This is a genomic window from Actinomadura parmotrematis (assembly GCF_019458805.1).
Taxonomy (GTDB): domain Bacteria; phylum Actinomycetota; class Actinomycetes; order Streptosporangiales; family Streptosporangiaceae; genus Spirillospora; species Spirillospora parmotrematis.
The window spans coordinates 110,383-163,186 of sequence record NZ_JAIBOA010000018.1 but is presented as its reverse complement, the minus strand read 5'-3'; the positions used below and the strand labels follow the sequence as shown (position 1 = coordinate 163,186).

Sequence of the window (52,804 nt, the reverse complement as noted above, 5' to 3'; positions counted from 1 at the left end):
CGGCGCGGCGGCCGCCCCCGCCCGCCTCCGCGGCGGCGGCGCGGGCGACGTCGGCGAGCGCGGCGGGCGCCGCGCGGGCCCCGTCCGGCGCGCCGCCGGCGAGCACGACGAGCCCGGCGGCCTGGCGGCGCAGCCGGACGGCCAGCCGGCGGGCCTCGGCCACCTCGGGGTGGTCGGCGCGGGCGGCGAGCGCGTCCAGGACGGCGAGCTGGCCGCCCAGCAGAGCCTGGGCGCGGCGGGCGAGCTGCTCGTGCATGGCGTCGCCGGCGCGGCCCAGCTCGCGCTGCGCGGCGATCTCGTCGAGGACGGCGGCGCGGGCGGCGGCGAAGGCGTGCCCGGCCTGCGCGACCTCGCGGGTGCGCAGGGCGGGGGGCCGCCCGGTGCCCGCGAAGTCGAGCGCGGCGCGGCGCAGCCGGGCGAGGTCGGCGGTGACGGAGCGGGCGGTGCGGACGGCGAGGGCGAGCGTCGCGGCGAGCGCGGCGAGGCCGAGCGCGGCGGCGAGGACGAGGCGGGCGGTGATCTCGTCGGCGGCGGGGACGGCGCGGCGGCGCGCGGCGTTGGCGAGCTCCAGTTCCAGGCCGCGCAGCCGGGTCAGGGTGGTGTCGGCGGCGACGCGCCAGGGGGCGGGCCCGTCCCGGTGCAGGTCGCGGCCGCCGTAGCGGCGCTCCAGGGACTCCAGCCGCGCGTACTCGGGGGCGCCGGTGATGCGGGCCAGCCCGGCGCGCTCGGGCAGGCGCAGCTCGGGTGCGGCGATGTCGAGCAGGGACCGGCGCGTCCCGGCGAGCCCGGCGAGGGAGGTCTGCTCGGCGCGGGTCATCCGGCCGGCGGCGAGGACGCCCGACAGCAGCGCGTCCTCCTGCGACAGCGCCTCGCGGGCGCGGGCGAGGGCGACGAGGTCGCGCGCGTCGCGGGCGGCGCCGGCGTCGGGCGCCGTGGACAGCGAGCCCTGCAGGGCGCCGATCGCGGCGAGCGGCCCGCTGTAGTCGGCGAGGGTCTGGCCGCGGGTGGCGCGGCCGGTGTCCACGCCGGTGCGCTCGGCGGGCAGCGCCGCGATCTCGGCGAGCACCTGCCCGGCGAGCATCCGGGACGCGGGCGGGACGGCGCCGGGGGCGGCGCGGGCGCGGAACCGCTCGGCGCGGCCGTCGGTCTCCAGCCGGGCCGCCTCCAGGGCGGTGCGCGCGGCGGGCGTCCGGGCGCCGAGGTAGGCGGTGGACAGGCGCCGCTCCTCCTGGAGGGCGCTGCCGAGCAGCGCGGCGGGGGCGACCAGGCGGTCCTGGACGGCGGCGGCGCGGCGCAGCCGCTGCCCGTCGCCGAACGTGGTGGCGGCGGCGAACGTCCAGAGGGCGGTGAGCGACACCAGCGAGACGAGGACCAGCAGGACGACCTTGGAGCGGATGGTGCGCAAGCGGAGCCCCCGCTAGAACGAGACCACTGACACGCTGGAGACCTTACAGTCGAAAAAGCAGTTATAAGCGGTTCGCCGCGATCGTTGCGAATTGGTGGCCTACAATCCGCTACGTGATCCTCCGGACGCGCCCGGCGGCGCTCGCCCTCGCCGCGGCGGCCCTGCTGGCCGGCTGCCAGGCAGGCGCCGCCGACGACGGCGCCGGTGACGCCGGGGACGCCGAGGTGCCGCAGCTCGCGCAGCAGCAGGCGGTCGGCGCGGGCGAGGGCGTGCTGAACCTGGTGGCGCCGCCCGGGTACGCCGAGAGCACGCCCGCGAAGGGCCGGCCGCGCACCTGGGTGTCGGCGTTCAGCCGCGCGACCGGCTGCCGGGTCGTCGCGCGGACGGCGGGCTCGCCCGAGGTTCTCGTCGCGCTGCTGAAGACCGGCCGCTACGACGGCGCGGCCGTCGGCGGGGACATGGCGCTGCGGCTCGTCCACGACGGGGACGCCGCGCCGGTGAACACCGGGCTGGTGGCCGGGTACGCCGCCGTCTCGCCTTTCCTGAAAGGGCAGCCCTACAACTCGGTCAACGCCCAGCCCTACACCGTTCCCGCCACTTATGACGCCAATTATCTGCTTTATCGGACCGACCGTTTCTCGCGGCCGCCCGCGTCGTCGGCGGCGCTCTGGGACGCCGCCTCCCCCGCCGCCGGGAGCCTCGCGCTGCCCGACTCCCCGCTCGCCATCGCCGACGCCGCCCTCTACCTGCGGGCGCACCGGCCCGAGTTCGGCATCCGCGACCCGTTCGCGCTGAACGACGCGCAGTTCACCGCCGCCGTCTCGCTGCTGGCGCGGCGCCGCGCCGACGTCGCCCGGTTCTGGCGGCGCCCCCAGGACGTCCTCGCCGCCGTCCGGGCCGGGGACGTGCAGGCGGGCCTCGCCCCGGCGTCCGCCGTGGAGCGGGCGCGGGCGCTGCGGACGCCGGTCGCGTCGGCGATCCCGGCCGAGGGCGCGACGGGCTCGGCGGACGGCTGGATGGTGTCGGCCAAGGCGCGGCACCCCTCGTGCATGTACCGCTGGATGAGCTGGGTCACCGCGCCGAAGGTGCAGGCGCGGCTCGCGCGGCGGCTCGGGCGCGCCCCCGCCAACCCGCTGGCCTGCCGCTACGTCCCCCGCGGCTACTGCGCCGCGCGCCACGCCGGGGACGCGGCGTTCTACCAGCGGCTGTCGATGTGGCGGACGCCGATGCGGACGTGCGGGGAGGGGACCTGCGCCGACTACGCCCGCTGGGCCGAGGCCTGGGCCCGGATCAAGGGCTGACCTGCGGTTCCGCCGCCGCGAAAAGAAAACCGGAAAGATGTCGTGCCGCGTGTCGATCCCGGGTCCGCCCGCTCGACGCGCTGGTGAAGGCCGGGAACGGACCCGGCCGGACGAGCAGGAGGACGCGATGCGCTTCATGATGATGACCACGGCCGACCCGTCCGCTCCGCAGACGCCGCCGGACCCCGAGATGTTCGCCCAGATGGGCGCGTTCATCGAGGAGATGAGCCGGGCGGGCGTGCTGCTCGCCACCGGCGGCCTGGAGCCGGGCGGCACCCGCATCCGCTCCAAGGGCGGCAAGGCCGAGGTCGTGGACGGGCCCTTCACCGAGGCCAAGGAGGTCGTGGTCGGCTTCGCGCTGATCGAGACCGGCAGCCGCGAGGAGGCGATCGAGCTGTCCAAGCGGTTCTGGTCGATCGTCGGCGACGGCGCGGGCGTCATCCAGCAGGTCTTCGGCCCCGGCGACTGACGGCGGCCCGCGGCGCTTGCGCGGCGCGCCCCGTCCTGCTCTCATCTGCGGGTGAGTGCGAACGAGGCGCGCCGCCGCGTCGAGGCGGTCTGGCGGCTGGAGTCGGCCCGCATCATCGCGGGCCTCGCCCGGCTGGTCCGCGACGTCGGGCTGGCCGAGGAGCTGGCCCAGGACGCGCTGGTGCAGGCCCTGGAGCAGTGGCCCGAGACGGGCGTCCCGGACAACCCGGGCGCCTGGCTGACGGCGGTGGCGCGCCGCCGCGGCATCGACCGCATCCGCCGCGAGCAGACCTACGCCCGCAAGCTCACCGAGATCGGGCACCGGCTGGAGACCGCCGACGACACCGCCTTCGACGGCGTCCTCGACGAGGAGCCGATCGAGGACGACGTGCTGCGCCTGGTGTTCACCGCCTGCCATCCGGTGCTGCCGGTGCCGTCGCGGGTCGCGCTCACCCTGCGGATGATCGGCGGCCTGGCCACCGACGAGATCGCGCGCGCCTTCCTGGTCCCCGAGGCGACCGTCGCGCAGCGCATCGTCCGCGCGAAGAAGGCGCTCGCGGCGGCGGGCGTGCCGTTCGAGACGCCGGTCGGCGCCGACCGCGCCGCGCGCCTCGCCTCCGTCCTGGAGGTCCTCTACCTGGTCTTCAACGAGGGGTACGCGGCGACCGCCGGCGACGACCTGGTCCGCGCCGACCTCTGCCGGGAGGCGCTGCGCCTCGGCCGCGTCCTCGCCGGCCTCGCGCCGGGCGAGCCCGAGGTCCACGGGCTCGTCGCGCTGATGGAGGTGCAGGCGGCGCGGACCCGCGCCCGCACCGGCCCGGACGGGCGGCCCGTCCCGCTCGCCGAGCAGAACCGCGGCCAGTGGGACCGGCTGCTGATCCGGCGCGGCGTCGCGGCGCTGCTGCGCGCCCGCGGGCTCGGCGCGGCGCCCGGCCCGTACGTGCTGCAGGCCGCGATCGCGGTGACGCACGCGCAGGCGCCGAGCTTCGCCGAGACCGACTGGACGGCGATCGCGGGCCTGTACGAGCTGCTCGTCCGGGAGGCGCCGTCGCCGGTCGTGGAGCTGAACCGCGCGGTCGCCGTCGGCATGGCCCACGGCCCCGAACGCGGCCTGGAGATCGTCGACGGGCTCGCCGCCGACCTCGCCGGGTACCACCTGCTGCCGAGCGTCCGCGGCGACCTCCTGGCGCGCCTGGGACGCCACGACGAGGCCCGCGCGGAGTTCGCCCGCGCCGCCGAGCTCACCCGCAACCAGGCCGAGCGGCGCCTGCTGCTCGACCGCGCGGACGCGCCCTGACGCGCACGCCGGGTCAGCCGTATACGGCCAGCAGATAGAACCCCGCCGCGGCCGCGCCGAGCAGCGCCAGCGCCGTGAGAAGCCCCGCGACGAGCCGCGCCGCGCTCCGGCGCCGCTTGTAGCTGCGGCTCGGCGACCGCGGCCGGTCCAGCGGTTCGCCCGCCGGAACGTTCCCGGTGGGCGCGGGGACGTCGCGGCGCGGGCGGCGGACCGGCTCGGCGGGGCCGTCCGGCATCCCGTCGCCCCAGCCGAAGACCCGCTCGTCCTTGGGCACCTGCGCGAGCCCCTCGGCGTCCGGGCGCGCGAGCCACCCGGACGACCCGTCGATCGCCGGCCCGAAGATCGGCGGCAGCGGTTCGAGGCCGTCCCCGGGCACCTCGTCGCCGTGCCACCCGCTCACCGCACACCTCCCCTCGCCCGTAACGAGGGACGCTACCGCGCGCGCCCGGAAAATGGATCACCCGTTCCCGGCCGGAACCGACCGGGCGGTCACGACCCCAGGTACGCGCCCCCGTTGACGTGCAGGACCTGGCCGGTGATGTGCCCGGCGGCCGGGGAGGCCAGGAACGCGATCGCGGCGGCGACGTCGCCGGGGACGCCCGCCCGGCCCGTCGCGGTCTGCCCGACGAGCAGGGCGCGGCGCTCGCCGGTCATCGTCCCGGCGAAGAACCCGGTGTCCTCGATCAGGCCCGGCGCGACCGCGTTCGCGGTGATGCCGCGGCCGCCGAGCTCGAACGCCAGCCCGGCGGTCCAGGCGTGCAGGCCCGCCTTGGCGGCGCCGTAGGAGCCGCGCCCGCGCGCCGCGGCGATCGAGCTCAGCGAGATCACCCGGCCGCCGTCCGCGAGCCGGGGCTCCAGGGCGGTGGTGACGAGCACGGCGCTGACCAGGTTGGCCTCCAGGTTCGCCAGCCAGGCGGCGCGGACGCCGGCGAGCCCGGCCCGCTCGGGGGCGCCGATGTCGGTGTTGCCGCCGGCGTTGTTGACCAGCACGTCGACGCGGCCGGGCAGGTCGGCGAGGGCGGCCTCGACGGCCGCCGGGTCGGCCGCGTCGAACGCGACGGCGCGGGCGCCGATCGCGTCCGCCGCCTCCGTCAGCACCCCGGCCCGGCGGCCGGTGACGACGACGTCCAGCCCGTCGGCCGCCAGCCGTGCCGCGACCTCCCGGCCGATGCCGGTGCCGCCTCCGGTGACCACTGCGGTGCGTGCCATGCGCCCTCCTTGTTTAGGTCTAAACATCTACCGGTAGGCTAGCACCGTGAACCACGCCGAACGCAACTCCGGACGCGACCCCGACGCCGTCGAGGAGATCCAGCTCGCCTGGGCGCGCGAGCGCCCCGGCACCCCCGTCGGCTCGATCGGGGTGATCACGCGGGTGTGGCGGGCGGCCAAGCTGCTCGGCGACGACCGGCGCCGCACGCTCGCCCGGCTCGGCATCGACACCGCCACCCTGGACCTGCTGTCCACCCTGCGCCGGCACGGCCCGCCCTACGCGATGGCGCCCGCCGCGCTGCGCGACGCCGCCCTGCTGACGGCGGGCGCCGTCAGCCAGCGGGTGGCGCGCGCCGAGGCGGCGGGCCTGGTCGCCGTGGAGCGCGGCCCGCGCGGGCGCGCCTCGTCGGTCGCGCTGACCGGCGCGGGCCACGCCCTCATCGAGGACAGCGTGGACGGCCTGCTCCGGCACGAGGAGGAGCTGCTCGACCACCTGACCGAGGACGAGCGCGACCGGCTCGCCGAGCTGCTCCGCCTGCTGCTGGACGGCCTCGTGGAACGCCTCGGCGCCGACCCGCGTCCCGGGCAGGTCGGCGCCGACGACGCGGGCTGAGCTCAGCCGAGGAGGTCGGCGAGGGCGCGGCGGCAGGAGGGCTGGCGGAGCTTGTGCATGCCCTTGGACTCGATCTGGCGGATCCGCTCGCGGGTCACCCCGTACACCTGGCCGACCTGGTCGAGGGTCTTCGGCTCGCCGCCGCTCAGCCCGTACCGGAGGGAGATCACGCCGGCCTCGCGCTCGGTGAGGGTGCCGAGGACGGCGTCGAGCTGGCCGCGCAGCATCGACGACGACACCGCGTCCACCGGGTCGGGCGTCTCGGTGTCCTCGATGAAGTCGCCGAACTCGCCGCCGTCGCCCGCCTCGCCGACCGGGACGTGCAGCGAGATCGGCTCGCGGGACTGGCGCTGGAGCCGCTCCACCTTCTCGGCCGTGATGTCCAGCTCGACGGCGAGCTCCATCGAGTTGGGCTCGCGGCCGAGGTCCTGGGCGAGCTGGCGGCGCACCCGGTTCATCCGGTTGACCACCTCCGCCACGTGGGCGGGCAGCCGGATGGTGCGGCCCTGGTCGGCGAGCGACCGGGTCATCGCCTGCTTGATCCACCACACCGCGTAGGTGGAGAACTTCAGCCCCCGCTTGTGCTCGAACTTCTCCACCGCGCGGATCAGCCCGAGGTTGCCCTCCTGGATGAGGTCGATCAGCGGCAGCCCGCGCCCCGCGTACCGCTTGGCGAGCGACACCACCAGGCGCAGGTTCGCCTGGATCATGTGGTCCTTGGCCCGCGCGCCGTCGGCGGCGATCCACCGCAGGTCCTCGATGTCCTGGTCGCTGAGGCCGAGCACGCTCTCCAGCCGCTCGCGGGCGAAGAGACCGGCCTCGATGCGCTGCGCGAGGTCGACCTCCTGCTCGGCTGTCAGCAGCGGGGTCCGGCCGATCTGGGCGAGGTAGTCCTTGACCGGGTCGGTGGAACCGGTGCTGGCATTGCGGAAGGCGTTCAAGGGGGGTCCTTTTCCTCGTCCGGGTGGGGTGGCGGCGGGGCAGGCGGTCAGCCCGGCGCGGGTCTCCGGTCCCGGTGGAACGCGCAGGGCTGCATGGATCTCGTCGTTCCCAATCCCAGGCGCGCGCACACCCCCGCGTTCGCAGCGGATCGCCGCCGGACGCCCGAAATCCGGGCGGGCCCTCCGGGACGCTCCCGGAGGGCCCGCCGGACCCCTCCGTCAGGACACGACGAGCAGCAGATCGCCGGCCTGCACGGGCGTCGCCGCGGGGACGGCGAGGCGGGCGACGGTCCCGGCGACCGGCGAGGTGATCGCGGCCTCCATCTTCATCGCCTCGATGGTGGCGACGGTGTCGCCGGCCTCGACGCGGTCGCCCTTGGCGACCCGCAGCGTCACCGACCCGTCGAACGGCGCGGGGATGTGGCCGGGCTCGGCCGGGTCGGCGCGCTCGACCGGCGGCGCGTCCGACGTCGCGGACTTGTCGCGCACCGCCAGCGTCCGCAGCTGCCCGTTGACGGTGCAGATGACCTGCCGGACGCCCGCCTCGTCGAGGTCGCCGACGGCCTCCAGCGCGGCGAGGACCCGCACGCCGGGCTCCAGGTCGAACGCGACCTCGTCGCCGGTGCGCAGGCCGTACAGGAACGGGCCGGTCGGCAGGACCGACAGGTCGCCGAACGCGGCGCGCGTCTCGCGGTGGTCCTTGGCGGGGCCGGGGAACAGCAGCCGGTCGAGGGTGGCGCGGACCTCCGGTCCGGCGAGCGCCTTCTCCTCCTCCCCCGTCAGCTCGGCGCGCGGCGGGGTGTGCCTGCGCGCGCCGAGGGCGCGCTCGCGGAACGGCTCGGGCCAGCCGCCGGCCGGGTCGCCGAGCTCGCCCGCCAGGAACCCGATGACGCTGTCGGGGATGTCGTAGCGCTCGGGGTGCGCGGCGAAGTCCTCGGGGTCGGCGCCCGCCGCGACGAGGTGCAGGGCGAGGTCGCCGACGACCTTGCTGGACGGCGTCACCTTGACGAGGCGGCCGAGGATGCGGTCGGCGGCGGCGTAGAGCCGCTCGATCTCTTCGAAGCGGTCGCCGAGGCCGAGCGCGACGGCCTGCTGGCGCAGGTTGGACAGCTGCCCGCCGGGGATCTCGTGCCGGTAGACGCGGCCGGTCGGGGCGGGCAGGCCCATCTCGAACGGCGCGTACAGCCTCCGCACGGCCTCCCAGTAGGGCTCCATGGCGGTGAGCGCGTCCAGGTCGAGGCCGGTGGCGCGGCCGGTGAAGTCGGTGTGCGCGACGATCGCCTGGAGCGGCGGCTGGCTGGTGGTGCCCGACAGCGGCGACGCGGCGCCGTCCACCGCGTCCACCCCGGCCTCGATCGCGGCGAGGTAGGTGGCGAGCTGGCCGCCCGCGGTGTCGTGGGTGTGCAGGTGGACGGGCAGGTCGAAGCGCTCGCGCAGCGCGCCGACGAGGGTGCGGGCGGCGGGCGCCCGCAGCAGTCCCGCCATGTCCTTGACGCAGAGGACGTGGACGCCCGCCTCGACGAGCCGTTCGGCGAGCCGCAGGTAGTAGTCGAGGGTGTAGATCTTCTCGCCGGGCGAGGACAGGTCGCCGGTGTAGCAGAGGGTGCCCTCGGCGATCGCGTGGGTCTGCAGGACGGCGTCGATGGCGGGCCGCATCCGCTCGACGTCGTTCAGCGCGTCGAAAATACGGAAAATGTCGACGCCCGTGCGCGCGGCCTCGGCGACGAAGGCCCGCGCGACCGAGTCGGGGTAGGGGGTGTAGCCGACGGTGTTGCGGCCGCGCAGCAGCATCTGGATGCACAGGTTCGGCGCGGCCTCGCGGATGGCGCCGAGCCGCTCCCACGGCGATTCGCCGAGGAAGCGCAGCGCGACGTCGTAGGTCGCGCCGCCCCACGCCTCCAGCGACAGCAGCTGCGAGTGCGTGCGGGCGAGGTAGGGCGCGGCCTTGACGAGGTCGTAGGTGCGGACGCGCGTCGCCAGGAGCGACTGGTGGGCGTCGCGGAAGGTGGTGTCGGTGACGGCGAGCGCGTCCTGCTCGCGCAGCGCCTGCGCGAAGGCGCGCGGGCCGAGGGCGAGGAGGCGGTCCCGCGAGCCCTCGGGGACGGGGCCGTCCACCGCGACGTCCGGCAGCTTCGCGGCCGGGTCCAGGTGGGTCGGGGCGTCGCCGTGCGGCTTGTTGACCGTGACGTCGGCGAGGTAGGAGACGAGGCGGGTCGCTCGGTCGCCGCTGGAGCGGGCCGTCAGCAGCTCGGGGTGGTCGGCGATGTAGGAGGTGGTGACGCCGCCCGCGATGAAGTCGGGCTCGTCCAGCAGCGCTTGCAGGAACGGGATGTTGCTGGACACGCCGCGGATGCGGAACTCGGCGACGGCGCGGCGGGCGCGCCGCACGGCCTCCTCGAAGGTGCGGCCGCGGCAGGTCAGCTTCACCAGCAGCGAGTCGAAGTGCGGCGTGACGACGGCGCCGGCGTGCGTCGTGCCGGTGTCCAGGCGGACGCCCGCGCCGCCCGGCGACCGGTAGGCGGAGATCTTGCCGGTGTCGGGGCGGAAGCCGTTGGCGGGGTCCTCGGTGGTGATGCGGCACTGCACCGCGAACCCCGACACCGCGACGTCCTCCTGCGCGATGCCGAGGTCGGCGAGGGTCGCGCCGCCCGCGATGCGCAGCTGGCTCTGCACGAGGTCGATGCCGGTCACCTCCTCGGTGACGGTGTGCTCGACCTGGATGCGCGGGTTCATCTCGATGAACACGTGCGCGCCGCGGTCGTCCACGAGGAACTCCACGGTCCCGGCGTTGGCGTAGCCGATCTCGCGGGCGAACGCGACGGCGTCCGCGCAGAGCCGCTCGGTGATCGCGGCGTCCAGCCGGGGCGCCGGGGCGATCTCCACGACCTTCTGGTGGCGGCGCTGCACCGAGCAGTCGCGCTCGCGCAGGTGGACGGTGCGCCCAGTGCCGTCGGCGAGGACCTGCACCTCGATGTGGCGGGGCCGGTCCACCGCCTGCTCCAGGAAGACGGTCGCGTCGCCGAAGGCGCTCTCGGCCTCGCGGCGGGCGGTGTCGACGGCCGCCTCCAGGTCCTCGCGCCGGTCGACGCGCCGCAGGCCGCGGCCGCCGCCGCCCGCCGCCGCCTTGACGAACAGCGGGAACCCGACCTCGTCGGCGGCGGCGAGCTCCCCGCCCGGCTCGGGCGTGACCGAGCGGAGCACCGGAAGCCCGGCGCGGCGGGCCGCGGCGACCGCCTCGATCTTGTTGCCGGCCAGGCGGAGCGCGGCGGCGGGCGGCCCGACGAAGGTGATCCCGTTGCGCTCGCACGCCTCGGCCAGCTCGGGGCTCTCCGACAGGAACCCGTACCCGGGGTAGACGGCGTCGGCGCCGACGCGCAGCGCCGTCGCCACGATGCCGTCCACGTCGAGGTAGGCGCGCACGGGGTGGCCGCGCTCGCCGATCTCGTACGCCTCGTCGGCCTTCTGGCGGTGCAGCGAGAACCGGTCCTCGTGCGCGTAGACCGCGACGCTGGCGATGCCCAGCTCGTAGGCGGCGCGGAACGCGCGGACGGCGATCTCGCCTCGGTTGGCGACGAGCAGCTTTGTGATCACGGGGACCTCTCCCGGTCTCGGCGGATCCTGGCCGGCAGGTGACTGTTCAGTGACCTACCCCCTCCAGCGTGACCGGACGAGGGTGCGGCGCAAGGGATCCCGGCCACGAACAACCCCACAAACCGCCATCGCCACCAAAAGGCGTCATCTTCCCCACGCGTCTCGGCGATCGGCTCCGCCCGTCCGCCGCACCTCTTAGTCTGTTCGGTCGGGGTTTGTGCGCGTTGAAGGGGATCACGGGTGCGGTTGCCGGAACATCTGGAGCTGCTCGTCACCGACGAGCCGGTCTTCGACCTGTACGCGCACGGCCCGTGGCGCGTCCCGGACGGCCTGTACGACGAGGTCCGCGACCGCGTCCGCGCGCTCGCCGCCGACCCGCGCGCCCGCGAGCTGACCTCGGGCGGCAACCATCCGCTGCTGGTCGAGCCGGGCCCGCTCGTCCTCGGCGACCTGCTCCTCACCCTGGACTTCCTCTGCGGCTCGGCCGCCGTCAACAGCGGCAGCCACTCGCGGCTCCAGTTCCAGTTCTTCAACGAGTTCCTGCGCGAGCCCCAGGACGCCCTCCGCCCGCCCGGCGGCTGGGGCGTGACGACCGGGGTGTTCCGCCCGCTGGAATGGCTGGAGGAGGCGCCCGACCAGGACGTCGCGCTCGCGCTCAGCCGCGCGTCGCTGGACGTCCTGGAGGGCGTCGAGCCGCTGGAGCGGCGCCGCCGCGCGCTGATCGCGCTCTACGACGACCCGCCGCCCGCCCTCGACATCGCCGGCCAGTCGCTGGACGAGCAGCGGCGCCTCTGGGCCGCGCACGCCTCCGACGAGATCGTCGCGGTGCTGCCCGAGCTCGCCGGCCCGATCGGCTACCTGGAGTGGATCTGCGCGGGCCTGCTCCCGCTGCACGAGCACCTCGTCCAGGTCGCGCCGCGCGAGGAGCCCGTCGCCGAGCTCGTGGTGCACCTGCTCGCGCAGGCCGGCCTCACCGAGGTGCCCGCCGAGCTGTCGGCGGTGCTCGACGAGGACGGCTACCAGGACGTCCTGGAGCGGTTCGCGAAGACGCGGCCGCTGTTCGACGCCAACGAGTGGTATCTCGGCGCGCGGTCCTGGCTGGCGCGCGCGCTCGGCGCGGGCGAGGCCGACGCCTGCCGCGGCTGGCTCGACATGGCGATGCGCTTCACCGGCGCCGTCCAGGGCTTCCCCGACGAGGTGGGCTACCCCGACCCCGAGTGGATCCCGGTCGGGGAGTTCCAGGCCGACCTGCGGCGCCTCGCCACCCCGCGCCGCCGCGTGGTGAACCCGCTCGCCGCGACCGTCGGCAAGAAGGCGCCGCGCACCCGCCGCCCGCGCACCCCCGACTTCGCCAGCGCCCTCGTCGGGCAGCCCGAGCTCGCCGCCGCCGTCGCCCGCGTCGCCGCCGAGCCCGACCGGCCCGTCCGGCTGATGATCGTCGGGCCGGACGGCACCGGCAAGCGCGACGCCGCCCAGGAGATCGCGCACCTGCTCGCCGACCGGCAGATCGCCGCCGAGACGCTCTGGCTCGCCGGCGACTTCTTCGCCGGCAAGGAGGTCTCGGCCGCCACCACCCACCTGTACAACGACGCCCGCGACTCCGCCGGGCAGCGCCTCATGGTCATCGACGGGCTGGACGACATGTCCCGCGACCCGCGCAGCGGCGAGGCGATCGTCGAGGAGCTGCACCGCGCCCTGGACGTCCGCGACGACCTGCACGTCGTCGCGCTCTGCGAGCCCGGCGGCGACGAGCGCGTCCGCGAGATCAACCCGGCGCTGTCGCTGCGCTTCCAGGTCGTGCGGACCCACCCCTTCACCGCCGACGGCCACGCCGAGCTGTTCGCCCGCGCCCTCTACCAGCGCGGCGCGCGCGCCCACAAGCACGCCCTCACCGCGGCCGGGCGGCTGCTCGCGCAGACCGCGCCGGTCCGCAACCTGCGCAACGCCCGGCTCGCGCAGCGCCTCGCCGACGTCATCGTCGACGCCGTCCGCGAGCGCACCCCCGAGGGCGAGGAGCTCGTCGTCAAGCGCGCCGACGTGCCCGCGACGTTCGACCCGTCCGGCTCCCCCAAGGACCCGATGGCCGAGCTGAACGCGCTCGTCGGCCTGCGCACCGTCAAGCAGGAGATCGAGCTGCAGACCGCCGGGCTCGCCGCCGCCCGGCTGCGCCGCGAGGCGGGCCTCGCGGTGCCCGTCCCCGCCCGGCACATGCTGTTCACCGGCGACCCCGGCACCGGCAAGACCGTCGTCGCGCGGCTGCTCGCCCGCATCTACAAGGACCTCGGCGTCCTGTCGTCGGGGCACCTGGTCGAGGTCGGCCGCGGCGACCTCGTCGGCCAGTACCTCGGCGAGACGGCGCAGAAGACCCGCGCGACCGTGCAGCGCGCCGTCGGCGGCGTGCTGTTCATCGACGAGGCGTACGCACTCACCCAGTCCGACCTCGGCGAGGACTACGGCGCCGAGGCGATCGCCGAGCTGGTCAAGGCGCTGGAGGACCACCGCGACGACCTCGTCGTCATCGCCGCCGGCTATGAGGCCGACATGGCGCGGTTCGCCTCCGCCAACCCCGGCCTCGCCTCCCGGTTCCCGACGACGGTCCGCTTCCCCGACTTCACCGACGCCGAGCTCGTCGACATCTTCACCGGCATGGCCGGGCAGGCCGGGCTGGAGGCGACCGCCGAGGCGCGGGCCCGCGTCGCCGAGCTGCTGCGGCGCGCCCCGCGCGGCCGCGCCTTCGGCAACGCCCGGCTGATGCGCAACCTGGCCGAGCGGGCCGCGGTCCGCCAGGCGCGGCGCGTCGCCGGGCTGAAACGGCCGTCGGCCGAGGCGCTCGGCGCGCTGCTCGCCGAGGACGTCCCCGCGTCCCTGTCGGGAGTCACCCGCGACACCCCGCCGGCCGACCCGCTCGCCGAGCTGGACGCGCTCGTCGGCCTGCGCGGCGTCAAGGAGGAGGTGCGCCGCCTCGTCGCCGAGGCCGGCAGCGCCGACCTGCGGCGCGCCGCCGGGCAGCCCGCCGCCGCGCCGACCCGCCACCTGGTCCTCACCGGCAACCCCGGGACCGCGAAGACGACGGTGGCGCGCCTGGTCGCGGCCGTCTACGCCAAGCTCGGGCTGCTGTCGTCGGGGCACCTGGTCGAGGTGCAGCGCGGCGACCTCGTCGCGCACTACCTCGGGCAGACCGCCGGGAAGGTCCGCGCCGCCGTCGAGCAGGCCGTCGGCGGGGTGCTGTTCATCGACGAGGCGTACGCGCTCGCCGCCGACGGCTACGGGCAGGAGGCCGTCGCGACGCTGGTGAAGCTGATGGAGGAGTACCGCGGCGACCTCGTCGTCATCGCCGCCGGCTACGAGCGGCAGATGACCGCGTTCCTCGCCGGCAACCCCGGCCTGGAGTCGCGGTTCGCGCGCCGCATCGCCTTCCCCGACTACACCGACGGCGAGCTGGTGGAGATCTTCGCGCGGCTCGCCGCCGCCGAGGGCCTCACCCTGGCCGACGACCTGCCGGGGGCGCTGCGGGCGCTGCTCGCCCGCGTCCCGCGCGGCCCGGCGTTCGGCAACGGGCGGCTGATGCGCAACGTCCTGGACGAGACGATCGCCGCGCAGGCGTCCCGGCTGCTGGCGGGCGACCCGCCGGCCGCCGCCGAGATCACCGTCCTGCGCGCCGCCGACCTGCCGTCCCGCGCGGGCGGCCTGGAGGAGCACGTCGGCCAGTACCTGTAGGGGCTATCTTGTGGCGCTATGCGCGCCTTATGGCTTGCCGTCGCCTGCCTGCTGCCGGCGTCCTGCACGGCGGGCGCACCGCGTCCCCCGGCCCGCGCGACGCCCTCGGCGCCGCCGGTGCTCGCCGACGCCGGCCCGGCCTCCCCGACGCTGGCGCCCGGCTGGCGCCTCGCGGGCGCGCCCGGCGAGCAGATGGCCGTCGCCGACGGCCGGCTGTTCGTCGCCGGCCCGGAGTCCCTGCGCGCCTACGACCTGGCCGGCGGCAAGCGGCTCTGGACGGTGCCCGTGCGGGCGCCCCGCACCGTGCAGGCCGTCACCGCGACCGCCGGGACCGTGCTGCTGGCCACCTGGGACCGCGGCGGCGACGAGCGCTGGTCCGCGCTGGACGCCGGCAGCGGCGCCGAGGTGTGGGCCACTTCCGGCCAGGGCCGCCCGCTGGTGCAGGCCCTGCACTTCCCGTCCGCCGCGGGCGTCGTCCCCGCCGTCTCCGACCCGACGCAGCGGACCGTCAAGGGCGTCGACGCGCGCACCGGCCACGTCCGCTGGGCCACCGGCAAGGTCACCGACGGCGACTGCCTGGCCGACCCGACCCTGACCGAGCACGTGCGGAGCGACGGCAGCGTCGTCCTCGTCCCCCTCGCCTGCCCCAGCGCCGTCATGGCGGCGGCGCTGGACCCGGCCACCGGCGCCGTCCTCTGGCGGCGGCGGGTCGCGCCGGGCGGGGTCGACGCCGGGTTCACCGCCCGCGTCGCCGGGGGCGTCACCCTGCTGTCGTGGTCGGGCAACAGCGCCCTGCTCGACCGGAGGGGCCGCGTCCTCGCCGACACCGGGCTCTGCCAGACGAACTGCTCCCTGGCCGTCACCGGCCGGTACGCCGCGGTCGCGGGCGACGGCGGCGTCCAGGTCGCCGACCTGCGCACCGGCACCGTCAAGTCCCACAGCCTCCCCGACTACACCCAGCTCGCCGCCGCGGGCGGCGTCCTGTACGCCCTGCGCGACGGCCCGGCGCCGCTGATGGCGAGCACGCTCGACCGCATCGACCCCGCGACGGGCCGCGCGACCCCGGCGGCCCTGCCCATCGCCGCGTCCTCGTCCGCGCCCTCGCCGACGTTCGGCGAGAACATGATCGCCGCGGGCGGCGACCTGTTCCTCCTCCGCTCCGACCTGGGCGGCCGCACCTGGACGGCCGCGCAGATCGTCCCCGGCCCGGCGCGCCCCGGGCCGTCCGAGCTCGGCGGCGTCCGCCCGCGCGACTGGCCCGACGCCTGCACGCTCGCGCGCGGCGTCCGCGGCACCCATCCGGCCGACGCCCGCGTCGGCGCGTCCACCCTGCGGCACGTCTCCTGCCGCCTGTCGGGGATCACCACGACGGTCGCGTGGGTCGCGCCCACCCCCGCCCTGGCGGCGGCCGTCTTCGACGGCGACGACCGGCACGTCCGGCTCGGCGACGGCAGCACGACCCTGGCCTCGCCGCCGCGCACCGTCATGCGCTCGGGCCGCTTCGTCGTCGTCTTCGACGGCGACGGCCCGCAGGTGGACCGCCTCGCCGACGCCGTCCACGCCGCGCTCCGCGCCCGCTGAGCCCGGCACCCATACCCATCCGGGCCTTCCGGACATACTCCCCCCGTCCGCGGCCACACTCAGAGCATGCCCACCTGGCGCGAACGTCTGGCCTCCCCGCCCGCCTGGCAGCTGTTCCTCGGCACCGGCGCCCCCTTCGGCGTCCTGTTCGGCCTCTTCTTCGGCCTCCGCGAGGACACCGGCCCGGCCGTTGCGGTCCTCGCCGGACTCGCCGCCGGCGTCCTGTTCGGCGCGACCATGACCTTCCTCCTGCTGCGCAGCCGCCGCCGCGACGTCGCCGCCGCGGGCACGACCCGCGTCACCCCCATCGACCTGGCGCTCCGCCGCGGCCAGGCCCCCGCGGACCCGGCCGACGACGACGCCGCGCTCGCCCTCATCGCCCGCCGCCGGCGCCAGCTCCGCACGTCCTACCGCTACAACCCGATCCTCGCGGGCGCCCTCGCCGTCCTCGGCGCCCTCCAGGCCCTGCTCAACCCCTGGTGGTGGCTCGCCGCCGCCTTCTGGGCGGCCATGATCCCCGTCAGCGTCCTCGGCATCCGCCGCGCCCAGTCCCGCCTCGACACCGCCGAGACCACCATCCGCACCCGCCACCCCTGACCGTTCCGGCCGTTTTCTCCGCGATCTGCGGTTATCAAAACCCCTGACTCGATAGTCCGACATTGGTAAAGTCGGCCGCGATCTTCGGATTCGATCACATCGCGGAGGCGGCCGATGAAGGGCGAGCAGGAAGCGCGGACGCCCCGATCCGGCCCGCTGATGTCCGACGATCCGGCGTCGATCGGGGCGTACCGGCTGTTAGGGCGGCTGGGCGAGGGCGGGATGGGATCCGTCTACCTGGGCCTGGCGTCCGACGGGCAGCGTGTCGCGATCAAGGTGATCCGCCCCGAGCTGGTCACCGGCGGATCTTTCCGCGCCCGCTTCGACAGCGAGATCACCAACGCCCGGCGCGTCGCCTCCTTCTGCACCGCCCGCGTCCTGGACCACGGCGACACCGACGGCCACCCCTACCTGGTCACCGAATACATCGACGGACCCTCCCTCGGCGACCACGTCGAAGCCTCGGGGCCCCTCCCACCGGAGCCGTTGCAAGCCCTGGCGGTCGGCGTGGCCGCCGCGCTCATCGCGATCCACGCGGTGCGGCTGGTGCACCGCGACCTCAAGCCGCGCAACGTCATGCTCGCCCCCGACGGACCCCGCGTCATCGACTTCGGCATCGCCCGCGCCCTCGACACCGACGAGCACCACACCCGCACCGGCGGCGTCGTGGGCAGCCCTGGGTGGATCGCCCCCGAGCAGTACTTCGACGGCGTGGTGAGCCCGGCCGCGGACGTGTTCGCCTGGGGCTCTCTGATCGCCTACGCGGCGACCGGACGCCACCCGTACGGCTCCGGCGGCATGGCGGCTCTCGCCCAGCGCGCCCGCCAGGCCGGGTACGACGTGTCGGGCGTCCCCGGGAAGCTGCAACCGCTCGTCCGCGCGGCCCTGGAGCCCGACCCGGCCCGGCGTCCCACCGCCGACGGGCTCCTGGCGGGCCTCCTCGGGACCGTCCGGACGGGGCAGAACGCCGACGAGGCCGCCGCCACCGCCGTCCACACCGGGTGGCAGGACCTGCGGACCGCGACGGCGGACGCCTCCCCGACCCCGGAGACCAGGGAGGACGCCTCGCCCCTGGCACGGCGGCGGATGCCGACCTGGCTGCTGTCGGTGCTCTCGGCGGCCGTGACGGCGGTCGTCGTCGGCGCCGCCTGCGTCGGCGTGGTGCTGCTCCGCGACGACGGTGGCGCCGCCTCGGCCGCGCCGCCGCGCCCGTCCCCGGCGGTTTCCTCGGCGGCCTCCGCGGAACCGCCCGTCACGAAGGTCGCCGACGTGTGCGGCCTGCTGTCCGCACCGGTGATGACCGCCTACCTGCCCCAGTCCGCCGTCAACCCGAGCGGCGGCGGCGACACGCACGTCTGCGCTTGGACGACCGCCGGCGTCCAGGACGCGGACGGCATGGAGAACGACCGCTACCTCCAGGTGAAGGTGACCGTCCACCGCGACGCCGCCGGCCGGGCCGGGGCGGCGCGGGCGGCCGACGCGTTCGCCGAGGCGGAGCGCAAGGAGCGCGGGCGCGGCGACTCGGCGGGCCCCGGCGACAGCTACGGCCCCGTCGAGACCGTCCGCGGCCTCGGCGACGAGGCGTTCGCCGGGACCAAGCTGCACCAGGGCGACGGCCCGGCCGGCGTCGGGGCCGTCGTCGTGCGGCGCGGCAACGTCCTGCTGGACGTCCGCTACGCCGGCGCCGACTACCCGCCGCGGTCCCCCTCCAAGAGCACCGCGCTCGACCCGCAGAAGGCGAAGGCGGCCGCGACCGCGATCACCGGGGACCTGCTGCGCGCCCTGTCGGCCTGCCGCGACTGCCATTCGTGACCACGGACGGAGCCCCGATGCCCCCACCCGACGCGCCCGCCGCCCGCGGTTCCCGGCGGGACGGCCGAGCCCGCTGGGCGGTCCCGGCGGCCACCAGCGCCGTCACCGCCGCCGTCACCGCCGGGGCGGTGTTCGGCACCGCCGCCGCGCTGGACGGCCGGGACGGCGGCCCGCACCGCGCCCCGTCCGCCGCCGGCCGGCCGGCCGCGACCGCGCCGGCCGCGACCGCGCCGGCGGCCCCCGGCACGCTGTTCACCAAGGTCGCCTCCGTGTGCCCGCTCGTCGATCCGGCCACCGCCCGGCGGCTGGCCCCCGACCCCGAGATCGAGATGACGCCGGCCGAGAGCGGCGCGGAGGCGGCGTGCGAATGGTCGTCCCAGGCCCGGTCCCATCCGGGGCAGCTGCGGTCCGTGCGCGTGTCCGTCGGCGTCTACACCGCCGCCGACGGGGTCGCCGGGGCGCAGGCCGCGCGAGGCGCCTACGAGGTGGAGTCCGAGACCGCCGGCGACGCGGGCGGCGGCCCTACGGTCCAGGACGGCACGACCTTCCGGCCGCTGTCGGTGCGCCGCCTCCCCGGTCTCGGCGACAAGGCGTTCGCCTCGGCGGAGCAGCAGACCGGCCGCTACGGCGGGACGACCTCCGTGACGGTCGTCGTGCTGCTGCGGAACGCCGTCGTGAAGGTGGCCTTCCAAGGCAGCGACAACCCGCGCGGCGCCCCGTCCACCACGACCGTGCCCATCGATCCGGCCCCGTTCCGGCCGGTCGTCGAGCAGGCCGCCAGGGAGGCGGTCACCGCCTTGACCAGGTGCGTCGACTGCCGTATCTGACGGGTTCCTTTTCCTTTCCCGCCCGACCGCTTGACCCATGGGGGAGCCATGCAGGCCGACGAGAACGCGTGGACCTCCGGCGCGCAACCGCTGGCGTCCGACGATCCGGTCTCGGTCGGGGCGTACCGGCTGCTGGGCCGGCTGGGCGAGGGCGGCATGGGCGCCGTCTACCTCGGCCTGGCCCCCGACGGACGCCGCGTGGCCATCAAGGTGATCCGCCCCGAACTGGCCACCGGCGACTCCTTCCGCGCCCGCTTCGACAGCGAGATCACCAACGCCCGGCGCGTCGCCTCCTTCTGCACCGCCCGCGTCCTGGACCACGGCGACACCGACGGCCACCCCTACCTGGTCACCGAATACATCGACGGACCCTCCCTGGAAGACCGCATCGCGACGGACGGCCCGCTGGCCCCCGAGCCGCTGCGCGCCCTCGCCATCGGAGTGGCGACCGCGCTCACCGCCTTCCACTCCGTGCGGCTGGTGCACCGCGACCTCAAGCCCCGCAACGTCATGCTCGCCCCCGACGGACCCCGCGTCATCGACTTCGGCATCGCCCGCGCCCTCGACACCGACGAACGCCACACCCGCACCGGCGCGGTGATCGGCAGTCCCGGCTGGATCGCGCCGGAGCAGTTGTTCGACGGCGTGGTGAGCCCGGCGGCGGACGTGTTCGCCTGGGGCACCCTGATCGCCTACGCGGCGACCGGCCGCCACCCCTACGGCACCGGCAACCTGCCGACCCTCGCCACCCGCGCCCAGCAGGCGCGCTACGACCTCGACGGGGTGCCCGCCGACCTGCAACCGCTCGTCCGCGCGGCCCTGGAGCCCGACCCGGCCCGGCGCCCCGCCGCCGACGGCCTCCTGGCGGGCCTCATCGGCACCCACCGCACCAGGGACGACGCCGAGCGGGCCGCCGCCACCGCCGTCCACGCGGCGTGGACGCCGGCGACGCCCTCCCCCACACGGCCCGAGAGCGCGCCGGCCCGCCGGGCGCGCAGGACGTGGCCGATCGTCGGGGCGGCGTGCGCGGCGGTGCTCGCCGTCTCGGCGGGGACCGCCTGGGGCGTCACCGCCCTCCGCGGCGACGGACCCGGCGGCGCGGCGCGCTCCCCCGCGCCGGTCGCCGCGACCCCGGCGGCCGCCCGGTTCGCCAAGGTGGAGGGCGTCTGCGCGCTCATCCCGCAGAGCCTCATCGACGCGCTCGTGCCCGGCGAGCACCACCAGCCGATGCTGAAGGACCCGGTCGACGCCGCCACCGGCGACGGCAAGGCGACCGGCTGCACGTGGACGTCCTCGGACATGGCGGGCGCGCCGGTCCAGCGCGCCCGCAGCCTGCACATCAAGATCATCATCCGTCGCGACGGATCCGACCGGACCGGCGCGATGAAGGCCGGCGCCGACTTCGCCCAGGCCCGCCAGGAGATCGCCGCGACGGCCGACCGGACCAAGGGCGCCACCGTCTTCGGACCGCTCGTGCCGCTCGCGGGGATCGGCGACGAGTCCTACGTCGCGACCAAGCAGGAGACCTCAGGCCGGGCCCGCTTCGGCAACGCCATCCTGCGCGCGCGCCTGGCCAACCTGCACATCGAGCTGGTCTACGGGGGCACCGACGCGCCCGCGTCCAAGCCCGGAGCGGCGTCCCAGACGACGCCCGTCCCCATGGACGTCGCCCGCGACGACGTCGAGCAGGCCGCCCGCGCGGCGATCGCCTCGCTGCGCGCCTGCGTGACGTGCCGCGGCTGACCCGCGCCGGTCAGGTGCGGCGGGTGCGGCCGAGGAGGTAGGCGGCGAGGGCGGCGGCCCGCGGGCCGGTGAGACCGCGGTCGCGCAGCCGGTCGGCGAGCTCGTCGTAGTAGGTCATCGGACGCCTCCTCGGGCGAGCAGGGAACGGACGGAGGCGTCGAAGGCGAGCCAGCCGCCGCCCTGGTCCGCGAGGGTGGCGCGGCCGCGGGGGGTCAGCCGGTAGTAGCGGCGGCCGGGGCCGCGCTCGGCGGCGCGGAACTCCGCCGCGACCTCCCCGGCCTCCTCCAGGCGGTTGAGGACGGGGTAGAGGGTGCCGCCCTTGATCTCGCCGACGCCCGCCGCGGCGAGCGTCTTGGCGATCTCGTAGCCGTAGCTCTCGCCCTCGGTGAGGGCGGCGAGGACCAGCAGGTCCAGCACGCCCTTCAGCCAGCTGGCGCGGCGGTCGGCGGTCATCGGCGGCTCCTCGGTCGGCGGGACGAGTTAGACGCTAGTACCACCTAAATAGGTATGCAACATAGGTAGCTCCGGCCGACATGAAGAAGATCTCGGAATCCTCGGAATAGCGGTAGAGATCTTGCGGTTGCAACTAGTGCAAGCGCATCCGTCCCACGACCCCCACAGGAGGTCACGTGCCCAGCAGCATCCCGACGACGCGCAACTCCGCGCGCAAGCAGGTGAGGACGCACTCGCTGCGCGCCCTCGCCGTCGCCGCGCGCCTGGAACGCCACCACGTCCTGGAGGGACCGCCGGGCGGTCCGGACGGCCGGGCGGAGGCGGACGGCACCGCCGCCGTCGCCGACCCGGCCTGACCCCGGCGCGAACCCGAGAAGGCCCCGCATTTAGGTGAATGCGGGGCCTTCCGGCTATCCGTCCCGACTCGCCCCACCGCGCCCGCTTCGCGGAGCACCTACGATCATGAGACCAGTGCGACGGAAGTGGGACGGTGTGACGGACCGGACGATGCCCGACGCGCAGCCGCTGCGCTCGGGCGACCCGACCAGCCTCGGCGGCTACGCGGTGCTCGGGCGGCTCGGGGAGGGCGGGCAGGGCGCGGTGTTCCTCGGCCGCGCCGGCGACGGCGAGCTCGTGGCGGTCAAGCTGCTGCACGGTGGTCTCGCCGGGGACGGGCCGGCGCGCGCCCGGTTCGTGCGCGAGCTGGAGGTCGCCAAGCGGGTCGCCCGGTTCTGCACCGCGCAGGTGCTGGACGCCGACGTCGCGGGCGACCGGCCCTACATCGTCAGCGAGTACGTGCCGGGGCTGTCGCTGCACGCCGTCGTCCAGCAGGACGGGCCGCGCGGCGGCGGGGCGCTGGAGCGGCTCGCGGTCGGCACGCTGACCGCGCTCTACGCCATCCACCAGGCCGGCATCGTGCACCGCGACTTCAAGCCGCACAACGTGATGATCGGGCCGGACGGGCCGCGCGTCATCGACTTCGGGGTGGCGCGGGCGCTCGGCGCGGCGGGCGAGACGCAGAACGTCGGCACGCCCGCCTACATGGCGCCCGAGCACTTCACCGGCGCGGAGATCACGCCCGCGTCCGACATGTTCGCCTGGGGCACCACGATGGTGTTCGCGGCGAACGCGCGGCCCGCGTTCGGCAACGACGAGATGGCCTCGGTCATGCACCGGATCCTGACCGCCGAGCCAGAGCTCGGCGCGCTCCGCGAGCCGCTCCGCGGTCTCGTCGCGGCGTGCCTGGACAAGGACCCGGGACGGCGGCCGACGGCGCGCGCGGCCCAGGAGTGGCTGGTGGGCGGCCCCTCGGGAGTCACCGCGCAGCCCGAGACGCCCCGACCTGCGCCCGCGCCCGTCCCCGCGCCGCTGCCGCCCCCTGCGGCGGCCCCGCAGCGTCCCGTCGCGGTGCGCCCGCCGGACCCGGTCCCGCCCGGCGGCGGGACGCACGGCGCTACCGCGCCCCTCGCTCCCCGGCGGGGGCGGCGGGCGGCCCTGGTCCCGATCGCGGCGGCGGTGGCCGTCGCCTCCGTCGTCGCGGGCGGCTCGGTCTGGGCGGCGACGCGATCGAGCGGCGGCGGGACCGGCGGCCGGGACGCGGCCGCGGCGCAGCAGGGCGGCGAGTCCGGCGCGGGCGCCGCCGCCGACGGCCTCGGCGGCGGTTCCTCCGGCGCGCCGTCGAAGGGGCCGAACGGTCCGAAAGGCAAGGCGCCGAAGGGGCCCGTCCCGACGAAGGGGAGCGGCCGCCAGGCCAGCGGCGGGACGGCAGCACCGACGGCGTCCGCCCCCGCGGCCGACGGCGGGACGGCTCCCACGCCCGCGCGGACGACGGCGGCGGCCGAACCCGCCAACAAGTACACGCCGCAGCAGGCGTGCAACTCCGGCGGTCACGGCGGCGGCTACTACGTGCAGCGCTCGCTCGCCGTATCAGGCGGCCGCGCCTACCTGCTCTACAACAGCTCGGGCTACAACTGCGCCGTCACGATGAAGACCCGCAGCGTCGGCAAGAGCTCTGCGGTCGCGGTGTGGATCCAGCGCAGCGGCGGCGCGAAGGTGGGCGACAGCGGTTCCTACGCCTGGTACGCCGGGCCCGTGTACGTGTCGGCGGCCAAGAAGTGCGTGCGCTTCGGTGCGGGCGCGGCGGCCGCGCCCTACGGGAACTGCGGCTGATCCGGGCCGGGCGCCGTGCGACGTTCCCGGGGAGCGGTCCCCGGGAACGTCCCCCGTCTCAGTTGCCGGCGCCGAGGAGATGGTCGAAGTCGCCGTCCTTGGCGCCGAGGATCAGCGCCTCGATCTCGGGCCGGGTGTAGATGAGGGCGGGGCCCTCGGGATGGCGGGAGTTGCGCATCGCGATGCGGTCGTCGGGGAGCTCGGCCATCTCGACGCAGTTGCCTTGCGAGTTGCTGCGCCGGGACTTCAACCAGCGCGCCCCGTGGAGGCTGGTCGCGGGCATCCCGTTGTACGTGGGCTGGACGGCCCGGCTGGGGCCGTGGTCGGTCTGGAGCATCATGTCTCTCTGAGAAGATCACCAAGAAGCTCGACGGTGCGTTCCGGGGTCTCGCTGTCGACGCAGAGGCGTTCCATCGCCTGCAGGTAGGTGTCGACATCGTCGCGCTTGTCGAGGTACATCGCACCGGTGAGGTTCTCGACGTAAACCACGTCCGGCAGATCCTGCTCGGGAAAGCGCAGGATCGTGAAGGCCCCTCCCTCGGCGGCGTGGCCACCGAAGCGGAACGGCATGATCTGGATGGTGACGTTGGGGAGCTTGGACATCTCGATCAGGTGCTCGAACTGACCGCGCATGACCTCGGGTCCGCCGATGGGGCGCCGCAGCGCCCCCTCGTCGAGCACCGCCCACAGGCGTGGGGCCTCGGGTCCGGTGAGCCGCTCCTGGCGCTGCATGCGCAGGCCGACGCGCTGGTCGATCTCGTGTTCGGCCGCGTCCGCGTTGCCCTGCTTGATGACCGACCGCGCGTACCCCTCGGACTGCAGCAGCCCCGGAACGAACTGCAGCTCGTACGTGCGGATCAGTGCGGCGGACTCCTCCAGACCCACGTAGGTCTGGAACCAGCCCGGCAGGACGTCGTTGTAGCGGTGCCACCAGCCTGGCGTGTTGGCGTCCTTGGCCAGCTGGAGCAGCGCCTCGCGCTCGGTGGGGTCGGTGACGCCGTACAGCGTGAGCAGGTCGGCGACGTCCCGCTCCTTGAAGCTGACGCGGCCGAGCTCCAAGCGGCTGATCTTGGACTCCGACGCGCGGATGACGTAGCCGGCCTCCTGCCGGCTCACACCTCTCGCCTCGCGTTGGCGGCGCAGCTGTGAGCCGAGCAGGATCCGACGGACCGTCGACCCGCTTCCCGGCGTCTCTGGAGTCACGCCCAACCTCCCGGCTTCATGGCGGACAGCGAACCTAGTGTGCCACTCGCCTCCGTGTCCTGCGGAGCTCTCCGATCACCCGATCGAAGGACTTCCGCCGTCTGGAGTACCGCTCGTTCTTCCTGTGGAAAACTTCGTGCACGTGCATTGGGCCTTGCATTCGCACGCTACGATGCGCAGGATAACGCACGAGACTTCCGAGCCACGGCTGCACAACGAGATCACTCTGCGGGGTCCCCGGGATGACGTCACGCCACGCGCACGATGCGACGCGCTGGACGCTGGAAACGACGCACGCGGGGCCCGCGGGGACACAGGACCTACCGGTGCACTCGACCCCCGTACCCGAATCCTCCGACCTGCCCCCGCGGCTCGCCTGCGCGCTGGACTCGCTGGTGGACCCGGTCGGCCCGGCCGCGACCTTCACCGTCCCGCCCGATCCCGAGTCGGTCACCGACGCGCGGCACTTCGCGCTCGACCGGCTCGGCGAGTGGCGCCTCGGGGCGCTCCGCGACGACGTCGGCCTGGTCGTCTCCGAGCTGGTCACCAACGCGCTGCGGCACAGCGGCGGCACCCCGCTCGGGATGCCGCGCTGGAACGCCCGCGACGGCTTCGGCGCCCTCATCGACCCGCTCGGCTCGGCGCCCGCGGTGATCCAGCTCCGCCTCGTCCACGAGGCGTCCTGGCTGCTCTGCGGCATCATCGACGCGAGCGGCGACGCCCCGCGCCGCAAGGAGCCCGACTACATCGCCGAGACGGGGCGCGGCCTGCACCTGGTCGAATCCTTCTCCAGGCGCTGGGGTTGGCGCGGCCTGCCGCGGGGCAAGGTGGTCTGGGCGCTCTTCCGCGACCCGACCGCCGGCGACCGCTGACGGCCGCCGGCCGGCTCCGGGCGCCCGCGGACGCCGCGCCCCCAGGACGCCGCGTAACGGCCTCTCCGTACGTTGCCGGGATAACCCGATCGCTCCTGGGTATACGGCACATTCCTGTACGGAGCATCTGACAAGGAGCAACAGTGGAATTCGCCGTCGAAAGCCGCACCGAGCAAGATCTGACCGTCGTCACGATCAGCGGCGAGATCGACGTGTTCACCAGTCCCCGGCTGCGCGAGATGCTGCTCGACATCATCGAGAACGGCGGCCTGCACCTGGTGGTCGACCTCGGCGAGGTCACCTTCCTCGACTCCACCGGCCTCGGCGTGCTGGTCGGCATCTACCACCGGCTGCGCGCGCGGGACGGCTCCATGTCCTTCATGGGCGTCAACGACCGGGTCCGCCGCGTCTTCCACGTCACCCAGCTCACCAAGATCTTCGTGCTGCACGGCTCGCTGGAGGAGGCGCAGGCCGCCCACAAGGCCGCCCAGGCCGAGCAGGCGGGCTGAAGTCCCGCCCGCGAGAACGCACCGGCCGGCTCCACGGGGCGGGCGCGTGCCGCACCCGGCGACCGGCGAAACGGTACGGTGAGACGGAGATCAAGCCCGCCGCCGGGGCCGGATCCGGCCCACGGCCGCACCGCGGACCGGCCCGCGCGCGCGGCGCTGTCCGACGAACCGACCAACCACCGGACGGGAGCGCTCCGTGGCCGAACAGCCGCTGCACGAGCACACGCTCGCCAACGGCCTGCGGGTGGTGGTCTGCGAAGACCACGTCGTCCCGCTCGCCGCCGTGAACATCTGGTACGGCGTGGGCTCGCGGCACGAGGTCGCCGGCCGCACCGGCCTGGCGCACCTCTTCGAGCACCTGATGTTCCAGGGCTCGGGGAACGTGGCCGAGGGCGAGCACGCCGCGCTGCTGGAGAGCGCCGGCGCCACCTTCAACGCCAGCACCTCCTTCGAGCGCACCAACTACTACGAGACCGTCCCGGTCAGCCACCTGGAGCTCGCGCTCTGGCTGGAGGCCGACCGGATGGGCACGCTGCCCGCCGCGCTCACCCAGGCCAACCTGGACAACCAGCGCGACGTGGTGAAGAACGAGCGCCGCCAGCGCTACGACAACCAGCCCTACGGCACCGCGTTCGAGCGGCTGTGCCGCCTGACGTTCCCGCCGGGCCACCCCTACGCGCACACCCCCATCGGGTCGATGGCCGACCTCGACGCCACCACCCTGGAGGACTGCGCCGACTTCTTCGCCACCTGGTACGCGCCGGGCAACGCGGTCCTGTCGATCGTCGGCGACGTCGACCCCGAGCGCGCCCTCGCCGACGCCGAGCGCTACTTCGGCGGCCTGCCGGCCGGCCCGGCCTCGCCCGCGCCGCGCCCCGGCGACCTCGGGCCGCTCGGCGAGGTCCGCGTCGAGATGGTCGACGAGGACGTCCCCTCCCCCGCCTACTTCGCGCTGTTCCCGCTGCCCTCCGACGGCGGCGGCGACATCGAGGCCGCCGAGCTCGCCGTGGAGATCCTCGGCGGCGGCGCCGGCTCGCGCCTCTACGACCGGATGGTGCGCCGCGACGAGATCGCCACCGAGGTGTGGGCCGGGGTGACCCGCCTCGCCGGCGGCCCGTCCCTCGCCATCGTCGACGCCGTCGGCCCCGACCCCGCCAAGATCGCCGAGGTGCTGGACGAGGAGCTCGCCCGGTTCGCCGCCGAGGGGCCGGACGCCGACGAGGCCGCGCGCGCCACCGCGCAGGCCGAGCGCGGCTTCCTGGAGCAGACCGAGACCGTCACCGGCCTCGCCAACGCCCTGTCGGCGAACGCGACGCAGTTCGGCGACGCGGCGCGGGTGTTCACCGCCCCGCAGCGCGCGGCGTCCGTCACCGCCGACCAGATCAAGGACATGGCGGGCCGCTGGCTGGTGCCCGGCTCGCGGACCGCGCTGAACTACGGAGGCGCCTCGTGACCGCGACCCTGCAGCCCCGCCCCGTCCCGGGGCCGGTGCCCGCCTGGGCGTTCCCGGTCGGCGCCCCCGGCCAGGTCCCCGGCGGCCCCGCCACGCTGCGCTGCGACCTGCCGGGCCGCCGCCTCGCCTCGGTGCGGCTGCTGCTCGACGCCGGCGCCGGCCGCGAGGCGCGCGGCCTGGAGGGCGTCGCGACGATCACCGCGCGGGCGCTGCTGGAGGGCACCCGCCCCGGCGGCGGCACCGAGCTCACCGCCGCGTTCGAGCGGCTCGGCGCCAGCCTGTTCGCCTCCGCCGACCTCACCGCCCTGCGGATCGCGCTCGACGTCCCCGTCACCCGCCTCGACCCGGCGCTGGAGCTGCTGTCGACCGTGCTGCGCTCGGCCGCGCTCGACGACGCCGACATCGGGCGCCTCGGCCGCGAGCGGCTGGAGGAGATCGCCCAGGAGGACGCCGACCCGGGCTCGCGCGCGATGCGCGAGCTGCGCGCCGTCATGTTCCCGGACGCGGCCCGCGCGCACCTGCCGACCGGCGGCACCCGCGCGTCCATCGCCGCGATCACCGGCGCCGACGTCCGCGCGTTCTTCGGCTCGGCCGAGCCGGGCGAGGCGACCGCCGTCGTCGCCGGCGACCTCGCCGGCACCAACGTCGACGCCGCGTTCACCGGCGCCCTGTCCGGCTGGACCGCGGCGGGCCCGGCCCTCCCGGCCGCCGACGACGTCCCGCCGACCGCCGGGCCGCGGATCGTCGTGGTCGACCGGCCCGGCTCCGTGCAGACCTACCTCGCGCTCGCCCACGGCGTCCCGAACCGCCGCAGCGCCGACTGGCCGCTGCTCGCGGTCGTCGCGCACGTCCTCGGCGGCGGCCTCACCTCGCGGCTGAACGCGGTGCTGCGCGAGGAGAAGGGCTACACCTACGGCGTGCGGGCTGGGCTGCTGCGGATGCCGCACTGCGGCCTGTTCATCGCGCAGGGCTCGGTGCACACCGAGGTCACTGGCGACGCCGTCGCCGACGCCCTCGCCGGGCTGCGCAGCGTCGTCGAGCGCGGCGTCACCGAGGAGGAGTGCCGGTCGTCGGTGACCGCGCTCGCCGACCGGGCGCCCGCCGAGTACGAGACCGCGCGCGCCGTCGCCGCCGAGCTGGCCGACGCCGCCGCGAACGGCCTCGGCGCCGACTACCCGCGCCGCTACCTGGAGGCCGTCCGCGCGGCGACGCCCGCCGAGCTGGAGCGCGCCTACCGCGAGCACGTCGGCACCGACGCGCTGACGGTCGTCGCGGTCGGCGACGCGGCGCAGATCCGCGAGCCGCTGGAGAAGCTGGGCTACGCGCCGGTGACCGTCGCGGAGTAGGTGATTGCATCCCGTTGGACACCCCGTGTCAGGGGAACCAATGGCATGGTGGTTCTCGTCCGACTTGCGGCGGGGGCTGTTCCCCCGCGCGCCTGTGAGGGGGAACAGCCTGTGCCGTACGGGCAGCAGCCGGGGACGGGGCCGGTCGTGGACACCGTCCTGTCCGAGCCGAACCACCGCCCCGGCGGGGCGGTGGCCGGCAAGGTCCACCTGAGGGGCGGGCACCACCCGTCCGACATCCGGCACGTCACGATCGCGCTGATGCCGCTCATGACGCCGGGCGGCGGCGGCCCCGTCACCGGCCCGGAGATCTACCGCAGCGCGCTCACCCGCGCGTTCCGGCTGGAGCCGGGGCAGGAGCGGGCGCTGCCGTTCTCCATCCCGCTGCCCTACGAGCTGCCGTTCACGACCGTCCTCGGGCGCGAGCTGCCCGGCTTCACCATCGGGCTCTGCACCGAGGTCGACGTCAAGGGCGGCGCGGACCCCGGCGACGTCGACCCGATCTCGGTCGAGCCGCTCCAGTCGCAGCAGTGGGTGCTGGCGGCGATCGCGCGGCTGGGCTTCCAGATCGAGCACGTGACGTTCGAGCAGGCGAAGCTGCGCGGCGTCGCGCAGCAGCTCCCCTTCCACCAGGAGATCCACCTGGTGCCGCCGCCGGCGTACCAGGGGCGGCTGGAGCGGGTCGGGCTGAGCTTCGTGGCCGCGCCGGGGACGATGTCGTTCAAGCTGCGCGCCGCGGGGCGCGCCGCGCCGGACGACGACTTCGGCGCCTTCCGCTCGGGCCACGCGGAGTCCGCGGAGACGGACTGGCCCGGAAAGATCGGCACCTGGCTCGAAGCCGCCGCCCTCCTCCCGCCCGGCGCCTCGGGGCACGGCGCTTTCGGCAGCAGCGGCGGCACCGCGCCGGGAGGCCCCGGAGCAGGAGACCCCGGCGCCGGCATGCCCGGCCACGGTGAGGAACTGGTCGGCGGCCCGTACCCCGTCCCGCCTCCTCCGCCCCCGCCGGGCCCCGGCCGATATGGTGCCCACGCCGCCGCCGCGCAGGGCGGCCCGCCCAACGGCCACGACGACAGGCACGGCGGCGGGCACGACAGCCACGCCTTCCCTCCCCCGCCCCCGCACGGCCGCGAGGCCCCGGCGGGCTCCGCCTTCCCGCCGCCCCCGCCGCACGGCCGCGAGGCTCCCGCAGGCTCCGCCTTCCCGCCTCCGCCGCCCGGCACCCCGTCCGCCCCCGCGCAGGGCACGTTCCCCCCTCCCCCAGGCGCCCAGCCCGCCGCCGCCCACGGGGCCTATCCACCCCCGCCGGGAAACTTTGGAAACCCCGGCGGTGCGCCGTCCTTCCCTCCCGCGCCGGACGGCCGCCCTCCCTTCGACGGGCCTGGGGCGTTCCCACCGGCAGGCGGGCACAGCGCACCCCCTCCCGCCGGGCCGGGCGGCTTTCCGCCTCCTGGAACCGGCGGACCGGCACCGCACCCCGCCGGTCCCGCGCCCGGGCCGTACCCGCCGGCCGGAGCACCCGGTTCCGCGGGTCCAGGAGGTTTCCCGCCGCCTCCCGTGCCGGGTGCGGGCGGTCCCGGCGGACACCCGGCGGCGCCCGCGCCTCCCCCGTACATTCCGCCCGCCCCCGGCGGGCACGTTCCGCCCGGCGGCTACGCGCCGCCGCCCGCGCCAGGCCATTACGGCGGGCCCGCTCCGCTGCCGCCCGCCTACCACCCGGCGCCGCACCACCATCACGGGCATCACGCGGCCGCCTGGGGCGCCGCCGCGGCGGTGGGCGGCGTGGCCGCCGCGGGCATCGCCGGAGCGGCGGCGATCGGCGCGTCCGGATACCCGCTCGGCGACGCCGCGGCCGCCTACGCGGCCGGAGCCGCAGCCGGCGCCGTCGCCGACATGGCGGGCGGCGTCGCCGACCTCGCGGGAGGAGTCGCCGGCAACGTGGCCGGCGAGGTGCTCGGCGGCCTCCTGGACGGCCTCTTCGGCTGACCGCTCCCGCCGCCGGCCGATGGCGGCCCGCCGCCCATGACTGACCGGTCATCGAACGTCGAGATGCGGCGTGTTGGGCACTTTGAAGATCGAAAGTGCCCAACACGCCGCATCTCAACATCAGGTGGCCGGGTGGTCATCGCCGGCGGTGGAGCAGAGGACTGGACACACGAGAGCCGCGCAGCGCGCCGTCCGGCCGAGCGATCCCAGCGTTGGCGAGCGGTGCCGTCGTCGAGCGGCGCGTCCGAGGGCCGGCTCGGGGACGCTGCGGAGACCTGCGCGGTCGGCGCGGTGGGAGGGGTGCCGCTCGCGCGGCGGACCGGCCGAGCAATCCGGTTGTTTTCGGGCTGGATTCGCAGCCTTATCGGTTCGGAGGGCGAGGGATGGTTAGGGTCGGATGAGGAGCCCGCCCCCCGAGGAGCCCGATGACGACGACCGTGATCCTGTTCCTGATCTGCCTCGCGATCGGCGCGCGCGAGCTCTACCTCGCGTCCGACAAACGGCTGCCGCGGGCGCAGGCCGATCTGCGCGACCTGCGGGCCAAGGTCGCCGACCTCGCCAAGCGGCACGAGGCCCTCCAAGCGCAGGTCGCCGACACCGCCCCGGTCGTCGCGCCCGAGGCCGAGCCCGCGCGGCCGTCCCCCGAGACGCTGGAGCGGGTGGACGCGATCGCGGACCGGGTCGCCCGGCTGGAGAAGGACTTCGCCGCCCTGGCGTCCCGGCTGGAGGACCTCGACCTGGACCGCGACGCCCAGCACTCCCTCGCCCGCGCCCTGGACGCCGTGGAGCAGGACATCGGCGAGCTGCACGCCGAGATGCTCGACCGCCTCGACCGCCAGGAGGGCGTCGTCCCCGGCCTGCTGCTGAGCGAGGAGGGCGAGGCCGAGCCGCTGCTCGCCGAGGCGTTCGAGCGGTGCGCCGCCGAGTACGGGCTGCGCGTCCGGATCCGCGACCAGCGCAGCGCCAAGGCCCCCGGCGGGGCCTTCCGCGGCACCGCCTACCAGCTTTCGGGACGCCGCCCCGACGCGCTCGCCGAGGAGCTGTTCGCCTACGTGCGCGCCATGTACGACCCGCACGACCCGTCCGCGCTCAACGCGCTGCTGACGGAGATGGCGCACCTGGACGGCGGCTGCGTCGCGCGGATCGGCCCGTTCGCCGCCGTCCGCACCCCCGACGCCCTGCTCAGCGCCCTGCTGCCGCCCGACGTCGAGGCCGCCGGCGACCCGTGGGAGCTCGCCGCGCAGGTCCGCGAGCTGCCCGAGGAGGCGCAGTGCGACCTGTCCTGGCTGCGCGCCGGCGAATGACCGGCGGGCGGTCCCCGGTCTAGGGGCCGCCCGCCGGTCACACCCGGACGAAGCGCGGGGCCGTCACCTCCGTGCGGTCCACCGCGAACGCCAGGAGGCAGCGCGGGGTGCGGGCGGCGTCGATCTGCAGGCAGAGGCCGACGCCGAGCACCGGGTCGACGAACACCACCCGGCGCAGCGCGCGCAGCGCCCGCCGGGCGCGGACGCGGCTCGGCGGGCTCAGCGGATCGTCCAGCGTCGCGGTGACCACCCGCCCGGCGTGCCGCCACAGCGCGACCGAGTCGAGCACCCGGGCGCCCGCGGCGGACAGCTCCGCGACGATCACCACGCCGGTGTCGTCCTCCTCCGCCGAGCGCGGCTCGGGCACGCCGTCCTGCGGGGGTCGCGGGCCGCCGACGGCCCGGTGGTAGCGGAGCGGGTCGAGGGTGTCGATGACGAACGCCCCCGCGTAGGGGCGGGACGCGCGCGGATGCCCGGCCCGCGGGCCGCGCGGCGCGCCCGGGGCGCGGCGGGCGCTGAGGTCGAAGACCATGCCCATGCCGTCGGTCCAGACGGGCAGGCCGAGCTTGCGCCCGCCGGACCGGTCGAGGACGTCGCCGGCCCGCCACAGCTCGTCCGCGCGGCCCGACAGGGTGGACGCCATCCCGAGGCCCGGGAAGGCGCCTTCGAGGACCGCCAGGGTGGCCTGCCAGGTGGCGCCGCCGACGAACTCGTCGACGAAACCGTCGACGAGGGCCCGGCGGCGCTCGGGGTCCGCCATCGGGTCGGGGGGCGCCTCCTTCTGCTCGGGCCGCTCCTCGCGGCGCGGCGCCGCCGGACGCCCGGCCGCCGCCTCCGCGACGGGCAGCGCGGAGGGCGGTTCGGGCGGTCCGGCGGGCGGTCCGGCGGGTCGCTCGGCAGGCGGGCGCGGCGGCTCGTCGGTCTGCTCCTCACCCTTGCCGAGCCCGAGAACGTCGGAGATCCGCCACGAACGCCTGGGCTCGTCGGCATCCTTTGGCGGCGGTTCCTGGGGAGGAGCGCTGCGCTGCTGCGGTGCCGGCTGCTGCGGGATGTCCGGGCGGGTGGGCGCGGGAGCCGGGGGCGGCCCGCCCTCACGGACGGGCTGCACGGGCGGCTCGGCGGAGGGCGGCTTCGGCGGCAGGGGGTTGGCCCTCGCGCGCTGCAGATCGGGCGGCGGGGGCGGCGGCTGGTTGCGCGACCCGGGCAGGACGCGGCGCCAGCCCCGCGTCGGCGGCGGCGCGGGCGGAGGGCTTTGCGGGCCCTGCGGCATGGGCCGCGGACTCCACGGCGCCCCTTGCGGAGGCGGCGCGGACGCCCCACCTGAGGACGAGCCCTGCGGAACGCCCGGCTGCCCGCCCTGCCCGGTGCCTGGCGGTGGACCTGGCTGGCCCGGCTGCGCGGTGCCCGGCTGCGCACGCTGAGGCTCACCCAACGGCGGCCCTGAGGGCGGCCCTGGCCGTCCGCCCTGCGCGGTGCCCGGCTGCGCGCGCTGGGGCTCGCCAGGCGGCGGGCCTGGCGGCGGATTCTGCTGCCCGGCCGCCGGGGCGCCCTGCTCGGCGCGTTGGGGCTCGCCAGGCGGCGGGCTCCGGTGGCCCGGTGGCGGGGCGCCCTGTTGGGGGCCGGGGGGTGGGCCCGGGGGCGGCATGTCCGGGGCGGTGGACGGCGGCTGGACCGGTTCCCAGTCGGACGGCCGGGACGGCGCGCGGCCGGCCACCCGCTTGTCGCCCGGGTGCGGGACGGCGCGGGCGGCGTCGCCGGACGCGCCCCCGGCAGGGGCGGGGCCGGACGCGGCGGGGGCGCGGGCGCCGTCCGTGGGCTCGGGGTCGGGGCTCGGGCTGTCGCGGGAACCGAATCTCACGTCCTCGATCCTCCGATGCGAGGGGGAGCGACGGCAAGGTCGCAGGGCACGGGGTCAGGCGGCGCCCGTCCGGGGCATCCCGAACAGGGCCGTGCAGAGCGATTCGAGGCGGTCGGGCCCGTCGTCGGCGGCGAGCACGGTGAGGACGGGCGCGCCGCCGTCGGGGGCGTCGAGCCGCAGCCGCACCGACACCTCGCGGCGCATCTCCTCCTCGGTGCCCTGCGCGGCGGCGACGTCCTGCAGCCCGACCGACACCGTCTCGGGCAGGTCCACCACCACCGGCGTCTCCAGGGCGGCGAGCTGCTCCAGCCAGAGGTCGAGGACGCGGCGGGCGAGGCCGTTCAGCAGCCGCCCCCAGGGTTCGACGAGCGCGGGCGGGACGTTCTCGGTCTGCAGCTCGGGCAGCCCGAACCGGGCGAGGCCCTTGGTGGTGAACCAGAACCCGTGCGGTCCGGCGGTGTGCGGCAGCAGCATCCAGTCGGTCAGGCGGATCTCGCCGTCGGCGTTCGGCAGCGACCGCAGCAGCTCGTCCTGCGGCAGGATCCGCGGGGTGAAGACGTCGACGACGGGCGCGCCCGCGGCGGCGGCGACGGCGCCCGCGATCGCGCGGGTCGCCCACTCGTGCGCGGGCGGCCAGCCGGGCCGGTAGGCGGCGCGCACCGCCAGCAGGTGCGACGCCGCTTCCACCGCGGCGAGGTCGGCGGGCGGGGCCCCGTACTGGGTCAGCAGGCTCGCGGGCAGCGGCGGGAACCCGTCCGCGGGCCGCAGGTCCAGGGTGAGCATGGGACTGTCCAGCATGCTGACGACCAGGTCGCGCAGCGGCGGCGCGACGCGGGCCGTCACCTGCTCGCGCGCGAGCTCGCGCGGAGCCTCCGGCGGCTCGGCGAACGCGACGGCGTAGGTGCCGTCCAGCGCCTCCGGCACCGGCAGCGTCAGACTGTCTCCCAAGTTCTCGCCCCCGCTGGTTGCCGAACCCGACCGACATTACCGATCAGACCTGAAAATGACCTTGGCAGGGATCTGTCGGCGAAGGGACAGTTTCCTACCGACCGGCGGGGCCGGTTCCCGGGTCCGGCAGGGCGTGCTCGAACCAGACGACCTTGCCCCGGTCGGTCCGGTCGGTGCCCCACCGCTCGGCGAGGTGGCTGACCAGCTGCAGCCCGCGCCCCGACTCGTCGTGCGCGCCGGTCTGGCAGAGCCGCGGGAGCTCGGGCCCGTCGTCGTGGACCTCGCAGCGCAGCGTGCCCATCCGGACGAGCCGCATGCCGATCGCGCCGGCGCCGTGGACGAGGGCGTTGGTGACGAGCTCGCTGACGAGCAGCTGCACGGTGTCGGTGAGGTCGGCGAGGCCCCACGCGGCGAGCTGCGCGGCGGCCTGCGCGCGGGCGCGCGGCACCATGCTGGGGTCGGGTTCCAGCTGCCAGGAGGCCATGTCCCGCTGCGGGATGCCGTCGCAGCCGAGCAGCGCGAGGACGGCGTCGTCGGCCGGCTCGGCGGCGAGCGCGGCCAGCAGGCCGTCGCAGCTGTCCGCCAGGGGCCGCCGCTCCCCCGCCATCCGGGCGCGCAGCTCCTCCAGGCCGGTCTCGACGGCGCGGCCGCCGCCGGTCAGCAGCCCGTCGGTGCAGAGCGCGAGCCGCGACCCGTCGGCGACGGGGACCTCGACGGTGGCGTGGGACGCGCCGCCCGGCCCGCCCGCGCCGACGGGCGGGCCGACCGGCAGGTCGAGGACGCGGGCGCCGCCCTCGGGGGTGACCAGCACCGGCGGCAGGTGACCGGCCGACGCGAGCGCGCAGCAGCGGCCGATCGGGTCGTACACCGCGTACAGGCAGGTCGCGGCGTGCTCGCCGCCGAGCTCGGCGGCGATCTCGTCGAGCTGGGCGAGCATCCGGCCGGGCGGCGGGTCGAGCCGCGCCAGGGTGCGGAACGCCGCGCGGAGCCGCCCCATGGCGGCGGCGGCGGCGAGGCCCGGGCCGAGGACGTCGCCGACCAGCACGCCGACGCGGCCGCCGGGCAGCGCGATCGCGTCGTACCAGTCGCCGCCGCTCCGCTCGGCGACGGCGGCGGGCCGGTAGCGCAGGCAGACCTCGGCGCCCGCGACGGCGGGCGGCGCGTCCGGCAGCAGGGCGCGCTGCAGGTCGCGGACGGTCCGCGCCTCGCGGTCGCGGAGCCGCGCCTCGTCGAGGGCGAGCGCGGCGTGGCGGGCGAGCCCGCCGGCGAGCGCCAGGTCGGTGTCGTCGAACGCGGCCGCCTCGGCGCCGCGCCACAGCTCGACGGTGCCGAGGGTGCGGCCGTGCGCCGTCAGCGGCACGACGGCGGGCCCGTCGGCGGCGGTACCGCGGTGCGCGCGGCCGGTCGCGAGGACGGCGGCGACCTGCCCGTTCGGCCCGCCGCCGGGCACCTCGCCGGCGTGCGCGACGCGCTCGGCGACGCCGGCGGTGACGAGCCGGACGCCGGCGGCGTCGGCGACGTCGGGGACGAGCGCCTCGGCGAGCGCCCGGGGGACGTCGGCGGCGGTGTCGATGCGCGCGGCGGCCTCGGCCAGGCGGGCGAACCGGTCCGCCGCGGCCCGGGCCTCCGGTCTGTGGCGGCGGCGCGGCGCGGGCGGCGCGGCGGGCGCCGGCCGGAGCCGGACGGCCCGCGCGGCGCCCCCGGTGTGCGGGACGACGGGGAGCCGGACGGTCGCGGCGAGGTCGACGGCCGGGTGGCCGAGCTCCAGCGCCCGGGTGAGGAGCGGCTCGGCGGGCAGCCCGACGAGCGGGAGCAGCTCGGCGAGGCGGGCGCCGGTGCGGCCGCCGTCGCCGCCGCCGGGGGCGAGCACCGGCGTGACCGCCAGGTGCCGCAGCGCGCCGGCGGGCGCGGTGAAGGTGAGGTCGTCCAGGCCGAGGTCGAGGCCGCCGTCGCGGAAGCGGGCGAGGTCCATCGCGAAGGCCAGCAGGCGGACGCCGCCGGTGCCGGCCGCGTCGCCGTCCGGGCGGCCGACCGGATAGGCCCACCAGGCGATCTCGACGGGCGCGCCGGTGTCGGCGCGCGGCACCGCGCAGGTGCCGCAGGCCGCCGCGCCCGGCTCCATGATCGGCCGGTAGGGCGTCGGGAGCCGCAGCAGCGAGCCGACGGCGCGGCCGACCGCGGTGCCGGGCCGCACGCCGAACAGCTCGTCGGCGGTGCGGCTCCAGTGGCTGACGCGGCCGTGCCCGTTGAGCGCGACCACGGCGAGCCGGGCGACGCCGAGCAGGTGCCGGCCGAGCAGGTAGGGCGCCCGGGCTCCGCCCGGATCGTCCTCGGCTGCTGCTGAGATGTTGCGCGCCTCGGTGGGCCTTCGGTCGTTCCCCCCCGGCGACGCCATCGACTGTCCTTGAGCGATGACCACGCGGACCCCTCCATCGGGCGGGCCGCCCTTAACGTTCGCGGCAACCCGCAGTAAAGAGGACGTTACCTCTGGTGACCCCGGCGGCGCTGGCGGTCCGCGGAACTCGGCCGGGCGAAACGGGGCGTCCGTCCCGACTCCTGATACCCCTTTCCGGTGCACAACGCCCCGTGATTGACCGGATGCGGCAACGGCACATGACGGCGCATTGACACCTTTGTCCGTCCAACGGACGATCGCGCCACCCCCATCTTGATCGACGCCAGGGAGGCGCGATGACGCGCATGTTTTTCCGGCGCTTTACCTTCCAGTGGCCGCCGGGCGGCCGCCGGACGACCTCGATCCTGGCCGCGGCCGCGCTCCTCACCGGAACGCTCGCGGCGACGACCCCGAGCGCGAGCGCCAGTCCGAAGCCCGCCGCCCCCGGGCCCGCCGTCGACGTCTACCAGGGCGACCTGACGAGCGACCAGATCAGGCTGCTGAACAACGCGGGCGTGGACCGCGACGACGTCACCCTCACCAAGGGCGCGAAGGCCGGCACGACGCACGTCGTGGCGGTGCTGAGCGGCGACCAGGCCGCCCGGCTCGGCCGCGCGGGCGTCCGGCTGGAGGTGCGCAAGGTCGACGGCAAGAACGTCGCCGCGCGCGCCAAGGCGGCGCCCGAGAAAGTGTTCCGGCCCTACAGCGGCGCCGGCAACATCCGCGAGGAGATCGTCGAGCTGGCCGCCGAGCACCCCGACATCGCGCAGGCGGTCGACATCGGCAAGGCCGTGTCCGGGCAGCCGATCACCGCGATCCGGGTGAGCAAGGACGTCCGGCACCTGAAGGACGGCCGCCGGCCCGCGGTCGTCTACCAGGCCGCCCAGCACGCCCGCGAGTGGATCACCCCCGAGATGATCCGCCGGCTGCTGCACCACGACGTCGAGAACTACGGCACGGACGCCGCCGTCACCAAGCTCGTCGACACCACCGACCTGTGGTTCATCCCGGTCGTGAACGTCGACGGCTACGACCTGACGTTCCAGCCCGACTTCCGGCTGTGGCGCAAGAACGTCCGCGACAACAACGGCGACGGGCAGATCACCGGCGCCGACGGCGTCGACCTGAACCGCAACTTCCCCTACAAGTGGGGCTACGACAACGAGGGCTCCACCGACCAGCCGAGCGGCGAGACCTACCGCGGCCCGTCGCCCGAGTCCGAGCCCGAGACCAAGGCGCAGGACGCCCTGTACAAGCGGCTGCGGCCGAAGTACGTCCTCAACTACCACTCGGCGGCCGAGCTCCTGCTGCACGGCGTCGGCTGGCAGACCCTCACCCGCAGCCCCGACGACGCCCTGTACGACGCGCTCCTCGGCGACATCGACCACCCGGCGGTGCCCGGCTACACGCCCGAGCTCGGCGCGCAGCTCTACACCACCAACGGCGACACCGACGGGCAGCTCGACCACTACTACGGCTCGCTGTCGATCACGCCGGAGATGGCGACCTGCACCACCGCCTCGCGCGAGGACCCCGACGACCAGTGGGATCCCGCCGACTGCGGCAGCGACTTCGAGTTCCCCGACGACGAGGCGCTGATCGCCCGGGAGTTCCAGAAGAACCTGCCGCTCGCGATGGCCGTCGGGCAGTCCGCGACGCACCCCGACCGGCCGACGTCGCCGGTCGGCCGCACCGCGCCCGACTTCGAGCCCGACCCGTTCACCACCTCCTACGGCTCGTCCCAGGAGGTCGCGTCGGTGATCCGGCGGGCCGTGCCCGCCAAGCGCGTCAACTACCGCGTCAACGGGGGCCGCACCCGCACCGCGGGCGTCTCCGAATGGCGCGGCGGCGAGCGCTACGGCCGCGACAACAGGATCTACTACGGCGAGTACCGCGCCAGGATCAGCGGGCAGCGGCCCGGCGACAAGGTCGAGGTGTGGTTCAGCGGCGGCTCGGGCGGCAAGGCCGTGCAGAGCGCGCACTGGACGTACACCGTCCGCGACCAGAAACGCGCCGACGTCCTGGTCGTGGCGGACGAGGACTACAAGGGCGTGAACCCGACCTACCCGGCCGGGACGGCGGCGCCCCGCTACGGCGCGCAGTACGCCGGCCTGGTCAACGCCAGCGGGCACCGCGCGCTGGTGTGGGACATCGACAAGGACGGCGTCCCGCACGACCTCGGCGTCCTCAAGCACTTCAAGGCCGTGGTCTGGGAGCTCGGCGACAACCGGCTCACCCAGGACGCCGCCGACGAGCCGCTGCACACCGTCATCGGCGACTACCCCGACTCGCAGGTCGCCGACCGCGCCAAGGACCTCGTGCTTCAGGTGCGCTCGTACCTGAACGAGGGCGGCAAGCTGCTCAACACCGGTGAGACCACCGGGTACAACGGGCCGCTCGCGCAGGCCAACGGCGGCGGCATCTACTACGGCCTGAAGGGCCACCCCGAGAAGCCCTGCGTGATCACCACGAGCTTCCGGGACGACTGCGAGCTGCTGTCGGACGACTTCCTGCAGTACTACCTCGGCGCCTACGACCGGCAGATCGTCGGGAACCCGACCGGGTTCGCCGGGGCCGGCAAGCCGTTCGGGAGCACCACCGCCGACCTGGCGGGCACCGCCACCAACCCCGTCAACGAGGCGGGCGGCTTCCAGGTGACCTCGACGGTGCTGCCGCCGTCGCAGTACCCGCAGTTCAGGAGCTGGAAGTCGGGCGACTACCTCGGCCGGACCGGGCCGTACGAGCCCGCCGAGGGCTCCTGGTACGTCGCCGGCACCCACCAGGACAGCCTGTACCGGCGCCTCACCCGCACCGTGGACCTGTCGTCGGTCACCGCCGCGCAGGCCCCGGCGCTGCAGGCGCAGCTGTCCTACAGCACCGAGACCGGCTACGACCACGTGATCGTCGAGGCGCACACGGCCGGCGCCGACGACTGGACGACGCTGCCGGACAAGAACGGCCGCACCACCACCCGCGTCCCGGCGGACTGCGAGCAGGGCTTCCTCACCGACATGCACCCGTTCCTGCTGCACTACCTGACGCAGGCCAACCCCTGCGGCAACACCGGGTCCACCGGCGCGTGGAACTCCTTCACCGGCAACTCCAACGGCTGGGTGCCGGCGGCGTTCGACCTGTCGGCGTACGCGGGCAAGAAGGTGGAGGTGTCGATCTCCTACGTGAGCGACCCGTTCACCGGCGGCGCCGGGCTGTTCATCGACGACACCAAGGTCACCACCACCGGCGGCACGCTGGACGCCGAGGGCTTCGAGACGGGCCTCGGCCCGTGGGCGATCCAGGGCGCCCCGGCGGGCAGCCCCGGCAACACCTCGGAGTTCGTCCGCTCGCAGGCCGTGATCGACACGGTCGCGGCGGTGTCCACCAAGGACAGCGTGCTGCTCGGCTTCGGCATCGAGCAGGCGAAGACCACGGCGCAGCAGCGCGATCTCGTGGCCCGCTCGCTGCGCTACCTGATCGGCTGACCCGAGGGCGGGCCGCCCCCGGCGGCCCGCCCCGCGCGGCCCCTTTCCCCTCCGCACGACCCGGACGACCGGACGCCCCCAGCGTCCGGCCGTCCGGCCGTCCGGCCGTGACACGGGGTACGCGAGGCGGGCGGCGGGAAGATTTCCGGGGTGCGCTTGGTCCGGCGCTTTAGGGCATTGCCCGGTGGCGCCGGTGCGTTTACCCGGGGTTTGTGAGCGAGGTCACGCAACTCCGTGTACCGTTCCAGGCGTCTTACCTAACGAGAGCGCCACCGAAGAGTGGTCGCGCCCGATTCAGCGGGCCCGCGACGTCCCGGCGAACGGGGTCGCCCTGGCCACCGCGGATGCGCGCCACCCCCTCCGCCCGGCTCACCCGCCACGCGCAGCCGGCTCCGGAGCCCGGCCGAGCCTTATGTCCGATTACAGGCGAACCCGGTGGGAACGGTGGGCGTACCGCCAAGGGGGGCGGCTGTCCGCCCGGCCCGCGCGTGTCCCCGGCACGCGCCCGCCAGTCGACCATGACCAAGGGGGAGCGAAATGGCCACTGCAGCGACCACGCCGGAGATCCAGGTGCCCGCCGGCCGGAGCACCGCGGACGGGCGCGACACCCGTCGCCCCCTCCGTGACGCCGCCCGGCCCGCCGACGCGCACCGTGACATCCGCCCCGACGACACCCGCCCCGACGCCCGCCACGACGCCCGCCACGACGGCGTCCGCACCGAGATGCGCACCGAGATGCGCACCGAGATGCGCACCGAGATGCGCACCGAGATGCGCACCGAGATGCGCACCGAGATGCGCACCGAGATGCGCACCGAGATGCGCACCGAGATGCGCACCGAGATCCGCGACGCGCGCCCCGGCGAACGGCGCCGGGACGTCGCGCAGGTGCCCGCCCAGGCCGGCGACGGCATCGACGGCCGCGACGCGCAGGGCCTCGACGCGCAGGGCGGTGCCGCGCACGGCGGCGGCAGCGCCGAGCGCTACGAGCGGGACGTGCTGCCGCTCGCCACGCCGCTGTACGCGAGCGCCGTGCGGATGACCCGCAACCCCGCCGACGCCGAGGACCTGGTGCAGGAGACGCTGGCCAAGGCCTACGTCAACTTCCACCAGTTCAAGGAGGGCACCAACCTCAAGGCGTGGCTGCACCGCATCCTCACCAACAACTTCATCAACACCTACCGCAAGAAGCAGCGCGAGCCGCAGCGGGCGGGGTCGGAGGAGCTGGAGGAGTGGCAGATCGCGCAGGCCGAGGCGCACGCGGCCGGGTTCCGCTCGGCCGAGCACGAGGCGCTGGACCGCATCCCCGACCAGGCGGTGGTGGCCGCGCTGCGAGCGCTGCCCGCCGACTTCCGGGACGCCGTCTATCTCGCCGACGTGGAGGGCTACGCCTACAAGGAGATCGCCGAGATGATGGGCACGCCCATCGGCACGGTGATGTCGCGCCTGCACCGGGGCCGCAAGCAGCTCCGGGAGGCGCTGGCCGGCCACGACCGGGCCGCTGCGCTCGCCGCATGACCCCAGTGTCGCCGCCGAACGTCGGGCACTTTAAGTAGCGGCACGGATACATTGGGCGACACCCTGGGTTCCGATCATCGGGAGTGTCCGTGCCGCACCTCGTCGCCTCCGTCCTCGCGAGCGCCGCGCTCGCCTTCCTGCCCACCCCGCCGCCGGCCGCCCCGCGGACCGAGGTCCGGCTGGCGCTGACGCGTCCCGGTGACCACATCTCCGCGGCCCGCTCGGTCGTGCTGCGCTGCGACCCGCCCGCCGGGGAGCACCCCCGCAAGGAGGACGCCTGCCGGGAGCTGGAGCAGCGGCGCGGCAGGGCCGAGGCGCCGGCGAAGGACGTCGTCTGCACCCGCGAGTACGCGCCCGTCGTCGCCGACGCCTCCGGCATGTGGCGCGGATCCCCGGTCGCCTTCCACGCCCGCTACGCCAACAGCTGCGAGCTGAGCGCCCGGACCGGCGCGCTGTTCGCGTTTTGAGCGCGCGTTCCGCATAGCCCGGCCGCGCGCGGGTACGGGCGCGCCGGGGAGCGGCGGCGATCTCCGAGGATGGGAGTTGTGCAGGCTATGTCACGGAGAGTGAGCGACGTCATGACCGCCGGCCCGCAGTCCCTCCCGCTGAGCGCCACGCTGTCCGAGGCCGCCCGCGTCATGCGCGACGAGGGCGTCGGCGACGTGCTGGTCACCTACGCCGGGCGGCTCTGCGGCATGGTCACCGACCGCGACATCGTGGTCCGGGCGGTCGCCGAGCGGCGCGATACCGCCCTCACCCCGCTCGGCGAGATCTGCACCGCCGACCTCGTCACCGTCGGCCCCGACGACGACACCGACACCGCGGTCCGGCTGATGCGCGAGCGGGCCGTGCGCCGCCTGCCCGTGGTGGACGGCGCGCACCGGCCCGTCGGCATCGTCACGATCGGCGACCTGGCGCTCACGGCGGACGCCGCGCCCCTCCTCGCGGAGATCGCCAAGGCGCCCCCGAGCGCCTGAGCCCGCTCCCGGCGAGGAGAGACGAGCGCGACTCCGGGGGCAGTGCGAAACGTCCGACCCACAGGATACGGTCGAAGCCGTGCCGACCACCGATGCCGTTCTCACCGACCAGCTCGCGCTGGAGATCGCCCATCTCGGGATGGTGGGCGAGTCCTCCGACATCGGCACGCTGCACCGCGTCACCGAGCTCGCCACCCGCGCGGTCCCGGGCGCGGCGGGCGCCTCCAGCGTCCGCTGGTCGCTCGGCGACGGCGGCGAGCGGCCCGAGCCGCTCGCCTCGGCGGCGAGCCATCCCGACCTCGCCGAGGCCGTCGACCGGCAGCTGGCCCGCGGCACCGGCCCGATCTTCGAGGTGGTGCAGGAGCGCCGCGCCCTCAGCTCCGACGACATCCTGGCCGAGGCCCGCTGGCCGGAGGCGATGGCCGACCTGCTCCGCCGCGGGGTGCGCAGCTTCGCCACCACCCCGCACCTGAACGAGCCCGTCCTCGTCACCCTCACCCTGTACGGGGTGACGCCGCGGGCGCTGCTGCCGGGGCAGCAGGCCCTCGCCGCGCTGCTCGTCGCGCAGGGCACCGCGGCGGTGTCCAACTCCCTGCAGTACGGCCAGGTGCACCGGACGGCCGTGCAGCTCCAGGAGGCCGTGGAGTCGCGGGCGATCGTCGACCAGGCCAAGGGCATCCTCATGCACTCGCTCGGCTGCGACGCCGACCAGGCGTTCGCCGAGATGCGCCGGATCTCCCAGACCCGGCACGTGAAGCTGACGGCGCTCGCGCAGCGCATCGTCGGTGATCAGGGGCTGCTCTGACGTCCCCGCCGCCCCGCCCGACGCGTCCGCAACATCCGAACTAGGCCCTATGCGCCGTTGGGGAATAGGCTGCGCTCGGCGATCCCGCCGGACCGCCTCCCCCGACCGCCTACCCTGTCCACAAGCCCTGCCGGGCGGCCCGCGACCCGTCCCCTCCCGTGGTCCCGCCCCGCCGTGCCCGCTCGAAGAACCCAAGGGGGAGCCTCGATGCCCGATCAGCTCGAACCTGAGACGATCCTGCGCGAGATCTCCGAGCTGGAGGGCCGGATCGGCGAGCTGCGCGAGGCCGCCGGGATGCCGGCCGCCGACACCCGCGCGACGCTGGACGCGGCGCTGGAGGAGCTGGAGTTCGCGCTCACCGCGCTCCGCGCCGTCGGCAACGGCCAGGGCGGCGCGGGCGGCGGCGCGGCGGCGGCCGAGTCCGAGCGGCGGGTGCTGCGCGCGGTGTTCTCCGACGCGCCGGTCCCGATGTTCGTGCTGGACCGCGACACCAGCGTCCGCCGGGTGAACAAGCAGGCCGCGGCGCTGCTCGGCACCTCCTCGGGCTACGTGTCGGGCAAGCAGTTCACCGCGTTCTGCGACCTGCCGTCGCGGGCGGCGCTCCGCTCGCAGCTCGCGTCGGTGGTGCGGACCGGCAAGCGGCGCCGGGTGCCGGTGCGGTTCCTCGGCCGCGAGCGCCCGATCGACGCGGTGGTGACGCTCACCCGGGTGTGGATCCCCGGCGAGCCCGACCCGATGGTGATCGCCGTCGCGGGCCCGACGACCACCCCGACCGACGACGCCGGCGACCGCGCCGAGCGGGCCGCGCCGGTCGACGACGAGGCCGTCGCGGCGCTGGTGCACCGCATGGACGTGCTCGCCACCGCGAGCGAGCTGCTGCTCGACGAGCCGGTGTTCAACGAGACCGTCGCGGTGCGGCGCTGCGCCCGGCTGCTCGCCGCCGAGCTGGCCGACTGGGCGCTGATCGACATCACCGTGCCCGAGCCGGGCGCGCCCGGCGCCGCCGCGCGCACGCTGCGCCGCCAGGTGGTGATGGGCGCCGCCGAGGACGAGCGCACGCACGAGGCGGCGCGCGTCCTGGAGACCCTCGACCCGGCCGCCGGAACGCTCCCCCACACCGTCTACACGACGCGGCAGAGCGCCCTGCGGCCGAACGTGGAGGACCTGAAGCTCCTCGGCACCTGCCCGGACGGCCGCCCGGTGCTCTCCCTGATCGGCGCGACCTCGGTCCTCTGCGTGCCGATCGAGGACGGCGACCGCTGCATCGGCGCGATCACGCTGGCGGGCAGCGGCGAGCACGGCCCGTTCGACCTGCGGGACCTGTCGGTCGTGCAGCGCCTCGGCCGCTACCTGGCGCTGGTGATCCGCGCGTCCCGGCTGTACCGGCGGCGCGCCGAGGTCGCCGACACCCTCCAGGCGAGCCTGCTGCCGAAGAGCCTGCCGCAGATCCCCGGCGTCGACCTGGCGGCCCGCTACCTGGCCGCCACGCACGGCGCCGAGGTCGGCGGCGACTTCTACGACGTGTTCCCGACGCCGGGCGGCTGGGGCCTCGTCCTCGGCGACGTGTGCGGCAAGGGCGAGGACGCGGCGGCGGTCACCTCCACCGCGCGGCACGGGGTGCGCCTCGTGTCGCGGTGGAAGGACGCGCCCGCCGACGTGCTGGCCATGGTCAACGAGTCGCTGCTCGACCAGGACCGGTTCGTGACGGCGGTCATGGCGGCCCTCGCGGTCCGCGAGGACGGCGTCACGGTGCGGCTCGGCATCGCCGGGCACCCGCCGGCGATCGTGATCCGCGCCGACGGGGTGATCAGGACGGCCTCGCGCGGCGGCGTCCCGCTCGGCCTGTTCGAGGACTTCGAGGCGGGTCTCGACAGCATCGAGCTCGGCCCCGGCGACACGCTGTTCCTGCACTCGGACGGGGTGCTGGAGGCGTGCGACCTCACCCGGCAGGAGTTCGGCCAGGAGCGGCTGCTGGAGGCGCTCGCCGGCAACGCCGGCGGTCCCGTGCAGGGCATGCTGGACGCGGTCGAGCGGGTGCTGCTGGAGTTCTCCGACGGCGACCTGCGCGACGACGTGTCGATGCTGGCGCTGCGCGTCCGGCCGCCGTCGCTGAACTGACGCCGTCCGCGGAGAGAACGCCAGGTGAGCGGTGCATTAACTACATTTGTCGGGGTAAGCCCGGCGCATGGCGAACAGTGAACGGCCCAAGCGCGACGAGACCGAGCACGAGCGGCTCGACCGGCAGCTCATCGAGCTCCTGCAAGGGTTCCGCGTGGCGGTCACCGGCGTGCAGGTCCTGTTCGCCTTCCTGCTGACCGTCCCCTACGCGGCCCGCTTCCACGAGGTCGACGGCGTCGGCAAGTGGCTGTTCTACGTGGCGCTGTTCGCCGCCGCGCTCGCCTCGATCTGCTTCATCGCCCCGGTGATCCAGCACCGGATCCTGTTCCAGGCCGGGCAGAAGGCGCTGCTGATCCGGCGCGCCAACCGGTTCGGCATCGTCGCCGCGGTCGGGCTGGCGGTGTCGATCACCGCCTCCACCACGCTGATCATCGAGTCGCTGACCAACGGCTGGGCGGCCTGGGCGACCGTCCTCGTGATCGGCCTGCTGACGTCCTGGGTGTGGTTCGTGCAGCCGGTGCTGACGCGCCGCGCCGCCGACCGGCACCCCGAGCGCCGCGACGGCGAGGTCGCCGCGGGCGAGCGGCGGACCATGCGCGACGCCGCCGAGCAGGAGAAGGCCGACGACCTGGACGAGGCCGCCGGGCCGCGCAAGAACTGACCGCACGCGACGAGGCCGCCCGCCCCTGACTCCGGGACGGGCGGCCTCGTCGCGTCCTAGTACGCCTTGCCGAAGATCACGCGCTTGCCGTAGGCGGACGGCTGCCCGCACTTGACGCAGGCGCCGGACTCCTGCGGCGCGTCCAGCGGGATGCAGCGCGGCGTCGCGGCCGTCTCGGCCTTGATCTCGTCCTCGCACGCGGTGCGGCCGCAGTGGAACGCGCGCGCCCAGCCGCCCGCGACCTGCGCGGCGAACGCGTCCCAGGTGTCGACGTCGGCGGTGTGCTCCTCGCGGAACGCCTCCGCGCGGTCGTAGAGGAACCGCTGGAACTCGGCGAGGATGCCGGGCAGCAGCTCGGGCAGCTTGTCGAGCGGGATCTGCTCCTTGCCCTGGCCCTCGACGGTCGGCAGCCGGCGGGCGAGCGTCGCGACGCCGTTGTCGATGTCGCGCTTGCCGAGCTCGATGCGGACCGGGACGCCGCGCAGCTCCCACTCGTTGAACTTGAAGCCGGGCGAGAGCTGCGGCCGGTTGTCGTCGACGTGCACGCGGATGCCCATCGACCGGATCGCCTGGCCGAGGCGGCGCGCCTCCGCGGCGGCCTCCTCGCCCTGCTCCTTGCGGCCGATCGGGACGATGACGACCTGGTAGGGCGCCAGCCGCGGCGGCAGCACCAGGCCCTTGTCGTCGCCGTGCGTCATGATCACGCCGCCGATCATGCGGGTGCTCATGCCCCAGGACGTGGTGTGGGCGAGCGTCAGCCTGCCCGCCTCGTCCTGGTACTGGATCTCGAACGCCTTGGCGAAGTTGGTGCCGAGGTAGTGCGACGTGCCGGCCTGCAGCGCGCGGCCGTCGCGCATCATCGCCTCGATCGTGTACGTGCGGACGGCGCCGGCGAACCGCTCGCCCGGCGTCTTCTCGCCCGGCACGACGGGCATCGCGGCGAGGTCGCGGGCGACGGCGGCGTAGGCGTCCTGGAGCGCCCACATCGTCTCGCGCATCGCGTCGGCCTCGTCCAGGTGGGCGGTGTGGCCCTCCTGCCAGAGGAACTCGGTGGTGCGCAGGAACATGCGGGGCCGCATCTCCCAGCGGACCACGTTGGCCCACTGGTTCAGCAGCAGCGGCAGGTCGCGGTGCGAGTCGATCCACTTGGCCATGTACTCGCCGATGACCGTCTCGGAGGTCGGCCGCACGACGAGCGGCTCCTCCAGCTCCTTGCCGCCGGCGATGGTGACGACGGCGAGCTCCGGCGAGAAGCCCTCGACGTGCTCGGCCTCGCGCTTCAGGTAGGACTCCGGGATGAACATCGGGAAGCAGGCGTTGTCGTGCCCGGCCTCCTTGATGCGCCGGTCCAGGTCGGCCTGGAGCAGCTCCCAGATCCGGTACCCGTACGGGCGGATGACCATCGTGCCCCGCACCGGTCCACGGTCCACCAGCTGGGACTGGATCACCAGCTCGTTGTACCAGGCGGAGAAATCCTCGCTCTGCGGCGTCACACCTTCTCGACTCACGCACACGAGGGTAGCGGCACCCGATAATGCGCCGGTCCTTTTACGGTGCGGCCGGTATCTTCCGTGAATGCGCTGGTCCCAGATGTTCATCCCGACCCTGCGGGACGACCCCGCCGAGGCCGACGCGGCGAGCCACCGCCTGCTGCTCCGCGCCGGGTACGTCCGCCGCCTCACCGCCGGGCACTACTCGCTGCTGCCGCTCGCCGTCCGCGTCCGCGCGAAGATCATCGACGTGGTGCGGGCGGAGATGGACGCGATCGGCGGCCAGGAGATGCTGCTGCCGGCGCTGCACCCGGCCGAGCCGTGGCGGCGGTCGGGGCGCTGGGAGTCGATCGGCGCGGAGATGTTCCGGCTGCGCGACCGCAGGGGCGCCGACCTCGCCCTCGGCGTCACCCACGAGGAGATCTTCGCGACGGTGGCGCGCGAGCTGGCGTCCTACAAGCAGCTCCCGCAGCACTGGTACCAGTTCCAGACCAAGTTCCGCGACGAGCCGCGGCCGAAGAGCGGCCTGCTGCGGGTCCGCGAGTTCACCATGAAGGACGCCTACAGCTTCGCCGTCGACCAGGCCGGGCTGGACGCCTCCTTCGACGCCTTCCAGGTCGCCTACCAGCGGGTCTTCGAGCGGCTGGGGCTCGCGGCGCTGCCGGTGGAGGCGTCCAACGGCACGATGGGCGGGTCGGACTCGACGGAGTTCATGTGTCCCGCCGAGATCGGCGAGGACCTCCTCGTCCGGTCGCCGGCCTGCGGGTACGCGGCCAACATCGAGCGGGCGACGTCCGCGCTCGCGGTGGTGGAGGACGGTCCGGGGCTGCCCGCGCCCGAGGCGTTCGGCACCCCGGGCGTCCGGACGATCGAGGACCTGGCGACGGGGTTCGGGGCGCCGGCCGAACGCCAGGTCAAGACGCTCGTGTACGTCCTGGACGGGGCGCCGACGCTCGTCCTGATGCGCGGCGACCACGCGCTGAACGAGCAGAAGCTCGCGGACGCGACGGGCGCCGTGGAGATCCGCCCGGCGGCGCCGGACGAGATCCGGGAGGCGCTGGGCGCCCTGCCGGGCAGCCTCGGCGCCGTCGGCGTCGCGGACCTGCCGGTCCTCGCCGACGAGGCGCTGCGCGGGCGGCGCGACATGTTCACCGGCGCCAACCGCGACGACGTCCACCTGCGGGGCGTCGACGTCGAGCGCGACATCGCCGTCGGGACGTGGACGGACCTGCGCGAGGCCGCGGCGGGCGAGCCGTGCCCGCGCTGCGGGGAGCCCCTCGTCGTGGAGAACGCGATCGAGGTCGGGCACATCTTCAAGCTCGGCGACCGGTACGCGCGGGCGCTCGGGGCGGAGGTGCTGGACCCGGACGGCCGCCGCGTCCCGCTGATCATGGGCAGCTACGGCATCGGGATCGAGCGGGCGCTCGCGGCGATCGTGGAGACCCACCACGACGACCGCGGCATCGTCTGGCCCCTCGCCGTCGCCCCGTTCACCGTCGCCGTCGTGATCGCGCAGGCGGGCGACGAGGCGGTGGAGCGGGCGGCGTTCGACCTGTACGGGGCGCTGGTCGCGGCGGGCGTGGACGTCATCGTCGACGACCGCGCGGAGCGCGCGGGCGTCAAGTTCCGCGACGTCGAGCTGACCGGGATCCCCTACCGGGTGACGGTCGGCAAGCGGGGCCTGGCGGAGGGCACCCTGGAGATCACCTCCCGCGCGACGGGCGAGACGGAGAAGGTGGCCCTCGCCGACGTCCCGTCCCGCCTGGCGGAGCTGCTGGCGGGCTGACGCGCCCGCCCGTCCCCTCTTTTCGGGCCGGAAATGGGGTGTTCTGGCCCGGAGGCGGTGGATAGCGTCCTGCCATGCGTGAGAAGAGCCGAGGCGCCGAGCGGTTCCGCGACCCCGGCACCCGGGTGTACGCGTTCACCGAACGGGTGCTCGTGCGGTGCCCGGGTTGCGGCGGCTGCGCGGTCGTGCTGGTCCGTCCGGATGCCTCGGAGCGTCTGTGGATCGACAGGGTCACCCGGTACCCGCGCCGTCTGCACTGCCCGGGATGCGGGCTGTTCAGGGAAACGGACTCGGCCCCTCTCGTGATCGGGGCGCCGGTGGACCCGTACTTCCGGCTCCCCCTGTGGTTGCGGGCCCCGTGCCGCGGCCACGAACTGTGGGCCTACAACCTCGATCACCTGGCCTTGCTGGAGGACTACGTCGCGGCCCGCCTCCGCGAGCGCGGTCCCTACGCCCAGAGCATGCTGGCCAAGCTGCCCGCCTGGGTGAAGTCGGGCCAGCGCCGAGATGAGATCGTCCGCGCGGTCGGCCGCCTGCGCGCGTCGGTCCCCGACAGCGTCCGGGAGCGTCACGACGACGCGTAGTCGGTGCGGAGGACGGCGTAGACGGCCTTGCCGCCGGAGGCGAGCGGGTTGCAGCCCCATGCCGCCGCGATCATCTGGACCATCGCCAGCCCCCGCCCGCTGGCGCCGTGCAGGCGGAGCGGCTGGACGACGGGCGGCTTCTCGCTCCGGTCCCGCACCTCGACCACGGGGCCGGCCTCGGAGAGGAAGAGGCGGACGGCGGTGCCCGGGGCTGCCGCGATCCCAGGCGCGCATGTCCCGGAGGGTCTCGCGAACCTGCTGCGACACCTCCGCGCCGTCGCGGAAGCCGCGCCGCCGGCGCCGCGCGCGCCGGTCCGCGAAGAGGCCGTAGGCCACGAGCAGGGCGACCGGCGCACCGACGTACGGCAACCACATGGATCCAGGGCGCGCCGCCCTCCGCCGCGCCGATAGGCCCGATGCCACAGACTGCAACAGTCACTAGTGGTGACCATTTGGTCAGCACCCGTTGACTTGCGGCGTGTTGCGCAATGGGAGCGCTTCCATTGCGCAACACGCCGCAAGTCAACGGAGGGCGACCGGGTGGTCATGGGCGGTGGGGCGGTCAGGGCAGCGGCGGCCATGGGCGCTTCAGCGCCCATGAGTCCGCCCCGTGGGTCGAGCCATTCGCGGAAGGTCATCGGGAGGGGCGGGTCGGTGGAGTAGTCCAGGGAGAGCGGAACGATCTCGCCGGCGCAGCCCAGGTCCTCCCACCACATGGTGCCGGCCAGCGGCCCGGAGACGGCCATGCGGGTGTTGAAGGTGCAGCCGTGGCTGCGGGCCACGAACGTGCCCGCCACCTGCCACAGCTCGAAGGCCCACGCCTCCTGTCTCCAGGACTCGCAGGCGGCCTCGAACGCCTCCGTACTGGGAAAGTCCTCTGGTTCGGGGTGGCGATCGAACAGCTCCAGTTCGTACTCCGCCCACGAATCAGGGTGCGGGAAGGGCTCCTGAAGTTCCGTGCCACGGTTGTACCGGCCCTGCCAGCGCCAGCCTTCCGAGCTGCGGTACAGCGTCTCCACCTCGCCGCCCGCGCTGACGTTCAGCAGGTACTCGCGGTACTCGGGCGGGAAGGCGATGCCGAGGTCGCGCTCGGCTTCGACGACCTCGGACTCCGTCAGGGGCGGGGGCGGCGGTGGGGCGGGGGCGGGCCGGTTCCGTCGCCGCGGGAACTTGCGCGGCATGTGCCGATCATGCCCGTGCGCGGGCCGTTCCATCGAACGGTTTCGCCTCGGCCCTACGGGATGCGGAAGCCTCGGAAGGTGACGGGGCGGCGGATCTCGAAGCCGAGGCGTTCGTAGAGGGACAGGGCGGTGGTGTTCTTCTCGGCGACGTGCAGGAAGGGGCGGTCGCCGCGGGCCAGGATGCGGGCGGCGAGGGTGGTGACCAGGCGGGCGGCGTGGCCGCGGCCGCGGGCCTCGGGGAGGGTGCAGACGGCGCTGATCTCCGTCCAGCCCGGCGGGCGGAGGCGCTCGCCGGCCATCGCGACCAGCGTGCCGTTCTCGCGGACGCCCAGGTAGGTGCCCATCTCGCGGGTGCGGGGCCAGAACGGGCCCGGACGGGTGCGGGCGGCCAGGTCGAGCATCTCCGGGACGTCGGCGGCGCCCAGCTCCACCGCCTCGGGGGCGGCCGCGGCGGGGTGGTCCTCGGGCCAGAGGAGCTGGAAGCCGTCGAGGGTGAAGACCGGCTCCCAGTCCGGCGGCGGGGTCGCCGGGCTGCTGAACAGGTCGGCCAGGGCGCCGCGGCCGAGGAGGCGGGCGAGGTCGTTCCAGGCGGCCGCGTCCGGGTCGGGCG

General features: G+C 75.4%; 40 protein-coding genes and 1 pseudogene (1 of these 41 cut by a window edge). 27 read left to right on the top strand and 14 right to left on the bottom strand.

The features are described 5' to 3' along the window. The coding region (locus K1Y72_RS25930) for a nitrate- and nitrite sensing domain-containing protein (RefSeq protein WP_220169070.1) at nucleotides 1-1,405 on the bottom strand (1,405 nt) is incomplete at its 3' end. Nucleotides 1,406-1,518: 113 nt separating this feature from the next. Between K1Y72_RS25930 and K1Y72_RS25925 the strand changes: the two genes are divergently transcribed. The 3 genes from K1Y72_RS25925 (at nucleotide 1,519) to K1Y72_RS25915 (ending at nucleotide 4,471) form a co-directional block, all read left to right on the top strand. Next, the gene (locus tag K1Y72_RS25925; RefSeq protein WP_220169069.1) at nucleotides 1,519-2,706 is read left to right on the top strand and encodes an extracellular solute-binding protein; all 1,188 of its coding nucleotides are present in this window, start codon (nucleotides 1,519-1,521) and stop codon (nucleotides 2,704-2,706) included. A gap of 127 nt (nucleotides 2,707-2,833) precedes the next feature. Then, complete coding sequence (locus K1Y72_RS25920) at nucleotides 2,834-3,175, top strand: YciI family protein (protein WP_220169068.1); 342 nt, start codon at nucleotides 2,834-2,836, stop codon at nucleotides 3,173-3,175. A 51-nt stretch (nucleotides 3,176-3,226) separates the two neighbouring features. Next, nucleotides 3,227-4,471, top strand: coding sequence for an RNA polymerase sigma factor (locus tag K1Y72_RS25915; RefSeq protein ID WP_220169067.1), 1,245 nt, complete (start codon nucleotides 3,227-3,229; stop codon nucleotides 4,469-4,471). A 13-nt stretch (nucleotides 4,472-4,484) separates the two neighbouring features. Here K1Y72_RS25915 and K1Y72_RS25910 read toward each other — a convergent pair whose 3' ends face one another. After that, complete coding sequence (locus K1Y72_RS25910; protein ID WP_220169066.1) at nucleotides 4,485-4,871, bottom strand: hypothetical protein; 387 nt, start codon at nucleotides 4,869-4,871, stop codon at nucleotides 4,485-4,487. Nucleotides 4,872-4,960: 89 nt separating this feature from the next. Beyond that, nucleotides 4,961-5,680: an SDR family NAD(P)-dependent oxidoreductase gene (locus K1Y72_RS25905; RefSeq protein ID WP_220169065.1), complete on the bottom strand. Its 720-nt coding sequence runs from the start codon at nucleotides 5,678-5,680 to the stop codon at nucleotides 4,961-4,963. 46 nt (nucleotides 5,681-5,726) lie between these two features. On the opposite strand from K1Y72_RS25905, the gene K1Y72_RS25900 reads away from it, so the two are divergent. Continuing rightward, on the top strand, nucleotides 5,727-6,293 hold the full coding sequence (locus K1Y72_RS25900) for a MarR family winged helix-turn-helix transcriptional regulator (RefSeq protein WP_220169064.1): 567 nt from the start codon (nucleotides 5,727-5,729) through the stop codon (nucleotides 6,291-6,293). A 2-nt stretch (nucleotides 6,294-6,295) separates the two neighbouring features. On the opposite strand, the pseudogene K1Y72_RS25895 reads toward K1Y72_RS25900, so the two are convergent. Both K1Y72_RS25895 and K1Y72_RS25890 read right to left on the bottom strand, forming a co-directional pair. Beyond that, nucleotides 6,296-7,216 (bottom strand): annotated as a pseudogene (locus K1Y72_RS25895) (RNA polymerase sigma factor); the annotation flags it as partial. Nucleotides 7,217-7,453: 237 nt separating this feature from the next. Next, complete coding sequence (locus K1Y72_RS25890; RefSeq protein WP_220169063.1) at nucleotides 7,454-10,825, bottom strand: pyruvate carboxylase; 3,372 nt, start codon at nucleotides 10,823-10,825, stop codon at nucleotides 7,454-7,456. A 240-nt stretch (nucleotides 10,826-11,065) separates the two neighbouring features. On the opposite strand from K1Y72_RS25890, the gene K1Y72_RS25885 reads away from it, so the two are divergent. From K1Y72_RS25885 to K1Y72_RS25860, 6 genes are all read left to right on the top strand, one after another. Beyond that, nucleotides 11,066-14,542 carry an AAA family ATPase gene (locus K1Y72_RS25885; RefSeq protein ID WP_220169062.1) on the top strand — a complete coding sequence of 1,159 codons (3,477 nt, stop codon included), beginning with the start codon at nucleotides 11,066-11,068 and terminating at the stop codon, nucleotides 14,540-14,542. 18 nt (nucleotides 14,543-14,560) lie between these two features. Then, nucleotides 14,561-16,123: an outer membrane protein assembly factor BamB family protein gene (locus tag K1Y72_RS25880; RefSeq protein WP_220169061.1), complete on the top strand. Its 1,563-nt coding sequence runs from the start codon at nucleotides 14,561-14,563 to the stop codon at nucleotides 16,121-16,123. A gap of 66 nt (nucleotides 16,124-16,189) precedes the next feature. Then, complete coding sequence (locus K1Y72_RS25875) at nucleotides 16,190-16,720, top strand: DUF6404 family protein (RefSeq protein ID WP_220169060.1); 531 nt, start codon at nucleotides 16,190-16,192, stop codon at nucleotides 16,718-16,720. Nucleotides 16,721-16,834: 114 nt separating this feature from the next. Beyond that, on the top strand, nucleotides 16,835-18,532 hold the full coding sequence (locus K1Y72_RS25870) for a serine/threonine-protein kinase (RefSeq protein ID WP_220169059.1): 1,698 nt from the start codon (nucleotides 16,835-16,837) through the stop codon (nucleotides 18,530-18,532). Between the two features lie 17 nt (nucleotides 18,533-18,549). Further along, nucleotides 18,550-19,359, top strand: a complete 810-nt coding sequence (locus tag K1Y72_RS25865) for a hypothetical protein (RefSeq protein ID WP_220169058.1) — start codon at nucleotides 18,550-18,552, stop codon at nucleotides 19,357-19,359. 48 nt (nucleotides 19,360-19,407) lie between these two features. Continuing rightward, nucleotides 19,408-21,102: a serine/threonine-protein kinase gene (locus tag K1Y72_RS25860; protein WP_220169057.1), complete on the top strand. Its 1,695-nt coding sequence runs from the start codon at nucleotides 19,408-19,410 to the stop codon at nucleotides 21,100-21,102. A gap of 114 nt (nucleotides 21,103-21,216) precedes the next feature. Here K1Y72_RS25860 and K1Y72_RS25855 read toward each other — a convergent pair whose 3' ends face one another. Continuing rightward, a complete protein-coding gene (locus tag K1Y72_RS25855) occupies nucleotides 21,217-21,555 on the bottom strand; it encodes a PadR family transcriptional regulator (RefSeq protein ID WP_220169056.1) in 339 nt (112 codons plus the stop codon). 176 nt (nucleotides 21,556-21,731) lie between these two features. On the opposite strand from K1Y72_RS25855, the gene K1Y72_RS25850 reads away from it, so the two are divergent. Both K1Y72_RS25850 and K1Y72_RS36630 read left to right on the top strand, forming a co-directional pair. Further along, a complete protein-coding gene (locus tag K1Y72_RS25850) occupies nucleotides 21,732-21,911 on the top strand; it encodes a hypothetical protein (RefSeq protein ID WP_220169055.1) in 180 nt (59 codons plus the stop codon). 151 nt (nucleotides 21,912-22,062) lie between these two features. Further along, nucleotides 22,063-23,724: a serine/threonine-protein kinase gene (locus K1Y72_RS36630; protein ID WP_258573694.1), complete on the top strand. Its 1,662-nt coding sequence runs from the start codon at nucleotides 22,063-22,065 to the stop codon at nucleotides 23,722-23,724. 58 nt (nucleotides 23,725-23,782) lie between these two features. Here K1Y72_RS36630 and K1Y72_RS25840 read toward each other — a convergent pair whose 3' ends face one another. Together K1Y72_RS25840 and K1Y72_RS25835 are read right to left on the bottom strand one after the other, a co-directional pair. Beyond that, nucleotides 23,783-24,064: a DUF397 domain-containing protein gene (locus tag K1Y72_RS25840; RefSeq protein WP_220169054.1), complete on the bottom strand. Its 282-nt coding sequence runs from the start codon at nucleotides 24,062-24,064 to the stop codon at nucleotides 23,783-23,785. Further along, nucleotides 24,061-24,927, bottom strand: coding sequence for a Sco1979 family transcriptional regulator (locus tag K1Y72_RS25835; protein ID WP_220169053.1), 867 nt, complete (start codon nucleotides 24,925-24,927; stop codon nucleotides 24,061-24,063). The genes K1Y72_RS25840 and K1Y72_RS25835 overlap by 4 nt, the downstream gene beginning before the upstream one ends. 326 nt (nucleotides 24,928-25,253) lie before the next feature. Between K1Y72_RS25835 and K1Y72_RS25830 the strand changes: the two genes are divergently transcribed. The 6 genes from K1Y72_RS25830 (at nucleotide 25,254) to K1Y72_RS25805 (ending at nucleotide 32,394) form a co-directional block, all read left to right on the top strand. Beyond that, on the top strand, nucleotides 25,254-25,799 hold the full coding sequence (locus K1Y72_RS25830) for an ATP-binding protein (RefSeq protein ID WP_220169052.1): 546 nt from the start codon (nucleotides 25,254-25,256) through the stop codon (nucleotides 25,797-25,799). 143 nt (nucleotides 25,800-25,942) lie between these two features. Then, nucleotides 25,943-26,308, top strand: coding sequence for an STAS domain-containing protein (locus tag K1Y72_RS25825; RefSeq protein WP_220169051.1), 366 nt, complete (start codon nucleotides 25,943-25,945; stop codon nucleotides 26,306-26,308). Between the two features lie 196 nt (nucleotides 26,309-26,504). Next, a complete protein-coding gene (locus tag K1Y72_RS25820) occupies nucleotides 26,505-27,761 on the top strand; it encodes a M16 family metallopeptidase (protein WP_220169050.1) in 1,257 nt (418 codons plus the stop codon). Next, complete coding sequence (locus K1Y72_RS25815; RefSeq protein WP_220169049.1) at nucleotides 27,758-29,107, top strand: M16 family metallopeptidase; 1,350 nt, start codon at nucleotides 27,758-27,760, stop codon at nucleotides 29,105-29,107. Before K1Y72_RS25820 ends, K1Y72_RS25815 begins: the two co-directional genes overlap by 4 nt. Before the next feature lie 111 nt (nucleotides 29,108-29,218). After that, complete coding sequence (locus K1Y72_RS25810) at nucleotides 29,219-31,090, top strand: sporulation protein (RefSeq protein WP_220169048.1); 1,872 nt, start codon at nucleotides 29,219-29,221, stop codon at nucleotides 31,088-31,090. Between the two features lie 425 nt (nucleotides 31,091-31,515). Beyond that, nucleotides 31,516-32,394, top strand: coding sequence for a hypothetical protein (locus K1Y72_RS25805; protein WP_220169047.1), 879 nt, complete (start codon nucleotides 31,516-31,518; stop codon nucleotides 32,392-32,394). Between the two features lie 37 nt (nucleotides 32,395-32,431). On the opposite strand, the gene K1Y72_RS25800 is transcribed toward K1Y72_RS25805, so the two are convergent. The 3 genes from K1Y72_RS25800 to K1Y72_RS25790 form a co-directional block, all read right to left on the bottom strand. Then, nucleotides 32,432-33,664 (bottom strand): hypothetical protein, encoded by a 1,233-nt coding sequence (locus tag K1Y72_RS25800; RefSeq protein WP_220169046.1) that lies wholly within the window; start codon nucleotides 33,662-33,664, stop codon nucleotides 32,432-32,434. A 642-nt stretch (nucleotides 33,665-34,306) separates the two neighbouring features. Beyond that, on the bottom strand, nucleotides 34,307-35,200 hold the full coding sequence (locus K1Y72_RS25795; RefSeq protein WP_258573690.1) for a hypothetical protein: 894 nt from the start codon (nucleotides 35,198-35,200) through the stop codon (nucleotides 34,307-34,309). 94 nt (nucleotides 35,201-35,294) lie between these two features. Beyond that, nucleotides 35,295-37,595, bottom strand: a complete 2,301-nt coding sequence (locus K1Y72_RS25790) for a SpoIIE family protein phosphatase (RefSeq protein WP_220169045.1) — start codon at nucleotides 37,593-37,595, stop codon at nucleotides 35,295-35,297. 296 nt (nucleotides 37,596-37,891) lie between these two features. Between K1Y72_RS25790 and K1Y72_RS25785 the strand changes: the two genes are divergently transcribed. The 7 genes from K1Y72_RS25785 to K1Y72_RS25755 all read left to right on the top strand — a co-directional run bounded on the left by K1Y72_RS25785 (nucleotide 37,892) and on the right by K1Y72_RS25755 (nucleotide 47,153). Then, nucleotides 37,892-41,074 carry a M14 family metallopeptidase gene (locus tag K1Y72_RS25785; protein ID WP_220169044.1) on the top strand — a complete coding sequence of 1,061 codons (3,183 nt, stop codon included), beginning with the start codon at nucleotides 37,892-37,894 and terminating at the stop codon, nucleotides 41,072-41,074. A 996-nt stretch (nucleotides 41,075-42,070) separates the two neighbouring features. Then, a complete protein-coding gene (locus tag K1Y72_RS25780; protein ID WP_372452997.1) occupies nucleotides 42,071-42,592 on the top strand; it encodes a sigma-70 family RNA polymerase sigma factor in 522 nt (173 codons plus the stop codon). Between the two features lie 83 nt (nucleotides 42,593-42,675). Continuing rightward, nucleotides 42,676-43,059: an SSI family serine proteinase inhibitor gene (locus tag K1Y72_RS25775; RefSeq protein ID WP_220169043.1), complete on the top strand. Its 384-nt coding sequence runs from the start codon at nucleotides 42,676-42,678 to the stop codon at nucleotides 43,057-43,059. A 99-nt stretch (nucleotides 43,060-43,158) separates the two neighbouring features. Then, nucleotides 43,159-43,569, top strand: a complete 411-nt coding sequence (locus tag K1Y72_RS25770; RefSeq protein WP_308287232.1) for a CBS domain-containing protein — start codon at nucleotides 43,159-43,161, stop codon at nucleotides 43,567-43,569. A gap of 79 nt (nucleotides 43,570-43,648) precedes the next feature. Further along, nucleotides 43,649-44,374 (top strand): ANTAR domain-containing response regulator, encoded by a 726-nt coding sequence (locus K1Y72_RS25765; protein WP_308287231.1) that lies wholly within the window; start codon nucleotides 43,649-43,651, stop codon nucleotides 44,372-44,374. Nucleotides 44,375-44,581: 207 nt separating this feature from the next. After that, on the top strand, nucleotides 44,582-46,492 hold the full coding sequence (locus K1Y72_RS25760) for a SpoIIE family protein phosphatase (RefSeq protein ID WP_220169041.1): 1,911 nt from the start codon (nucleotides 44,582-44,584) through the stop codon (nucleotides 46,490-46,492). A gap of 67 nt (nucleotides 46,493-46,559) precedes the next feature. Continuing rightward, a complete protein-coding gene (locus K1Y72_RS25755) occupies nucleotides 46,560-47,153 on the top strand; it encodes a DUF6328 family protein (RefSeq protein WP_220169040.1) in 594 nt (197 codons plus the stop codon). Between the two features lie 56 nt (nucleotides 47,154-47,209). Here the strand turns inward: K1Y72_RS25755 and proS are convergent, their stop codons facing one another. Next, on the bottom strand, nucleotides 47,210-48,661 hold the full coding sequence (gene proS / locus K1Y72_RS25750; RefSeq protein ID WP_308287230.1) for a proline--tRNA ligase: 1,452 nt from the start codon (nucleotides 48,659-48,661) through the stop codon (nucleotides 47,210-47,212). 67 nt (nucleotides 48,662-48,728) lie between these two features. Here proS and K1Y72_RS25745 point away from each other — a divergent pair, with 67 nt between their 5' ends. Together K1Y72_RS25745 and K1Y72_RS25740 are read left to right on the top strand one after the other, a co-directional pair. Continuing rightward, nucleotides 48,729-50,429 carry a proline--tRNA ligase gene (locus K1Y72_RS25745; RefSeq protein WP_220169039.1) on the top strand — a complete coding sequence of 567 codons (1,701 nt, stop codon included), beginning with the start codon at nucleotides 48,729-48,731 and terminating at the stop codon, nucleotides 50,427-50,429. A 74-nt stretch (nucleotides 50,430-50,503) separates the two neighbouring features. Beyond that, entirely contained in the window at nucleotides 50,504-51,013 is a 510-nt protein-coding gene (locus tag K1Y72_RS25740; RefSeq protein WP_220169038.1) for a hypothetical protein, read from the top strand. Here K1Y72_RS25740 and K1Y72_RS25735 read toward each other — a convergent pair. Together K1Y72_RS25735 and K1Y72_RS25730 are read right to left on the bottom strand one after the other, a co-directional pair. Further along, nucleotides 50,998-52,194 carry an SMI1/KNR4 family protein gene (locus tag K1Y72_RS25735; protein ID WP_220169037.1) on the bottom strand — a complete coding sequence of 399 codons (1,197 nt, stop codon included), beginning with the start codon at nucleotides 52,192-52,194 and terminating at the stop codon, nucleotides 50,998-51,000. The genes K1Y72_RS25740 and K1Y72_RS25735 overlap by 16 nt on opposite strands. A 53-nt stretch (nucleotides 52,195-52,247) precedes the next feature. Further along, on the bottom strand, nucleotides 52,248-52,804 hold the 3' portion of the coding sequence (locus tag K1Y72_RS25730) for a GNAT family N-acetyltransferase (protein WP_220169036.1). 121 nt of this gene lie beyond the right edge of the window; 557 of the gene's 678 nt are visible here — the last part of the coding sequence; the start codon falls outside the window, past its right edge — the gene reads right to left on this strand; the stop codon is at nucleotides 52,248-52,250.

Coding starts and splice junctions, on each gene's coding strand:
- K1Y72_RS25760 (WP_220169041.1), top strand. CDS start 44,582: ATGCCCGATCAGCTCGAACCTGAGACGATCCTGCGCGAGATCTCCGAG.
- K1Y72_RS25860 (WP_220169057.1), top strand. CDS start 19,408: ATGCAGGCCGACGAGAACGCGTGGACCTCCGGCGCGCAACCGCTGGCG.
- K1Y72_RS25740 (WP_220169038.1), top strand. CDS start 50,504: ATGCGTGAGAAGAGCCGAGGCGCCGAGCGGTTCCGCGACCCCGGCACC.
- K1Y72_RS25920 (WP_220169068.1), top strand. CDS start 2,834: ATGCGCTTCATGATGATGACCACGGCCGACCCGTCCGCTCCGCAGACG.
- K1Y72_RS25790 (WP_220169045.1), bottom strand. CDS start 37,595: ATGGCGTCGCCGGGGGGGAACGACCGAAGGCCCACCGAGGCGCGCAAC.
- K1Y72_RS25880 (WP_220169061.1), top strand. CDS start 14,561: ATGCGCGCCTTATGGCTTGCCGTCGCCTGCCTGCTGCCGGCGTCCTGC.
- K1Y72_RS36630 (WP_258573694.1), top strand. CDS start 22,063: ATGCCCGACGCGCAGCCGCTGCGCTCGGGCGACCCGACCAGCCTCGGC.
- K1Y72_RS25800 (WP_220169046.1), bottom strand. CDS start 33,664: ATGCCGCAGGGCCCGCAAAGCCCTCCGCCCGCGCCGCCGCCGACGCGG.
- K1Y72_RS25755 (WP_220169040.1), top strand. CDS start 46,560: ATGGCGAACAGTGAACGGCCCAAGCGCGACGAGACCGAGCACGAGCGG.
- K1Y72_RS25855 (WP_220169056.1), bottom strand. CDS start 21,555: ATGACCGCCGACCGCCGCGCCAGCTGGCTGAAGGGCGTGCTGGACCTG.
- K1Y72_RS25745 (WP_220169039.1), top strand. CDS start 48,729: ATGCGCTGGTCCCAGATGTTCATCCCGACCCTGCGGGACGACCCCGCC.
- K1Y72_RS25905 (WP_220169065.1), bottom strand. CDS start 5,680: ATGGCACGCACCGCAGTGGTCACCGGAGGCGGCACCGGCATCGGCCGG.
- K1Y72_RS25875 (WP_220169060.1), top strand. CDS start 16,190: ATGCCCACCTGGCGCGAACGTCTGGCCTCCCCGCCCGCCTGGCAGCTG.
- K1Y72_RS25865 (WP_220169058.1), top strand. CDS start 18,550: ATGCCCCCACCCGACGCGCCCGCCGCCCGCGGTTCCCGGCGGGACGGC.
- K1Y72_RS25785 (WP_220169044.1), top strand. CDS start 37,892: ATGACGCGCATGTTTTTCCGGCGCTTTACCTTCCAGTGGCCGCCGGGC.
- K1Y72_RS25840 (WP_220169054.1), bottom strand. CDS start 24,064: ATGATGCTCCAGACCGACCACGGCCCCAGCCGGGCCGTCCAGCCCACG.
- K1Y72_RS25735 (WP_220169037.1), bottom strand. CDS start 52,194: ATGCCGCGCAAGTTCCCGCGGCGACGGAACCGGCCCGCCCCCGCCCCA.
- K1Y72_RS25805 (WP_220169047.1), top strand. CDS start 31,516: ATGACGACGACCGTGATCCTGTTCCTGATCTGCCTCGCGATCGGCGCG.
- K1Y72_RS25870 (WP_220169059.1), top strand. CDS start 16,835: ATGAAGGGCGAGCAGGAAGCGCGGACGCCCCGATCCGGCCCGCTGATG.